Origin of the sequence: Gordonia sp. (in: high G+C Gram-positive bacteria), from assembly GCF_047606305.1 — a bacterium.
Classification (GTDB): domain Bacteria; phylum Actinomycetota; class Actinomycetes; order Mycobacteriales; family Mycobacteriaceae; genus Gordonia.
The window spans coordinates 55,732-109,322 of record NZ_JASGER010000062.1 but is presented as its reverse complement, the minus strand read 5'-3'; the positions used below and the strand labels follow the sequence as shown (position 1 = coordinate 109,322).

Below are 53,591 nucleotides of genomic sequence, written 5' to 3'. Positions count from 1 at the left end.
GTTCGCCGACGGGTGTGCGTGGTGCGGCGCGGGCGTCGTTGGCCAATCCGCATATCGCCCAGCCGTGGGACAACAAGCCGAAGAAGGATCCCGACCGCCTCGACCTCAACCCGCTCGCGTGGCAGCTGGCGTGGCTGATGGGCATCCACCCGACCAAGAAGTAGTGGTCGACCGGGCCCTGGGTCCGGTGCCGCCGGCGATCGGCGGATTGGCCCCGATAGACGACCCGCGGATAGAGTTGCGCCTGTTATGAGTGAAGAGAGCAAGCCGGACGAGGCCCTCGACGACACCGTCGACGAGGTGACCGACGAGGCGACCGACACCGCCGACGAGGCCGCTGACGCGGCCGACGAGGCGACCGAGGCCGTCGACGAGCAGCCCGCCGCCGGGCGCTCCGCGTCGGGCGACACCGCGTCGAAGATCGCCTGGGCCACGGCCATCCTGATCGCCGTCATCGGCCTGATCGTCGGCGTCTGGGGTGCCTACACCGGGGTGCGCGCCTACACCGCCAAGTCGTCGGAGTCGGTGCGCGACGGTGTGCTCGAGTCCGCGCAGACGGCGATCCTGAACATCACCACGCTGGATCCGAAGGACCCGCAGAAGTTCAAGGCGAACATCGAGTCCTCGCTCACCGGCAAGGCCCTCGACGAGATGCGCGCCAGCGAGGGCTACAAGTCGCTGCTCAACCACCCGCAGGCCCGCGGCCGCACCCAGAGCCGCGTCATCCGCAGCGCGGTGACCGAGCTCAACGCCGACGCCAAGTCCGGCAAGGCGCTGGTCTTCGTGGAGACCGTCGCGAAGGTCCCCGGTCAGCCGGAGGTCCCGCAGGTCATGGTCTTCACCGTCACCGTCGACCACACCGACTCCGGCTACAAGGCCAGCTCGCTCGAGCCCCTCTCTGGAATCCAGCTGCAACGGGCCGCGAGTCCCGTTGGGGCCCAACAGGGTTCGGGTCAGGGTTCGGGTCAGCAGGACTCGGGCCAATCGGGTTCGCAGTCCCAGGACGGGGGTAACTGATGTCCGAGATGCCTCCCAAGAAGAAGCGTCCCCGCGTCGCCGGCCAACCCCGACCGGGTGCATCGCGCACCGGCTCGGCGGCCAAGCGCGCCGCGGCCCCCAAGGCCAAGCGCGCCCCCATCGAGCGGCTCGCCGGCGGTGACCCCAAGGCTGCCAAGTCGACTCCCGCCAAGTCGGCTCCGGCCAAGTCGACTCCGGCGAAGTCGTCGCCGGCCAAGGCGGCGGCCAAGCCGATCAAGCGCACCTCGACGTCGGGCGGTGCCGCGGGTGTCGCCAAGTCAGCGTCGGGTGTCGCCAAGTCGGCACCGCGCGCCGGTGCCGGTGCGCTTCCGCGCGGTGCCCTGCTGTTGGGCCTGGCCGGTCTGGTCGCGCTCGTCATCGGCCTGTTCGGCTTCTGGCACCCCGGTGGCGCCGGTCCGGACAAGAGCTTCCTCGACTCGAAGGCGACGTCGGAGGTCCTCGGTCAGATCGAGAGCGCCGCGTGCCTGAGCCCCAAGCCGGGGGAGACCTTCGAGCAGTGGAAGAAGACCAACTACTCGTGGATGACCGGCAAGGCCCTGGAGGACTGGAACAAGGGCATGGCCGTCAACCAGCAGATCTTCGAGCAGACCGCCGCGGCCGGCGTGCGCTCGGATTGCAAGGTCCGTGCCATCGGCGTGCGCGACCTGACCGGTTCCGGTGACGGCTCCACCGCGCACGTGTTGGTCAACTTCGTGACCAGCACCGCCGGGGCGTCGTCCAACGACGTGATCGTCAGCACCCAGATGGAGGTCGTCCGCCAGGGCGGTCGTTGGAAGGTCAGCAAGGTCGACGCCTACCCCTGATCGGGACTGATCGGGGTTTGATCTGCAGAAATACCACCCGATTTGCGCGTAGCGCTTGACGTGCGCCGCTGGAGAGGTCACTCTGTTTGCCAAGACCGCGCAATGCCCAGCCAGCGCGCGCGGAGCCTTTGCAGACGCGACTTGACAAAGCGCGTCTATTTTCTGATACAGTTGGACGTTGCGCTGGCTGCCTCCTGTCCACCTTTGAATCGCCCGACCTGCACGTTGTGCTGCTTCGAGTGTTTCGCCCTGTCAGGTCGCCAGACCAGCGACACAAGGCGCAAGCCCACCTCGTAGCAGCTAGTCAACTTTCGTGTTGGAAGGACGCATCTTGGCACCCACCCGCCAGTCCACCTCAACCACTTCGATCCCGGGCGCACCGCAACGCGCTTCGTTCGCAAAGATCTCCGAGCCGCTGGAAGTCCCCGGCCTGCTCGACGTCCAGTTGGACTCGTTCCAGTGGCTCATCGGTTCCGACAAGTGGCGCGAGGAGGCCCTGGCCCGTGGCGAGGAGAACCCCGCCGGCGGTCTGGAGTCGATCCTGGCCGAGCTGTCGCCGATCGAGGACTTCTCCGGCTCGATGTCCCTCTCGTTCTCGGACCCGCACTTCGAGGACGTCAAGGCGAGCATCGCCGAGTGCAAAGACAAGGACATGACCTACGCGGCGCCCTTGTTCGTCACCGCGGAGTTCATCAACAACAACACCGGTGAGATCAAGTCGCAGACCGTGTTCATGGGCGACTTCCCGATCATGACCGACAAGGGCAGCTTCGTCATCAACGGCACCGAGCGCGTCGTCGTGAGCCAGCTGGTCCGCAGCCCGGGCGTCTACTACGACGCCTCGATTGACAAGGCCACCGAGAAGACCCTGCACACCGTCAAGGTGATCCCGGGTCGCGGTGCCTGGCTCGAGTTCGACATCGACAAGCGGGACACCGTCGGCGTCCGCATCGACCGCAAGCGCCGCCAGCCGGTCACCGTGCTGCTCAAGGCCCTCGGCATGACCGCCGAGGAGATCCGCGAGCGCTTCGGCTTCTCCGAGATCATGATGTCGACCCTGGAGAAGGACCCGACGTCGAACTCGGACGAGGCCCTGCTCGAGGTGTACCGCAAGCTGCGCCCGGGCGAGCCGCCGACCAAGGAGTCCGCCGAGGCCCTCTTGGAGAACCTGTTCTTCAAGGAGAAGCGCTACGACCTCGCCCGCGTCGGCCGCTACAAGATCAACAAGAAGCTCGGCCTGACCGACAACCCGATGAACGGTCCGACGACCCTCACCAACGAGGACATCGTCGCCATCGTCGAGTACCTGGTCCGGCTGCACGACGCCGACCCGCACGTCACCCCGCTGGCGAAGGTCGCGGGCCCGGACGGGCTCGAGGTGCCGATCGAGGTCGACGACATCGACCACTTCGGCAACCGTCGCATCCGCACCGTCGGCGAGCTGATCCAGAACCAGATCCGCGTGGGCCTGTCCCGCATGGAGCGCGTCGTGCGCGAGCGCATGACGACCCAGGACGTCGAGGCGATCACCCCGCAGACCCTGATCAACATCCGTCCCGTCGTGGCGGCGATCAAGGAGTTCTTCGGGACCAGCCAGCTGTCGCAGTTCATGGACCAGAACAACCCGCTCGCGGGTCTGGGCCACAAGCGCCGCCTGAACGCCCTCGGCCCCGGTGGCCTGTCGCGTGAGCGCGCCGGCCTCGAGGTCCGCGACGTCCACCCGTCGCACTACGGCCGCATGTGCCCGATCGAGACCCCGGAAGGCCCGAACATCGGCCTGATCGGCAACCTCGCCGTCTTCGCGCGGGTCAACCCGTTCGGCTTCATCGAGACGCCGTACCGCAAGGTCGTCGACGGTCGCGTGACCGACGAGATCGAGTACATGACCGCCGACGAGGAGGACCGCTTCCTCATCGGCCAGGCGAACACCAACTACGACGACAAGGGCCGCATCACCGACGAGCGCGTCCTGGTCCGCGTCAAGGGCGCCGAGGTCGAGTACGTGGACGCCTCGCGCGTCGAGTACATCGACGTCAGCCCGCGCCAGATGGTGTCCGTCGCGACCGCGATGATCCCGTTCCTCGAGCACGACGACGCCAACCGCGCACTGATGGGCGCGAACATGCAGCGCCAGGCGGTGCCGCTGGTGAAGTCCGAGGCCCCGCTGGTCGGCACCGGCATGGAGCTGCGCGCCGCCGTCGATGGTGGCGACGTGATCGTCTCCGACCGCACCGGCGTGGTGGAAGAGGTTTCGGCCGACTACATCACCGTCATGGACGACGACGGCACCCGCGAGAGCTACCAGCTGCGCAAGTTCGAGCGCTCCAACCACGGCACGTGCGCCAACCAGCGCCCGATCGTCGAGGAGGGCCAGCGCGTCGAGGCCGGCCAGGTGCTGGCCGACGGTCCGTGCACCGAGAACGGTGAGATGGCGCTGGGCAAGAACCTGCTCGTCGCGATCATGCCGTGGGAGGGTCACAACTACGAGGACGCGATCATCCTGAGCCAGCGCCTCGTCGAGGAGGACACCCTCACCTCGATCCACATCGAGGAGCACGAGATCGACGCCCGCGACACCAAGCTCGGTGCCGAGGAGATCACCCGCGACATCCCGAACGTCTCCGACGAGGTCCTCGCCGATCTCGACGAGCGCGGCATCGTGCGCATCGGCGCCGAGGTCCGCGACGGCGACGTGCTGGTCGGCAAGGTCACCCCGAAGGGTGAGACCGAGCTGACCCCGGAGGAGCGCCTGCTGCGCGCCATCTTCGGCGAGAAGGCCCGCGAGGTGCGCGACACGTCGCTGAAGGTGCCGCACGGCGAGACCGGCAAGGTCATCGGCGTGCGCGTGTTCAGCCGCGACGACGACGATGATCTGCCCCCGGGCGTCAACGAGCTCGTCCGCGTGTACGTGGCGCAGAAGCGCAAGATCTCCGACGGCGACAAGCTCGCCGGCCGCCACGGCAACAAGGGCGTCATCGGCAAGATCCTCCCGCAGGAGGACATGCCGTTCCTGCCCGACGGCACCCCGGTGGACATCATCCTGAACACCCACGGTGTCCCGCGTCGTATGAACATCGGCCAGATCCTGGAGACCCACCTCGGTTGGGTCGCCAAGGCCGGCTGGAACATCAACGTCGCGGCGGGCGTGCCCGATTGGGCCGAGAAGCTGCCCGAGGAGATGTACGCCGGCGAGCCGAACACCCTCACCGCCACGCCCGTCTTCGACGGTGCGAAGGAAGAGGAGCTCACCGGACTGCTCTCGAGCACGCTGCCCAACCGCGACGGCGACGTCATGGTCAACGGCGACGGCAAGGCCACCCTGTTCGACGGTCGCTCCGGCGAGCCGTTCCCGTACCCGGTGGCGGTCGGCTACATGTACATCATCAAGCTGCACCACCTCGTCGACGACAAGATCCACGCGCGTTCGACCGGTCCGTACTCGATGATCACCCAGCAGCCGCTCGGCGGTAAGGCCCAGTTCGGCGGCCAGCGCTTCGGTGAGATGGAGTGCTGGGCGATGCAGGCCTACGGTGCGGCGTACACGCTGCAGGAGCTGCTGACCATCAAGTCCGACGACGTCGTCGGGCGCGTGAAGGTCTACGAGGCCATCGTCAAGGGCGAGAACATCCCCGAGCCGGGGATCCCCGAGTCGTTCAAGGTGCTGCTGAAGGAGCTTCAGTCGCTCTGCCTGAACGTCGAGGTGCTCTCCTCCGACGGCGCGGCCATCACGATGGCGGACAACGACGACGAGGACCTGGAGCGCGCTGCGGCCAACCTCGGCATCAACCTGTCCCGCAACGAGTCGGCCAGCATCGACGATCTCGCCAACTGACCAACGACTGACTACACAGAGACACTGAGAGGCGCATAGTGCTCGACGTCAACTACTTCGACGAACTGAAGATCGGCCTGGCAACGGCCGATGACATCCACAACTGGTCGTACGGCGAGGTCAAGAAGCCGGAGACGATCAACTACCGCACGCTCAAGCCCGAGAAGGACGGCCTGTTCTGCGAGAAGATCTTCGGACCGACTCGCGACTGGGAGTGCTACTGCGGCAAGTACAAGCGCGTCCGCTTCAAGGGCATCATCTGCGAGCGCTGCGGCGTCGAGGTCACTCGCGCCAAGGTGCGTCGTGAGCGGATGGGCCACATCGAGCTGGCCGCGCCGGTCACCCACATCTGGTACTTCAAGGGCGTCCCGTCGCGCTTGGGCTACCTGCTGGACCTGGCGCCGAAGGATCTCGAGAAGATCATCTACTTCGCCGCCTACGTGATCACCGCCGTCGACGAGGAGCTGCGCCACAACGAGCTCTCCACGCTGGAGGCCGAGATCGGCGTCGAGCGCAAGACGCTCGAGGACGATCGCGACCTGGCGCTGAACGAGCGTCAGGCCAAGCTCGAGGCCGACCTGGCCGAGCTGGAGGCCGAGGGCGCCAAGTCCGACGCCAAGCGCAAGGTCAAGGACGCCGCCGAGCGCGAGATGAAGCGCATGCGCGACGCCGCCGGGCGCCAGCTCGACGAGCTCGACGAGATCTGGGACCGCTTCACCAAGCTGAAGCCGGGCGAGCTGATCGTCGACGAGAAGATCTACCGCGAGCTGGAGGGCCGCTTCGGCGAGTACTTCACCGGTGCCATGGGTGCCGAGGCCATCAAGAAGCTGCTCGAGGACTTCGACATCGACGCCGAGGCCGAGTCGCTGCGCGAGATCATCCGCACCGGCAAGGGGCAGAAGAAGCTGCGCGCGCTCAAGCGACTGAAGGTCGTGGCCGCGTTCCAGCAGTCGGGCAACTCGCCGCTGGGCATGGTCCTGGACGCCGTTCCGGTGATCCCGCCGGAGCTGCGCCCGATGGTGCAGCTCGACGGTGGCCGCTTCGCCACGTCGGACCTCAACGACCTGTACCGCCGCGTCATCAACCGCAACAACCGCCTCAAGCGACTGATCGATCTGGGTGCGCCCGAGATCATCGTCAACAACGAGAAGCGGATGCTGCAGGAGTCGGTGGACGCCCTCTTCGACAACGGCCGTCGCGGCCGTCCGGTCACCGGACCGGGCAACCGCCCGCTGAAGTCGCTGAGCGATCTGCTCAAGGGCAAGCAGGGCCGCTTCCGTCAGAACCTGCTCGGCAAGCGCGTCGACTACTCGGGCCGTTCGGTCATCGTCGTCGGCCCGCAGCTGCAGCTGCACCAGTGCGGTCTGCCCAAGCTGATGGCGCTCGAGCTGTTCAAGCCGTTCGTGATGAAGCGTCTCGTCGACCTGAACCAGGCGCAGAACATCAAGTCCGCCAAGCGGATGGTCGAGCGCCAGCGCCCGGCCGTGTGGGACGTCCTCGAAGAGGTCATCGCCGAGCACCCGGTGCTGCTGAACCGCGCCCCGACGCTGCACCGCCTGGGCATCCAGGCCTTCGAGCCGCAGCTCGTCGAGGGCAAGGCCATCCAGCTGCACCCGCTGGTGTGTGAGGCCTTCAACGCCGACTTCGACGGTGACCAGATGGCCGTGCACCTCCCGCTGTCCGCGGAGGCGCAGGCCGAGGCCCGCATCCTGATGCTGTCCTCGAACAACATCCTGTCGCCGGCGTCGGGCCGTCCGCTGGCCATGCCGCGCCTGGACATGGTGACCGGCCTGTTCTACCTGACCACCATCAAGGACGGGTTGGACGGCGAGTACCACGAGGCGACCAAGAAGGACGTCGAGCGCGGTGTCTACTCGAGCCCGGCCGAGGCCATCATGGCCGTCGACCGCGGTGCGATCACCGTCCAGACGAAGATCAAGATCCGGCTGACCGACCAGCGTCCGACGCCGGAGATCGAGGCCGAGCAGTTCCCCGACGGATGGTCGTACGGCCAGCCGTGGGAGATCGTCTCCAGCCTGGGTCGGGTGCTGTTCAACGAGCTGCTGCCCGTCGAGTACCCGTTCGTCAACGAGCAGATGCCGAAGAAGCGCCAGGCCGTGATCATCAACGATCTGGCCGAGCGCTACCCGATGATCGTCGTCGCGCAGACTGTCGACAAGCTCAAGGACGTCGGCTTCTACTGGGCGACCCGCTCGGGCGTCACCGTCGCCATGTCCGACGTGCTCGTGCCGCCGAACAAGACCGAGATCCTCGACAAGTACGAGGACCGTGCGGACAAGCTGGAGCGCAAGTTCCAGCGCGGTGCGCTCACCCCGGACGAGCGTCGCGACTCGCTGGTCGAGATCTGGAAGCAGGCCACCGAGGAAGTCGGCCAGGCCATGGAGGAGCACTACCCCGAGGACAACCCGATCGTGATGATCCCGCGTTCGGGTGCCACCGGTAACCTCACGCAGGTCCGAAACCTCTCGGGCATGAAGGGTCTGGTGACCAACCCGAAGGGCGAGTTCATCCCGCGGCCGATCAAGTCCTCGTTCCGCGAGGGCCTGACCGTGGCGGAGTACTTCATCAACACGCACGGCGCCCGCAAGGGTCTGGCCGACACCGCGCTGCGCACGGCCGACTCGGGTTACCTGACCCGTCGTCTGGTCGACGTCAGCCAGGACGTCATCGTGCGCGAGACGGACTGTGGCACCGACCGTGGCATCAACGTCACGCTCGGCGAGAAGCAGGCCGACGGGTCGATCATCCGTGACGCGCACGTCGAGACGAGCGCCTACGCCCGCACGCTGGCCGCCGACGCGGTCGACGAGAAGGGCAAGGTCATTGTCGAGCGCGGCCACGACCTGGGCGACCCGGCCATCGAGGCCCTCCTCGCGGCCGGCATCGACACGGTGAAGGTCCGCTCGGTCCTGACCTGTGACACCGGCACCGGCGTGTGTGCGCAGTGCTATGGCCGCTCCATGGCGACGGGCAAGCTCGTCGACATCGGCGAGGCCGTCGGCATCATCGCCGCACAGTCGATCGGTGAGCCCGGCACGCAGCTGACCATGCGCACCTTCCACCAGGGTGGCGTCGGCGACGACATCACCGGTGGTCTGCCGCGCGTGCAGGAGCTGTTCGAGGCCCGCGTCCCCAAGGGCAAGGCCCCGATCGCCGAGGTCTCCGGCCGGATCCGGCTCGAGGACGACGATCGCTTCTACAAGCTGACGATCATCCCCGACGACGGCTCCGAAGAGGTGCCCGTGGAGAAGATCTCCAAGCGCCAGCGCCTGCGCGTGTTCAAGCACGACGATGGCTCCGAGCGCCTGCTCGCCGACGGTGACCACGTCGAACTCGGCCAGCAGCTCATGGAGGGCGCGGCGGACCCGCACGAGGTCCTGCGCGTCATGGGCCCGCGCCAGGTGCAGGTCCACCTCGTGAACGAGGTTCAGGAGGTGTACCGGAGCCAGGGTGTGTCGATCCACGACAAGCACATCGAGACGATCGTCCGCCAGATGCTGCGCCGCGTGCAGATCATCGAGTCGGGTGCGACGGAGTTCCTGCCCGGTTCGCTGGTCGAGCGCGTCGAGTTCGAGTCGGAGAACCGTCGGGTCGTCGGCGAGGGCGGCGAGCCCGCGTCGGGTCGCCCGGTGCTCATGGGTATCACCAAGGCATCGCTGGCCACCGACTCGTGGCTGTCGGCGGCGTCCTTCCAGGAGACCACCCGAGTGCTCACCGATGCGGCCATCAACAGCCGCAGCGACAAGCTCATCGGTCTCAAGGAGAACGTCATCATCGGTAAGCTCATCCCGGCCGGTACCGGTATCAACCGCTACCGCAACATCCAGGTGGAGCCGACCGAGGAGGCTCGGGCCGCGGCGTACGCGGTGCCGAACTACGACGACACCTACTACAGCCCGGACGGCACCTTCGGTGCCCCCGCCGGCGCTGCGGTTCCGCTCGACGACTACGGCTACGGCGACTACCAGCGCTGAGCCGCGCCGCCTGAGCGCAAACCCAACAGATCGGGACAAACCCCGCACCCAAATGGTGTGGGGTTTGTCCCGTCTTGCAGGGTTTGCGGCTAGAGGAGGCCGGTCCGCTCGAGCTGGATCCGGATCCGCCTGGTGATCCGATTTGGTGTGTACAGGTCCGACCAGGTCCACCGGACCACGATGATCCCGAGATCCTGCAGGCGGCTCTCCCGTTCCTTCTCACGGCGCAGCGCGTCGTCGACATCCTCGCCTGGCCGCAGGTACTTCAGGTATTTGCCGAGCCCGTCGAACTCTCCCACGACGACGATGTTTCCGGCCTCGTCGACCCAGTCATAGTCGGGCCGGGCGACGAATACGCCGTACTCGTCGAAGACTTCGGTTTGTATGCGCGGCATCGGCAGGCCGTCGAGGTACATCAGGGCGCGTCCCCACGATTCGCCTGGGTTGTCGGACAGGCCGTTGGCGATTTTGAGCGCCTCCCGAGCGGTGCCGACCCCGGTGCGCGGTTCGCGTCCGTAGCGCGCCATCGATCGCCGATTCGCACCGAGCCGAAGCGCCGAGTCGAATGCGGCCAGCGCACCGGCAAACCCGTGCGGGGACGTGCGCGCGACGTCGAACGCCGTGCGTTCCAGGGAGGTAACCCGGAGGCCGTCGACGATCACGACGTCGTGCTCGGCGAGGTTCCCAGGATGCACGTGCCGATGTGACCGCTGATAGCCGCGGTCCGTCGTCGAGGACGTCAGGTGCAGCTTCGACAGGTCCGGCCTCAGCATTGGCATCCGGTGTAGGGCCGCGGCGGACGAGTGGCTGACCACGGTGCCGGGTGCCGCATCCATACCCAGCACCGCGAGTCGATGCGCGGCGAGTGGCACACGGTCGGCGGGCGGAGCGAACACTCCGCGACAGATCCGCACGAGGGTGCCATTCTCGACTGCTCGGTTGAGTTCACGCGTGGTCAATCCGCGGGCCGCAGCATCCTGTGCGCGCAGATACCCGTCGTCGCCGAAGTCGATTGCCGCCATGCTGAGTTAGACGTCGACGGGGACCATTCGGTTCCGGCTACTCCAGCGCCGCCTCCGCAACCCCATGCAAACCCAACAGTTCGGGACAAACCCCACACCGATTGGGTGCTGGGTTTGTCCCGAACTGTTGGGTTTGCGCTGCGGGAGGCTGGTTAGTCGTTCTTCCAGGTGTACAGGGGAGCGCCGTCCTTCGCGCCGACCTGGACGCCGGTCAGCGCGACCGACGAGATGGTGCCGCTCTCGCTCATCGATCCCCAGACGACGCAGAATTCGCCCTCGGTCCGGTCGGTCTTCTCGTGGCACGGGCCGAAGTCGCGGTCGCCCGACATCTGGCCGTTCTTGGCACCGTCGGACATGGTCACCGTGAAGTGCGGGCTGACGTCGTAGATCGGCACGGCGTCCATGCCGTTCTCCTCGCGCGTCTGGACGGCCTTGGCGCGGATGTAGAAGAACTGCTTGATCTCGGCGTCGCGGCCCTGCACCTTGATCTCGCCGGGGCGCGCCTTGTCGATCTTGGTGACGGTGAAGGTGATCGGCGTCGAGTAGCCGTTGCGCGGCGCCGGGTAGTTGAAGGTCACCGCTTCGCCGACCTTGACGGTCGCACCGGCCGGGGTGAGGGCGACCGGCTTCGGCGCGGCGCTGGAGGTCGGTACCGCCGATGTCGACGGGGCGGCGGGCAGTGCGTTGTCCGGCGTCTTGTCCAGGATCTTGCGCAGCTCGACGATGGTGTCGCTCTTCTTCCAGCCGGCCGCCTCGCAGGAGCCGATCATGTCGTCGGCCTTGGTCTTGGCGTCCGACTGCAACGAGCGCAGCTTGGCCTCGTCCTTCGCCTTGAGCGCCGCGGTAAACGCGGTGGCGTCCGAGCTCACCTCGGCGGCCTGCGACTTCAGCTTCTGCTGCAGGTCGTTGCCGTCGTACATCGCGGAGTAGTCGGGCGCCGGCGGCGTCGACGAATCCGACGAGGTGGACGGGTACAGCCACGGCAGCATCGCGGTCGTGAACTTCGAGAGGCTCCCGACGGCGACGGTGCACGCCTGGTCGTCGGTGAACTTGCCGGCGGGCTGCTTGTCGCCGCAGGCCGCCACGGACAGGACGAGGGCGGCCGACGACGCGACCACCAAAGACTTAGTCAGGGTTTTCACACGGCGGATAGTAGCAATGCCGCGACGACCGTCCGTTCGAGCAGTCGACGACCGTCGGCCCACGTCGGCGATACGCTGAAGCCGTGGGCACGCGGCGCATCCTCCACGTCGACCTGGACCAGTTCCAGGTGTCCGTCGAGCGGCGGCGCAGCCCCGAGCTGGCCGGGGTGCCGGTCATCGTCGGCGGCAACGGCGATCCGACCGAGCCGCGCAAGGTCGTGACGTGCGCGTCGTACGAGGCCCGCGCGCAGGGGGTGCGCGCCGGGATGCCGCTGCGGGCCGCGCACCGCAAGATGCCCGACGCGGTGTTCCTGCCCCTGGACACCGAGGCGTACGACGATGCGTCCGCGGAGGTGATGGCCACGCTGCGGACCTTCGGCCCCGTCGAGGTGTGGGGGTGGGACGAGGCCTATCTGGGCGTCGACGACCTCGACGACGAGCAGGCACGGGCCCTTGCCGGCGAGGTGATCGCGACGATCCGGGAGCGGACCGGCCTGCCGTCGTCCATCGGCATCAGCGACAACAAGCAGCGCGCCAAGACGGCCACCAACTTCGCCAAACGACAGTCGCCCGACGACGGTCCGCGCGTCGTCGCGCTCGGCGCCGACAACTGGGGCGCGATGATGGGCCGGCGGCCGACGCGCGAGCTGTGGAGCGTCGGGCCGAAGACGGCGGCCAAGCTCACGACCCTCGGCGTCGAAACGGTCGACCAGCTCGTCGCCACGCCCAAGGACGACCTGATCGCGACCTTCGGCCCGCACCAGGGCAATTGGCTCTACGTGCTGTGCCGCGGCGGGGGAGACGCGACGATCACCGAGGAACCGTGGGCGGCCAAGTCGCATTCGCACTCGCGGACCTTCCCCGCCGACCTCACCGACCGCGGCGAGCTGCACGCGGCGCTCGACGAACTGACCGCCCACGTGCTGCGACAGGTCGTCGACGAGGGGCGCGAGGCCTTCCGCGTCGCGGTCACGGTGCGGACCGCGACCTTCTACACGCGCACCAAATCGCGCAAGCTCGCCCACCCCACGACCGTCCTCGCCGACATCGGGCCGGTGGTGCACGCGCTGCTCGACGACTTCGAGCTCGACCGGCCGATCCGCCTCATGGGCGTGCGGCTCGACCTGACCGACGCCTAACGCGGAACCCGCACCCCGACGAGATGCGCATCGGGGTCGACGGCGAGACCGATCTGCTCCCACGCCACCCCGACCGTCAGCACGGCGTACGCGGAGGTGGGGAAGTCGGGGACGTCGCCGTCGGGGGCCAGGGCCAGTGCCGTGGCCGGCATGCCCGGCACGTGTCCGACGACGAGCAGTGTGTGCGCCGATTCGGGCGCGTGCATGCGGATGGTCTCCAGGATCGTCGACGGCGAGGCGTCGTAGAGGTCGTCGAAGAACTGCGCCGGGGCGTCGACGCCGGTGCGCGCGAGCGTTTCGCGGGTGCGACGGGCGGTCGAGCAGAGCACGGCGTCGACGGTCAGCCCCTCCTCGCGCATCCACCGGCCGGCGAGCGCGGCCTGGCGGTCGCCGCGCGGGGCGAGCGGACGCTCGTGGTCGAGAATGCCCTCGGGGTAGCCCGACTTGCCGTGGCGGAGGAGGACGAGCGTGCGGCTCACGCGCTGCGCTGGTGCGCGAGCACAGTGCGGTCGAGCATCACCGTCAACACGGCGGCCGTGGCGCGCCAGGCGACCGCTTCCTGCCAGTGGAACTGTGCCTCGACGTCGTCGTCATCGTGGGCGTCGTCGAACTCGACCAGGTGCTCGTCGAACTTCACGCGGCACATCTCGATGTACTCCGGGATCTGCGTCTCGTCGGCGCAGACCACCTCGATCTGGCGACGGCTCAGCGTCACCAGGCGCTCCAACTCGTCGGAATATCCCATGGGTAGAACGCTAGCGCCGACCCCCGACAAACCCGCGTAGCCGCGCCGTGACCAGCGGCGAATCGAGTGGGGGAATCACGGTCTGCCCGGTGGCACCCGCGCGATACGGGTAGCGTCTCGCGCAAAGACGAAGGGGCACACATGCAGACCATCAAGCGGATCGGCGCGAGCGCAATGGCCGCGTCGACCATCGCCGCCGGCGCCGCCATCGCCACCGCCACGCCGGCGGAGGCGAAGATCGAACCCGGCCGCTACACCTACGTCGTGTGGGACGTGCACGGGCAGCGGGTGCTCAACCAGGAGATCAAGATCATCGGCAACCGCATCTTCATCAAGCGCGGTGTCTCGCACGTGCTGCACCCGACCCGCAACGGCGCCTGGTACGACAACGTCGGCGTGCGCACGACCTTCTGGCGCGCGGGCCCCGGGTACAACGGCACGCAGAAGCCGTTCTGGTATCCGGCCAACAAGGTGCGGCTGATCCCGGGCTGGGACCTCGAGCCCTACTGACCCGAGATCGGGTAGCCTCAGGCACAACGAGGGGACGGACAACATGCAACGCACGCGCACCATCGGGGCGGCCGTCGCAGCGGTGGGGATCGCCGCCGCCGCGCTGGCGACCACGACGACGCCGGCACAGGCCCGCATCGCACCGGGCCGCTACACCTTCACGTCGTTCTACGACAACGGCTCGATCATCACGCAGTACCCGGTGTACGTGCGCGGCAACCGCATCGCCCGGATGCGCGATTGGACCTGGTACGACATCACGCCGACCAAGCGCGGCGGCAGCTACGCCCCCGAGGACGGCACCCGGTTCAACTTCTGGCGCAAGGGCAACGGCTACGTGGGCGTCGCCTACGACCAGTGGATCCCGCGCCACCCGTCGGTCACCGCGCGCGCGTCCCTGACGCCGGCCGGCACCCCGGCACCCACGGCCCCGCCGCTGCGACTCGACAACTAGTACGGGCGGCTTGACCGGCGCACAGCGGGGTCGTCGGCGATAATCGGACCCGTGCACACCTGGCTTCCGGCGCTGTTGGCCGTCCTCGCAGCGTTTCTCATCGCGCTGGGCACCGTCATCCGCCAACGCGAATCGGCCGACTCGGGGGCGATCAACAACCGCTGGTGGATCGGCGCGGTCATCGCCCTGCTGGGGTTCGCCGCGCAGGCCACCGCGCTCGGTCTCGGCCCGATCCTGCTGGTCCAGCCGCTGATCGTGCTGGCGATCCTGTTCGCGCTGCCGATGGAGGCCTGGGCCGACGACCGTCACCCGCATCTCAACGAATGGCTGTGGGGTCTGGTGCTCGTCGCCTGCGTGGCGACGTTCCTGCTCATCGCGCAGCCGCAGCAGTCCGATCGGCGGCCGGACATGACCACGCTCGCCATCGCGACGGCGTCGGTGATCGGCGGGGTGGTCGTCCTGGTGGTGCTGGCGGAGCGGTCGCGCAGCAACCACTACCGCGCGCTGTTCTACGGCCTGGCCGCCGGCGTGCTGTTCGGCGTCTCAGCCCTGCTGGTGAAGGCCGTGATCATGCACGCGATGGTCGCCTGGCACGAGGTGTTCGCGCACCCGCAGCTCTACGTGCTGCTGATCGTCGCACCCAGCGCGATCATCGCCCAGCAGCGCGGCTTCGGCGCAGGAGACCTGCAGACGTCCTTCCCCGCGATGAACGTCATGGAGCCGGCGGTCGCGATGGCGCTGGGCCTGTTGGTGCTGGGCGAGGAGGTCAAGGTCAGCGTGCACACGGCCCTGTTCCTCGGGTTCGTGCTCGCGCTGATGATCCGCGCGGTGCTGGAGCTGGCGAAGCTGGCCGCTCAGCGCGCGGACGTCGTGCACGACCACCAGGTCGAGCGCGCCATCCTGCGGCAGGCGGCGGCCGCCGACGACTGAAAACGGCCCCCACACGAGGCATCGATGTGATTATCACGTCGATGCCCCGGCAGGGGCCGGATCTCAGCGGGAACGGGTCAGGCGTTGATGAGCGGGGCGATGCCCTCGGCCCATTCGGCGGCCTGGGTGGTCGGCTTGATGTCCGAGGAGAGGTCGTGGCGGCCGTGCTCGCCGACCTGGGTCGCGCCCAGCTTGGTCAGCATCTCGGCCATGATCTCGCCGCCGCGGTTGAAGGTGTCGCCGTACACCTTGTCGCCGAGGCCGAACACCGCGAAGCGCAGACCGGACAGGTCGGGCTTGTTGGCGTCGAGCTCGTCGGCGAACGGCAGTGCGCCGGTGGGCAGCTCGCCCTCGCCGTAGGTGGAGCAGACGACGATGACGAAGTCGCTGGGGTCGAGGTCGTCGACCGCGAAGTCAGTCATGTCGTAGATCGACGGATCGTGATCGGCGGCGAGCACATCGGCGATCGAATCGGAGACGAGCTCGCCGGTGCCGGTCTCTGTGCCGTACAAGATGACAGTGGACATGGGCTGAAATTCTACGGTGTGAGCAGGGGGAATCGGAAATCGCAGGTCCGAGACATTAGTCTCGGCTTGTGAGGACTATGGACCCTGAGGAACAGGTCATCGTCGATACGGCCAAGGCCTTCGCGCAGAAGCGGTTGGCGCCAAACGCGCTGGACTGGGACGCGACGAAGCACTTCCCGGTCGACGTGCTGCGGGAGGCCGCGGGCCTGGGCATGGGTGCCATCTATTGCGACGAAGAACACGGTGGGTCGGGTCTGCGGCGCCTCGACGGCGTGCGGATCTTCGAGCAGTTGGCCCTCGGCGACCCGGTCATCGCCGCCTACCTCTCGATCCACAACATGTGCACCTGGATGGTCGACACCTACGGCACCGAGGCCCAGCGCGCCCACTGGATGCCCAAGCTCGCCGGCATGGACACCGTCGCCAGCTACTGCCTCACCGAGCCGGGCGCCGGGTCCGACGCCGCATCGCTCACCACCCGCGCCACCAAGACCGACGGCGGCTACGTCCTGAACGGGGTGAAGCAGTTCATCTCCGGCGCCGGCGCCTCCGACCTCTACGTCGTGATGGCGCGCACCGGCGTCGACGGCCCGAAGGGCATCTCGACCTTCCTCGTCGAGAAGGGGACGCCGGGCCTGTCGTTCGGGCCGCCGGAGGCCAAGATGGGCTGGCACGCCCAGCCGACCGCGCAGGTGATCTTCGACGACGTCGAGGTCGGCGACGACGCGCTGTTGGGTGCGGTGGAGGGCAAGGGCTTCTCCATCGCGATGACCGGTCTCAACGGTGGTCGGATCAACATCGCCGCCTGCTCGCTGGGCGGGGCGCAGGCGGCCTTCGACCTGGCGTCGGCGTACGTCGGCCAGCGCGAGGCCTTCGGCAAGAAGCTGATCGACGAGCCGACCGTGCGCTTCACGCTCGCCGACATGGCGACCGGCCTGCACACCGCGCGGCTGATGCTCTGGGACGCCGCGCAGGCGCTCGACGCCGACGCCCCCGACAAGGTCGAGCTGTGCGCGATGGCCAAGCGCTACGTCACCGACACCTGCTTCACCGTCGCCGACCAGGCGCTGCAGCTGCACGGCGGCTACGGCTACCTCACCGAGTACAAGGTGGAGAAGATCCTGCGCGACCTTCGGGTGAATCGAATCCTCGAGGGCACCAACGAGATCATGCGCGTCGTGCAAGGCCGTGTCATCGCCGACCGCGTCAAGCAATAGAGTTGTCGTCCATGAGGCAGTGGTGGGCGCTGACGACGCGCGGATTGGCCTCGATCCTGCGCAGCGGCGAATTCATCTTCGCCCTCGCCTCCCCGGTCGTGCTGGCCGTCTGCTTCTACCTGCCGCTGCGGTCGCTGATGAACAAGACGCCGGGCATGGACTACGCGTCCTTCCTGATGCCGGTCGTCGCGCTGCAGTCGGCGGCCTTCGTCGCCAGTGCCGCGGCCGTGCGCGTGGCCTTCGACCGCGTCCACGGCATCAACACCCGTTTCCGCAGCCTGCCGATGCCGCTGCTGACCCCCGGCGCCGCGCGTCTGGCGGCCAACGCCGTCCTGCTCGTCGCATCGCTGGCGTGCGCCGCGGCGGTCTGCCTGATCATCGGCTGGCGCCCCGACGGCGGGGTGTCGGGGACGGTGGCGCTGTTCGCCCTCGCCTTCGCCGTGGGCGTGGCCCTGGTCCTGCTGGCCGACGGCATCGGCCTGCTCGCCGGCAGTCCCGAGGCCACCAGTCAGGTGCTCACGTTGCCGGTGCTGATCCTGGGCATGCTCTCGACCGGGTTCATGCCCGCCGATCGCTTCCCGGACTGGACGCGCGGATTCGTGCGGAACCAGCCGATCTCCGCCTTCGCCGACGCGATGCGCGCCCTCAACTCAGGGTCGGCGAGCTGGTCGGTGCTGGCTCCCGCGACCTGGTGGTGTGCGGCACTGCTGCTCGCCGGTCTGGTGCTCGTCGTGGTCGGGACGAAGAAGGTCCGCTCGTGAGCGCCCCGGTGGTGGCCGGTGAACGGTCGATCGGCGCGTGGGCGCGGCACAGCCTGCTGTTGGCGGGCCGCCAGCTCAAGGTGCTCGCCGGCGACTATTCGACGCTCATCCAAATCATCGCCGTGCCGGTCCTGACGATGCTGCTGTTCAAGGTCGTCTTCGGCGACGTCATCGGCCAGGCGACCGGCAAGGACAGCATCTACGGGACCGTGCCGCTGGTCATCCTGGTGAGCGCGATGTTCGGCTCGGTCGCCAGTGCCGTGCGCCTCAACAGCGAGCGGCGCACCGGACTGCTCGCCCGCCTGCACGTGATGCCGATCAACCGGGCCGCCGAGCTGACGTCGCGCCTGCTGACCGAGGTGGTCCGCATCGTCATCGTGACGCTGCTGCTCCTGGTGGTCGGGACGCTCGTCGGGTTCCGGTTCACCCAGGGCGTGCTGCCGGTGCTGGGGATGATCGGGGTGGCGCTGATGTTCGGCATCACCTTCTCGCTGCTGACCCTCACCCTCGCGATCAACGGCAAGCCGACGTCGCCGATCGTCTCGATCATCTCGCTGATCTCCACGCTGCTGATGTTCTTCAACTCCGGGTTCAGCCCCGTCGACCAGTTCCCCAAGGTGCTGCAGCCGCTGGTCGCGCACCAGCCGATGACCCCGGCGATCAACGCCATGAACCACCTCGCCAGCGGCGGACCGGTCGCCGCCGACATCCTCACCGTCGCGGCGTGGACCGTCGGGGCGATCGTCGTGTTCGCCTATCCTGCGGTGCGGGGCTACCGCCGCGCCGCCGTGGGTCGATAGATGACAAAGGACAAAGGGAAGCGCATGCCGAAGTCGGAGTCGCCGAAGAACGTCTCCCCGTCGGGGCCGGCGGTCAAGCCCAAGAGCCCGGCCGTCACCCCCACCGGCCCCGCGGTGAAGAAGCGGTCGGCGCGGGTGAAGAAGCGCAAGGTCGTCGATGGGGAGCCCAACATCGTCGCCGTGCCGGAGGCCTTCGACGAGTACTACGGCACCGAGCCGGTCGCCATCGTCGAATCGGCGCCCGAACCCACACCGCCCGTCGACCCCGAGATCGCCCCCAAGCGCAGCACCGCCTCCCGCGAGGCGCGCTCGCGCATGGCGCTCGAGGCGCCGGCCATCGAGGTCATCGGCCTGCGCAAGGTCTTCGGCGACACGGTCGCCGTCGACGACGTGTCGCTGATCGCCGAGGCGGGCACCGTGCTGGCCGTGCTGGGCCCCAACGGCGCCGGCAAGACCACGACCGTCAACATGCTCACGACCCTTCTGCGCCCCGACGGCGGCACCGCCCGCGTCGCCGGCTTCGACGTCGTGAAGGACGCCGCCAAGGTGCGTGCGAGCATCGCGCTCACCGGCCAGTTCGCCGCGCTCGACGAGGAGCTCAGCGGGCGGGGCAACCTGGTCCTGTTCGGCCGGTTGCACGGACTCTCGAAGACCGAAGCGCAGGCGCGCGCCGACGAGCTGCTGGCCGAGTTCGACCTCCTCGACGCCGCCGACCGCCAGGTGTCCAAGTACTCCGGCGGCATGCGCCGGCGCATCGACATCGCCGCCGGGCTGGTCGTCGAGCCGCGCGTCTTCTTCCTCGACGAGCCGACCACCGGCCTCGACCCGCGCAGCCGTCAAGAGGTGTGGTCGTTGGTGGAGAAGCTCAAGGACCAGGGTGTGACGGTCCTGCTGACGACGCAGTACTTGGAGGAGGCGGACCTGCTCTCGGACTACATCGTCGTCATCGACCACGGCAAGGTCATCGCATCGGGCACCGCCGAGCAGCTCAAGGCGACGACCGGCGGCACGGTCTGCGAGGTGACCCCCGCCCGCATCGACGAGTTGGACCGCCTGATGACGGCCGTCGCCGACCTGCTGCCCGGGGACGGCTCGGGCGTGGGCGAGACGTCGGTGTCGGTTCCGGCCTCCTCGGGGGCCGACGTCCTGGTGGAGGTCGTGCGGCGAACCACCGAGGCCGGTATCGACCTGGCCGACATCAGCATGCGCAGTCCCTCCCTCGACGACGTGTTCCTCAAGCTCACCGGGCCCGGCCGGGTTAGCGGTGGCTAAGTCGGCCAGGCATACTAGACGCGGGCACAAGCTGTACGGCCTAGGGATTCAGGCAAGGAGACTCAACGGATGACCAACCCCTTCGACGATGAGGATGGCCGGTTCTTCGTTCTGGTGAACGATGAGAACCAGCACTCGCTGTGGCCGACGTTCGCCGACATTCCCGCTGGTTGGACCAAGGTTTTCGGTGAGGACGGCCGCGAGGCGTGCCTGGCCTACGTGGAAGAGAATTGGACCGATCTGCGCCCCAAGAGCCTGATCGAGGCCATGGAGGCCGACGGCGAGGCGAAGCCGAAGAAGAAGCCGGCCGCCAAGAAGGCGTCGAAGAAATAGTCGACACGCCCGCGTCATTCGATTGACTGGATTCTGTACAGAGTGCGTTAGCCTGGGCGGTTTTCCGATTTCGTCACCAAAATGTGGCGCTCCCGCCACCTCGTGTGGCAAACTGTGAGTGTTCTGGGAATTTCCTTGAGCATTTCGCAAAGCCCGATAGGGCGGAGCGGACCCCGAGACTGTGAGGAATCGGAATGATGACCCAGGTTATGGATCACGTCAGCGACCGCGCTGCCGCCACCCCGCGACTGACTGCTGCTCGCTTCGGTGAGAGCGCTGTTTCCTACGGCGACCTGGACAAGGCTGTGCACGACTACCAGGAAGTCCTGCACCGTCACGGCCTCAGCGACTCCGCTGCGCTGCCCGCCGCGATCATGGCGACCATGCCGACCGTGTCGACCGGCACCAACGTCGTCGAGATCATCGACTGGCTGCAGCGCGACATCGCGCCGGCCCCGCGCCTGCGCGCCGTCGGCTGAAACAGCTGACACACTGGGGGCGTGGCGAAGTCGACGCACCCCGATAATCACCCTGCCGCGATTGTTCGCGGCGACGGTCCCTCTTATACGGTCAATTCCAAGCCCGGCGTCGGGCTGACCTCTGCCCATCCGTGGGGTTACCGGGTCACCGGTGTCCCCGGGCAGCAGTGGCGCTCGACGATCACCGAGACGGGCCTCGAGGGCACCACCGTCCCCGCCGGCTCCGCACTGCGCTTCGCGGTCTTCGCCGTCTTCGACGACGCCGAGCCCGATGTCCGCGACGGCTATGCCGCGACCGCGGTCGCCCTCGATGTCGTGTTCGACGACGGTTCCCGACTGTCCGGCAAGGCCGTCGTCGACCAATACGGTGTGCGGCTCGATCCGCGCGCGCAGTACGCCGCGAAGATGTGCGGCGTCGACCAGTGGTCCTCGCGCACGGTCTCGCTGAGCGGCGTTGCGGGCAAGACGATCGAGCGGATCGAGCTCGTCGGCGTCGTGCCCGAGTGGATCAACGGCAAGGGGGAGCGGACCCAGGTCGGGTACGTCGACCGCATCGACATCGTCGCCGAGCCGACCGGCGACGCCGATCCCGTCGACCTCGTGCGGACCACGCGCGGCACCTTCTCGTCGGACCGCTTCTCCCGCGGTGGCTGCGCGCCGCTGGTCGCGGTTCCGCACGGCTTCGTCTTCGGGCTGCCGATGACCGACGGCGGCAACCGCGGCTGGCCGTACTCGTACCACGAGGCGAGTCGCGTCGACTCCAATCCGCCGCAGGACCACTCCACCGACGACGCGTCCGTGCGCCCGTACCTGCAGGCGTTCGCGACGTCGCACATCCCGTCGCCGTGGATGGGGGACCGGGGCAGCTTCCAGGTGTTCCCGCACCCGCTCGCGCACCCCAAGCCCGACCGCGACGACCGTGCGCTGCCGTTCTCCCACGACGACGAGGTCGACCGGCCGCACCTGTACGCGGTCACCCTCGACGACGGGGTGCACCAGCCGATCCGCGCCGAGCTGACGGCCGGGTCGCATTCGATCTGGTTGCGCGCGACCTACGGCGGGGACACGGGCTCGCTGGTGTTCGACCAGCTCGACGCCGACGGCCACCTCGACCTGCCCGATCCCGTCGCCGGTGAGCCCTACGTCGCCACCGGTTACGTCGACGGCCCGGGCGGGCTCACGCATGTGCCGCGGACCTATGTCCACGTGGAGGTCGACGGCCGGGTGCTGTCCGCCCGCCGCTTCCCCGGGCATGAGCGGGAAGCGGTGCTGGGGGCGCTGACGGTCGGGCTGACCGAGAAGAACCGCTCGGTCACCGTCGGTATCGGCGTCTCCCACATCAGCCTCGAGCAGGCGCGGCTCAATCTCGCGCAGGACCGTCGCGCAAAGTTCGATGCCATCGTGACCCGCACGCGCATGCAGTGGTCCGCGATGCTCGGCCGGCTCGACGTCGACGGGGCGTCGCGGGAGGAGCTGACCTCCCTGTACTCGAGCCTGTACCGCGTCCACCTGTACCCGAACACGGCGTCGGAGAAGACGCCCGACGGCTGGAAGTACGCGTCGCCGTTCGCCTATCCGCCGGATGTGCACGACACCCCGACCCACACCGGGCGGCGCATCGTCGACGGGACGCTGACCGTCACCGACGGCTTCTGGGACTCCTACCGGGCGAGTTGGCCGCTGCGGACGCTGATCGCGCCGAAGCTCACCGGCAAGCTGCTCGACGGCTTCGTCCAGCACTACCGCGACGGCGGGTGGGTGAGCCGGTGGTCGGCACCGGCGCCGGCGGACATCATGACGGGCACGAGCAGCGACGCGGTGTTCTCCGACGCGGCGGTCGCCGACGTCGGCGGCGGGTTCGGCGTGCTGGACGCCTACGACTCCTGTCTGCGCAATGCGACCGTGCCGTCGCCGAGCCGCTTCGTCGGGCGCAAGGGCATGGAGCGCTCGATGTTCACCGGGTATGCGGACACGCAGGCGCACGAGGGGATGTCGTGGACGATCGACGCGGCGATCAACGACGCCGCGATCGCCGCCTTCTCCGCCCACCTCGCGGCGACCAAGCCGAAGCACAAGCGGGCCGCCGAGTTCCGCGCCAACGCGACGTGGTTCGCCGCGCGAGCCGCGCGGTATGCGCTGATGTTCGACCCGCAGACCGGCTTCTTCCGCGGCCGCGAACCTGCTCCGGCGCCGGGAGCGGCAGCGAGCGGGCCGGATTCGAGACTGGGGCAGTGGCGGCCGGGGCCGTTCGACCCGCGCAATTGGGGTACCGACTACACCGAGACCAATGCGTGGGGCACTCGCTTCACCGCGCCGCAGGACGGCCAGGGGCTGGCCGAGCTGTACGGCGGGCGCGCGCAGCTCGAGGAGAAGCTCGACGAGTTCATGGCGCTGCCGGAGACCGGTCGGGCCGAGTTCATGGGCGGCTATCCGGTGGTCATCCACGAGATGCGCGAGGCCCGCGACACCCGGATGGGGATGCTGGCGCTGTCCAACCAGCCGGCGCACCACATCCCGTTCATGTACGCCTTCGCGTCGCGTCCGGGGAGCCGCGCGCACGCCAAGACGCAGGCGATCGTGCGCGACGCGGTGCAGCGGCTGTTCGTCGGCTCCGACCTGGGGCAGGGATATCCGGGCGATGAGGACAACGGTGAGATGTCGGCGTGGTTCCTGCTCGCCGCGTCGGGCCTGTACCCGGTGACCATCGGCAGCGGACAGTTCGTGTTGTGCGCGCCGACCTTCCCGCGGATGGGTTGGACGATGGAGAACGGCAAGCGGCTGGAGATCATCGCCGACGGAGCGTCGCCGGTGAACCGCTACGTGCAGGCGGTGACGATCGACGGCGAGCCGTGGGAGTACATCACCGTCGACCGCGGCCGGATCCGCAAGGGCGCGGTCATCCGCTTCACGCTCGGTCCCGAGCCGTCGGACTGGGCCGCGGGGTCGGTGCCGCCGTCGCTCACCCCGGTCGGCGTGGCGCCGAAGCCGCCGGTCGACCTCACCTCACCGGGCGGCGGTGGAGCACTTGGCGGTGCTGATGCCGCGAACGCCTTCGACGACTCGTCGGCGACCGATCCGACGGTGCTGGGCAAGGGCGGGCACGTCGGATGGGACTTCGGCGGGCCGACGGTCGTGGACCACTACACGCTGACGGTCGTCGAACCGGGCGTCCACTCGTGGACGCTGGAGGGTCGTGGGGCCGATGGCGAGTGGTCGGTACTCGACAGCCAGCGCGCCGAGTTCTCGTGGGACAACCAGACCCGGGTCTTCGCCGTCGACGGTCGGGCGGCTGCGTATCGGGTGGTCGCCGACAAGGCCCTGAAGGTCGCCCAGGTGGAGTTCTTAGACCTTCGACGGTGAGAGCACCGTCGCGTCCTGGAATTCCATCTGCAGCTTGCCGACCGACGAGGTCATGAGTGCGTGCTTGGACAGGTCGAGGGTGCGCAGCTCGTCGGCGATGGGATGACTGCCGAGGGTGAGCTTGGCCCCGCCGATGCGGGTGCGCACGCCGCTGGTCTCGGTGAGGCGCCACGGCGTGCGGCGGGTGACGCCGTCGAGGTAGGAGTACGCCTGCAGGGTGGCCTCGCCGCCCTGGTCGGGGACGGGGATGCCGGGGGCGAGGGTGAGGTCGACGATCTCGTGGCCGTCCTGGCGGACCGCGCCGTGCTTGCGCGACGAGTCGTGGTCGACGTCGAACTCGGCGATCGTCTTCGGGAAACCCCAGATGCCGCGGCCGGCGGCAAGGGTGAAGTCGCCGTCGACGGGCAGGTGGTGGATGAGGGCGCGGGCGTCGCTCTTGGCCAGCGAGCGGATCGATTGGAGCGGGGTGGCCTGCGGCTGGTCGGGGTCGTTGACCAGGAAGCAGACGCCGAACTCGTGGTACGGGCCGAGGTCGCCGTCGATGTACTGGACGAAGACGAGCATGGCCATCGTGCGAGGCTGCAGGAAGCGCCGCGGGTCCAGGCTGCGCGGGTTGAGGATCATGGGCTGCAGGCCGGTCGGGGCGATGGCCTTGCGGACGGCATCGGCCGACGCGCTAAATCCCGCGACGAAGCAGCGGGCGTTGCGGATGACCACGGGCATTTCGACGGTGGTCCCGAGGACCTCATGACTGTTGGGCACAGCGACTCCAGAAACTAGAACATGTTCTCGTTTCTATCGTCGCACACTCACCGCCGAGTGGACTTCCAAATTGCGCCGAGTGGACTCCCCAACCTCGGGAGGAACTACCGCGTCCCCAGATCGTGGGCCAGCGAAGGCCAGGTGTTGTGGAGGTCGTCCTCCCAGTAGCCCCACGAGTGGGTGCCACCGGGGCGGGTGGTGAGGCGGAACGGAATGCCCAGCGAGCGGAGTCGTCCGGCCATCTGCTGGGTGCACTCGTTGACGGCCGCCTCGATGACGCCGCCGACGACGGCCTGGTTGGCCAGGACCAGCGGGTCACCCTGGATGCCCTTGTCGCCGAGGTTCTCGTGCGAGCCGGGGGCGCCGGTGCCGGTGGTCATGTAGATCTTGGTGCCGCGCAGGCGGGGCGCCTGGATGTACGGGTCGTTCTTGCGCCAGCCGGGGCCGTTGAGTGGGCCCCACATGTTGGCAATGTTGCCCTGGCCGCGGTCGATGACCATCTTGATGTACTGCTGGCCGAGCGGGTCGCTGGTGCGCGCGCAGCCGGAGAAGGCGGCGACCGAGCGGTACAGCTTGGGCTTGGCGATGGCCAGGTTCAGCACCGACGTGCCGGCCATCGAGATGCCGGCGATCGCATTGCGCTTGGACGTGTTGAACTTCGCGTCGATCAGCGGGGGCAGCTCACGGGTGAGGAAGGTCTGCCACATCGGCTTGCCGAGCGCGGGATCGCGATGGACCCAGTCGGTGTAGTAGCTGAACGCACCGCCGACGGGGGTGACCACGTAGACGTTCTTGTTCTTGAAGAACTTGGTGTAGGTGGTGCGGGCGGCCCACGTCGCCGAGTCCTCGCCGCCACCGGCGCCGTTGAGCAGGTAGAGCACCGGGCGCGGCTTGCCCGCGTTGCGCGGCTTGAGGACGGTGATCGGGAAGGACTGGCGCATCGCGGCCGAGTAGACGACGAGCGTCGTTTCCTGCTTCGAGTCGTCGTAGCTGCTGATGATCCGGGACGCCGGCGCGGCGTGGGCAGTGCCCGCGCAGAGGGCAGCCGCCGCCGTCGAAGCAAGCAGCAGTCCGGTCAGGCGGAATCCCCGCACGCCAAGTCCTTTCGTTAGACAGTCGCGGGGATCAAGGTTACCGGTCGATCCTGGGATGCTCCTGGGAGGTGTCCTGGTTGGGGCCGGATGTGAGCCGATCTGAGACCAGGGGTCCCGTTGGTGTGCGAATCTCTGCCGTCGTCGGTGGCCACCCGAGCCGCGCCCGTGATGCGCAGTCTGTCGAGTTTGCCAGCGCGTAGTGAAGGGTGCTGCGGTTAGACGAAGCTAGTGACCGAGGAACGATCGTGCGTGATGTGCTTAAAGTCGTCCCGACCGGCTTCCTCCCAGACTAGGTCCGCACAAGCCGGGCACGTCCTGGACTCCCACGTGTATGGGTCTTCGCAGTGGAGCTTCCAGCGCAGTGCCTTCGAATAGCTAGTCATCGCGCTGCACTTACATCGCATGTCAGTTCCGGTGATCTCCTCGAGGCGGGCCATTGCCCGAAGGTAGAGGCGGGTACCGATGCCTAGGGAGTGGTAGCGCCAGACCGGGTGCTGGCTGAAGAATTGGCCGCGTTCCGGGCAGGCGGCGCCGATCTCGGTAACTTCCGTCGACTTGGCTTGCATGTGCGCGGGCGACCGGCTGTACTCCTGCGAGGGGGCTGTCAGCATGATGCGTAAGCCCGTTCGGCAGGATTGGGCGACGATCGCCACACCGCGCCGGCACTGGGCCAACTCGGCGTCGAAATCTGATTCAAGACAGATGTGCTGGGACGCGTACGCCTCGGCGCGGTCCGAATAGACCTCATCGAGCGCCTCGTCAATCGTGCAGCCGACGGGAACCAGGCGTCGGTAGTGCCGCTCGTCGAGGTGGGCCGTGACGTGGGCGGACATGCGGGATCGATCCTCTGCGGATGATGCGGGATGGAACGGGTTGCCATGAACTCGTGGCTCCAGCTGTACCGCGACGGACGTGGCGAACTCTTCGAATGGGACGAGGTCCTGTGGGATCACCGTTCGCACTCCGTTCCTTGCGTGAAGCGACTCAGAATTGATCGTGCCAGATGGGGGTGACACGTTCCGGCGTCAATCGCGATCGCCTGCTGCCTGTAACGAACGAGGTGCCAGAGGCGTACCGCGGTACGCGTTGCGGCGTCGTGACCAGCGATTTCTAGCCGATTCGTCGGACTCCGGTCCGCTTGATGCACCGGAACGGCTGTTGTCAGATAGGAAAAGACGGCGTGTCTGCACAGGTCAAGGGCAAGTTCCTGCCAATTTGCTGGGAATAGTGTGATGTGGTTCACTTAACCTGCGTTAAGTGTTTTACTTAGCAAAGAGCGGCTGTGAGCCAGTACATGCTGGACACCATGGCCGGTCGTCCACAAGCCAACAAAATCAGGAGGCGTCGTGAAGGCAACGGAGCGTTACGACGGGGGTCGGGGGACCGAAAACAGGGCGGCACGCCGCAAGAAGATGCGGATGGGCGGTGCGGTAGCCGCGGTTGCCGCTGCATCGACGATCGCGCTGGGTGGTGCGCTTGTTGCGCCTCCGGTGCAAGCGCACGCGGCATCAACCTCGATTCTCGGCGGGATCGCGCTCGATCCCGAAGGGGTGCTAGACGACGTGGGGCTGGGTAGCCTTTACGGCCCGCTCAATCAAGCAGGAGTGCTAGGTAGCACTACCTCCATTGCTGTATTGCCGCTTTCGGTCGCTGCTGCGTTGGCTGGTCCAAACGCGAGCGCAAGTGCACTTTCGGTGGTCGGCTTGGCGCTCGCCACTACAGATATCAACGTCAAGATTCCCGGTACTGACCTACCGGTGATCGGTGACATCATCGGAGGAATCATCGGAGGGGACACGATCAGCGTCCCCACTGGACAACTCGTCTGCGCTGGCGGTCTGGCGGTCGCCACCTCGTCGACAGAGGGCGCGTGTATGAATGTTGTCGGCTTGGTTCTGGCCGATCAGAATTCCAACACCGACGAGTTCGCCCTTGCACTGGTTAACCCCCTGGGGGTCTTCGACGTGCTCACGGATCCGGGCGGCGCCGTCACTAAGTTCGCGTCGCAACTCCTGAGTGGTGATTCGCGGGCAATCCAGAACATGCTGACGCCGGATATTGCCCGATTGAGCTTTAGCCCCGGCAAGCGTGAGGGGTCCTACGGCCTTCCCAACGTTCTCTCTTTGACTAGCGCGTATGGCCTGGTCTCGCCGATCAAGGTGAGTTGGCTGGGTCAAGAAGTGACGATCTTCCCCAAGACGCCCAACCCGGGTAACCCGGTAGTTCAGGACAAGCGACCGAACTACATCGCTTTCCCCAATGTGAAGCTCGGGGATCTCAATACGTCGCAGCTGCTGCCGTCGATCAGTGGTCTTAGCTTCAATCTTCCGCTGATCGGTGACATCAACGTCCCCGATCTCGCGCTGCCGACATCGAATCTTGCTACGAACCAGGCCTTCAACCGGGCGATGCAAGATGCCGCGGCTACGAGCACTTCGGATGCGGGCGGATCGTCCAGTCCGAACCTGCTCAGTCGGAATACTCAAGTTGCTCCAGATCCGGCCCCGGAGCCTGTGTCGACGCCGTCTCCTGTTGGCAGTGGAACGGCGGGTAATCAGCCCAATGATGGTGCTGGCTCGGGCGCTGCAGATGGTGCGGGTTCGGGCGTCACCCCGAGTTCGGGTGTGACCCCCGGCGGTACTGGTGCCGGTGCTGGCTCGGGCGCTGCAGATGGCGCCGGCTCGAGTGTTACCCCGAATTCGGGCGTGATTCCTGGCGGTGCTGGCGCAGGTGCGGGTGATGCCGGAGCCGGCGCAGGCGCCAATCTGAATTCTGGTGTCATTCCTGGCGGTGCTGGCGCAGGTGCTGGTACCGGCGCTGAAAGCGGTTCTTCCGCCGGCGGCGCTGGTACGGATGCGGGCACGGCTGGTTCGAGTGCCGGCGCACCCTCGTCAAGTGGTAGCGCGCCTGCTCAGTCGTTCGGCTCGGCCCCTAGCCCTGCGGCTCAGTAACCCCTCAACCCCAGCGCCCGTCGGTGACTTCGAGTCCCGGCGGGCGCTGGCTTGTCGTCGGCGAAAACACGCGTGATCAGAACTCCGTCGAAACGGACACAGTATCGACAACTGGGTGTTTGAATGATTGAAGACCGGTTGTTCCTCGCGGCAGTGGCTGTGAGGCCGGGCAGTCCAGAAGGGGACATCATGGCCGCGAAGTTTGAGTTGTTTGAAGCTAAGGACGGCAAGTTTCACTTCCACCTGAAGGCGGCGAACGGCGAGATCACCGCCCAGAGCCAGGCGTACAAGACCAAGGAGTACGCACTGAACGGCATCGAAGCGATCAAGCGCGACGCCGCTGACGCCCCCGTCGTCGAAATCTGACCCACAGCTGTCTCTGCAGCCAATCGCGCCCGTCGTCGACCATCGGTCTTCGGCGGGCGCGGTCATTCAGAGGCGACCTCGGCATCGGATCGTCGCTACTCTGAATGCAACACCGTCACACCCCTGGGACCGGAGAGCGAATGGCCACTCGAGTTGACTCCTGGATCTGGTCGATCCGGCTCACCAAGACGCGCTCGGCCGCCGGCGCCGCCTGCCGCGCCGGACACGTCCGCGTCAACGGGGCCACCGCCAAGCCGGCGCAGGTCATCACCGTCGGCGACGAGGTGCGCGTGCGGATCGGCGGTCGTGAGCGGATCGTCGAAGTGGCCCGTGAGGTCTCCAAGCGCGTGTCCGCGCCCATCGCCACGGCCTGCTACATCGACAAGAGCCCGCCCCCACCGTCGAAGGAAATCCTGGCCAGCCAGCCCCGCCGCGACCGTGGCGCCGGGCGACCCACCAAGCGCGAGCGCCGCGACCTCGAGCGGTTCCGCGCGGCACCTCTGCTGGCGCTGTTGGCGGCCGTCGTGCTGGTCGTCGCCGGCTGTGGTGGTGGCGACAAGGACGGCAACACCAAGTTCGGCAAGGACGGGCTCCCGCAGGCGCCCGGCGCGGCCGGTGAGGGACCGTTCTTCGGCGAGTGCGGCGGTGTGAGCACCGAAGAGGTCATGCAGATCACCGGCTTCCCCGCGCTGCAGAACACCGTCAACAACACCTCGTCGTGCGAGTGGACCGCCAACGCCATGCGCAACGGCGCCGTCGCGTCGTTCAACTGGTACCGCGGCTCGCCCATCGACCGTGAGCGCGCCACCGAGCAGCTCTCCCGCGCCGTCACGCAGGACCTCGAGCTCAAGGGCCACAACGGGTTCATCGCGTGGGACTCGACGATCTGCGAGATCGGCATGGCCTTCGGCGCCGACTTCTTCGAATGGTCGGTGCGCGCCGACGCCGAGTCGCAGACGCCGACGGAGAAGATCTGCGGTGCCACCAGGCAGTTGGCCACCATGTCGATTGAAAGGTCGCAGTCATGAAGCGCTTTCGACGGGCGGCCGCCGTCGTCGCACTGGCGGCGACGGTCGGGATCGCCGGCTGCACCACCGACGGCACTCCGCACCCCGAGGGTCAGGTGAAGAAGAAGGGGCAGGTCAACACCGACAAGTTCGACAAGCTCACCCTCGAGTGCCAGATTCTCAACCCCATGCAGATCGGCAAGGCCATCGGCGGCGCTGTGCCGTCGCCCGGGTTCAACGGCGCGATCTGCCGCTGGACCGTCCTGGGTCCCCGGATCACGACCGTCACGTTCAACTGGTTCGAGTGGGGCACCGTTTCGGCCGAGCAGCGCACCGCCAAGAAGATGGGCTACGAGACCGAGAACATCAAGATCAACGGCATCTCGGCGGTCCAGCAGACCAAGTCCGGGCGCAACATCTGCGGCGTCACCGCCAAGGCGCCCAGCCGCGGGATCTACACGTGGTTCGTCGAGTCGCCCGGCCCCGCGGCCGCCGACCCGTGCGACGGCGCCAAGAAGCTGATGGAGCTCGTGCTGAAGACGAGCGCCTAGTGGTCCCCGTCTCTGAACAGCGCTCCAGCACGACCAACACCGTGCTGTCGGCGATCGGCGGTGCGCTCCTGATCCTGGGCCTGATCGTCGTGCTGGCCCTGGGGTTCATCTACCTGATGATGTCGAGCATCTGCGGTGACTCGTGCGACGCCGCTCACGTCGTGCTGCTGCGGGCCTGGCTGGTGCTGGGCGTCGGCGGCTTGCTCGCGGCCGCCACCGGGATCCCGGCGATGGTCTGGCGACGATGGTCGAGCCTGTTCCTCTGGCTGGGCGTCGTGATCGTCGTGGTGACGGTCGTCGTCTCATGGGCGGTCATCGGGACGCCGCTGAACGATGTGCGAACGTGAATCTATGTCCGGTTTGTCCGGGTATCACCACCGCCGAGGGACCAAGGTCCCTACCGGTCGAACTAGCCCAAAACCCCAGGTCGGCGCGGCGAATTGCCCGATTTGGGCGCTGTGTTTCAGCAGCTACCCGGCAGTAGATACTTTTTAAGCACAACAAATCGGACTTTCGTCGTCAATGCATGAAATGCGGCGTACAGTCCTGTCATGGCAAGCATCTCAAAGCGTCGCGCCCAGGTTATTGCTGCAGCAGCAGGCATCAGCCTTGCCCTGCTTGGTGGTGGATCGGCGAACGCCGATCCCGGCTCGCCCGGCGGTTCGCCGGGCATCGGTGGTGGCTACGGCGGCGGTGCGAGTTCGCCCGGCGGTGGACAGATGTCGGCTCCGTCCGGCGGCGAATCGTCGTCCGGTGGATCCCTCGGGAACCAGGCTCCGGCTGCTCCGGTGGCGCCTGCCGTCCCGGCTCCCGCGGCGCCCGCCCCGGTGGCTCCCGTCCCTGCGGCGCCATTGCCCGCGTCGCCCCAATACAACGACACTGCTCCCGCGCCGCAGACCCAGGTACCCGCTCCCTCGCCCGATCCGGTGCCTACACCCGCTCCGGCAGACACCAGCGGCCAGCAGGGATCGCAGGGGGAAGCGCCCGCGCAGACCCCCGCTCCCGAACCAGCGCCTGCGCAACCGTCACCGAACACCGGGGGCGAGCAGAACGTCGTCAAGCCGTCGCCGAACCTCGTGAACCCGTTCGGCACGCCCAAGTCGTCGTCGACGATCCCGCAGACCGGAACCACGGGAACTGCCGGACCGTCGTCGGAACCGGCGACTCAGAATCCGGGCACGACGCAGCACAACCTCCCGTCGAACGTCCTCCCGGGCAAGTCCGACGTGAAGACCGACGACACTGGCGCAACCAAGTCCGATGAGGCGCCCACGGTAAACCAGGTCGAGGCGCCCGCGGCGGTCATCTCCAACCCGACGCCCCCTCCTGCGGCCGACACGGAGACCGAGAACAAGTCCGGGTTGACCGCAGCCGTGGCGTCACTCCTCGCGCTGCCGATCCTCGGTGGCGCGGCGGGCGGCGAGGGCGGCGTCGGCAGTCTCGCCGAGCTGTACACCGCCTCGCGCGAGGTCAGTGGTCGAGGCATCGCCAATCGTGAAGCGATGGGAGCGTCCGACGTCGACAGCACCGAGTCGGGCTTGATCACCCCGCCGCAGGGCATCTCGTACGTCTCCGACGCCGACGACAACCTGATGGTGCAGAACAACACCGCGAACACCGCGGCGCTGATCAGCAACCCGGGCACCGCAGACCAGCGGGTGTCCTTCCTCGAGCCCGGTCAGAGCATCGGGATCCTCACCGAGGCCTTCAACTGCATCGTCTACCAGCCGCTGCACTTCGTCGGGCAGCAGATCTGGGTCGTCAACCCGATCGGTCACACCGTCGCTGACTTCATGAACGACATCACCGGCATCTACCTGATCGGCAACGGCGCCAACGGCACCCTCGACCACATCAACGGTGGCGACGGCGGCATCCTCTTCGGCGACGGTGGAAACGCCTACGACGGCGGCAACGGCGGCGACGCGATCCTCTTCGGCAATGGCGGTGTCGGTGGGATCGGCGGCGGCGACGGTGGCGATGGCGGCATCCTGATGGGCTGGGGTGGCAACGGCGGCAACGGCACCGACACGGCCGGTGGCGGCAATGGCGGCAACGCGGCCGGCTGGATCTTCGGTGTCGGTGGCAACGGCGGCAACGGCTCCGGTGGCGGCGATGGTGGCGACGGCGGTAACGCCAAGGGCTTCTTCGGCATTGGCAGCTTCATCGGCTCGGGAGGTGCGGGCGGCAACGGTGCGGCCGGCGTCAACGGCGTCGACGGTGCTGCGGTTACCGGGGACGGGGTCGACGGCAACGCCGGCACCGACGGAACCGCAGGCGGCAATGGCGGCAACGGCGGTAGCGCCGGCTGGCTGTTCGCGCGCGGCGGTCGCGGCGGCGAAGGTGGCCAGGGCGGCATGGGCGGCAACGGCAGTGACGGCACGGATGCCACGACGCCGGGTGCTGATGGTGGCGTCGGCGGCGCGGGTGGCAATGGCGGCGACGCCGGAGTCGGCGGTCGCGGCGGCCACGGCAGCCTCCTTGGTCGGCACGGCCGCTCTGGGTCGAACTCGAATGCCGGATTCGGTGGCGACGGCGGCAACGGTGGTACAGGTGCTGCCGGTCTCGATGGCACTGCCGGGAATGTCGACGGTGGCGCCGGTGGCAACGGTGGTGCGGGTGGCAACGCCGGTGTCGGCGGCAGGCTCGCCCACGGTGCCGCCAGTGGCTACGACGGCACGGCCGGCAGCGGCGGGGCCGGTGGTCGCGGTGGCGACGGTCTTGATGGTGCTGACGGCGTCATCGGAGTCAACAACGGTGCCGGCCAGAAGGGTGGCGATGGTGGCAACGGTGGCACCGGAGGTGCTGCTGGCCTCGGTCGAGGCGGATTCGCCGGTGCCGACGGCCAGGGCGGCGATGGTGGCAACGGTGGCGCCGGCGCTCTCGGCGTGAACGGAGCTGATGGCGCAACGCCCGGTGCTTCCGGCCAGGACGGAACTGATGGTGGAGACGGCGGCGCCGGTGGTGCGGCCGGCCTCGGTGGCGGCAGCTCGCACGACCTGATCGGCCATGCCGGCGACGGTGGTGCCGGCGGTGCGGCGGGCAGCGGCGGCGCAGGTGCCGATGGCCTCGACGGCCAGACGGCCGGCGCCAGTGGTACTGCTGGCGGCAACGGCGGACGAGGTGGTCGCGGTGGCCGTGGCGGCGCTGCTGGAGCCGGCGGCGGCATTGCCGGAGTTGACGGTGCTAACGGCAACGGTGGCGATGGCGGTCGTGGCGGCAGCGGTGCCGATGGGTTCGACGGAATAGACGGTCAGACTCCGGGGGCGAGCGGCACGGCTGGTGGTTCTGGAGGTAACGGAGCCGCGGGCGGCCACGGTGGCGTCGCTGGCGGTGCAGGCGCCCACGACGGCGTCGATGGACTTGATGGTGACGGTGGCGACGGCGGTCGTGGCGGCAATGGAGCTGACGGGCTCGCGGGTGTCGACGGTCAGACTCCGGGCGCCAGTGGCACTGCTGGTGGTTCCGGAGGTAACGGCGGCACGGGCGGCGCGGCAGGTCTTGCCGGTGGTGCGACCGGACATGATGGTGTTGCAGGTGTTGATGGCAACGGCGGCAATGGTGGTCGTGGTGGTAACGGCGCCAATGGTGCTGATGGCCTCGACGGCGTTGCACCCGGCGAGGCAGGTGGCGACGGCGGAAACGGCGGCGCTGGTGCTGCGGGCGGTGCTGCCGGCCTTGCCGGTGGTGCGACCGGCCATGACGGCGTTGCGGGTGTTGACGGCAACGGTGGCAGTGGTGGCCGCGGCGGCAATGGTGCGACCGGCGCCACCGGCACGACGGGTTCCGCGCCCAGCGGCACCGGAGGCAACGGATCCGACGGTGGAGCTGGCGGCACCGGTGGTGACGGTGGTCTGGGCGGAGGCCTCCACGGCGCGGCCGGCAACGCCGGCGTCGGCGGTAATGGCGGCATCGGTGGGACCGGTGGCACCGGAGGTGCCGGCGACCAGACATCGCCCAACGGTGGTGTTGGCGGAGTCGGTGGCAACGGTGGCGCGGCCGGTGCCGGCGGCAACAGCCCGAATGGCCCCGGTGCTGACGGCATCGGTGGCAACGGCGGCACAGGTGGTACCGGTGGCGTCGGATACCTCGGTGGCATTGGCGGAACCGGCGGCCTCGGTGGCAACGGCGGCGCTGGCATCAACGGAGTCGGCGGCGGCGACGGCGGTGTCGGTGGTACCGGCGGTGTGGGCGGCGCTGGAACAGACTTGACTCACGCGAGCGGAACCGCGGGCGGAACCGGTGGCACAGGCGGCCTCGGCGTCGACGGTGGTGCCGACGGCAACGGTGGAAGCGGTGGTGTCGGCGGCGCGGGTTGGGGCAGTGGTGGCAGCGCGACTGGCGGAGCAGGTGGAGCCGGTGGAGCGGGCGGCACGGCCGACGCGAGCGCTCCCGGCATGGGCGGCGGCGGTGGCGGCGGCGGAGGAGGCGCACTCCTCGATGGTGCGTTCAACGGCACCGTGACCGGCGGCGCCGGCGGCAAGGGCGGCGACGGCACGACGACACAAACCGGCGGTCAGGGCGGCACCGGTGGTACTGCGAACGTGAATGTCGACGCCAGCAGCACGGCTGGCGGAACCGTCGTCGGCGGCAACGGCGGCGACTCCATCGGCACCGGCATCGGCGGCAATGGTGGAGTCACCTATGTCGACGTGTCCAACGGTTCTCAGCTTTCCGGCACCATTCGCGGCGGCGACGGTGGCACCGGCGTGGATCACGGTCAGGGCGGAGACGGTGGCCTGGTCTACGTGCGTGACACTGACGGCAGCACGGTTTCCGGTACCTCGCAAGGCGGCACCGGCGGTCAGGGTTCGGGCGCCGGCTCGGTGGGCGGCACAGGCGGTATGGCTGGAGTGGATGTCGAATCGGACGGCACTGTCGGCGGGATTCGGCAGGGCGGTAACGGTGGCGATGCCACCGGCGGCGGCTCTGGCGGAACGGGCGGCGTTGGACTGGCCATGGGCTCTGATGGCGGTTCTGCCGTCGGCACTGCGACGGGTGGCGATGGCGGCGACGCGTCGGGTGGTGCCACGGGTGGCGACGGGGGCGACGGTTGGATCGCGGGAGTCCAGGGCGGCGACGCCGGGCCGCAGGGCTCGACATCGAGCACCGGCGGCAACGGTGGTGACGGCGTCAACGGTGGAACCGGCGGTTCTGGCGGTGACGCCCTCCTGGCTGCCGACGGTGGTGGCTACTCCAGCGGTGCGACCGCCTCTGGCGGCGCGACCGGCGGCAACGGAGGCATCGGCGACGGGGGTACCGGCGGTTCAGGCGGCGACGCGACCACCACCTCCAACAACAACAACAATGTCGCGTCCTCCGTCACCGGGTCGGCGACAGGCGGCAACGGCGGTGACGGGACCTCCGGTGGCCAGGGTGGCTCCGGCGGCACCGGCTCGGTTGTTTCTGGAGATTCGACGGTCGACGGCACGGCTACCGGCGGCAACGGTGGCGCTGGAGCGAACGGTGTGAACGGCAGCGACGGTGGGAATGCCACCGTCAGCGGAGCCAACCGCGGGACGGTGTCCGGCGGTTCGGCGACCGGCGGCAACGGGGTGACGGGTGGTCCGGCCGGAAACACCGCCACGGTGAGCTCGACCGGCGGCACCATCACCAACAGCCACGCCGAGGCGGGCATCAACTCGACGACCGCCCAGGGCGGCAGTGGGTTGATCACCGCCGCAACCGGAGGCACAGTCTCCAGCAGCACCGCGACGGGCGGAGACGCCGGCACCTCGACGAGCACCGGCAAGGGTGGCGACGGCGGTGATGCCAGTATCGCGGTCACGCTCGGCAGCGTCACCGGCAGCACGGCCAAGGGTGGCGACGGCGGCGACGCACACGGAACTGCCAACGCGGGTACCGGTGGTGACGCGACGATCAAGACGAGCGTCGGAGCAGGTGGAATCGTCACCTCGTCCACGGCGACCGGTGGTCGCGGAGGCGACTCCAGCACGGCAGCCGGCGCAGCCGGTGGCTACGGAATGGTCGAGGCCAGGGCGGCCGGCGAGGTGAAGAACAGCACAGCGACGGGCGGTGATGCCGGTAGCGGAATCAACGGCGGTACCGGTGGTGCCGGCGGCTTCGGGTATGTCTTCGGGACTTCTGCCGGGACAGTCGACGGCGAGGTCGCCGAGGGCGGGGCCGGTGGAGACGGCGTCGGCGCTGATTCCGTCGGTGGCGCGGGAGGCAGTGCATCGGTCAAGGGGTCGTCTGGCTACACGAGCGGCTCTGTCAAGGGCGGCCGGGGCGGCAAGGGTGAAGGCGGAGGTACCGGCGGCAATGGAGGCACAGCCACCGTGGACAACCAACAGGGCTCCCTCGCCGTCGTCGATGTCGCAGGCGGCAACGGTGGTAGCGCCAATGCAGCTGGAGGCAAGGGCGGCAAGGGAGGAAATGGCACTGTCAACGCTCTTGGTCAGGCCGGCCAGGCCGAGGCTCACGGGACGGTCACTGGCGGAGACGGCGGCAATTCGTATGGGACCGGTACTGGTGGCACCGGAGGCCTAGCGAGAGTGTTCGCGGGTCAGTCTGCGAGTACGGGCTACGCCTCCGGGACTGTCACGGGTGGTCGCGGTGGTGATGCGACGGTCGGTACCGGCGGCACGGGCGGGAATGGAGAGTTCCGCGCGTACGGCGGGTCGATCACCGGATCGTCGACCGGTGGTGAAGGCGGCACAGCCAATGGTGGCGACGGTGGCAACGGCGGCAGCGGAATGGTCCAGCCGGCTGGCACGGTCACCAATGTCACGGCCGTCGGTGGCAAGGGTGGCGCCGGAGGCGTCAACGGTGTCAACGGTGCCGTTGGCGGCAAGGGCGGCGCCGGTGGTGCCGTTTCCGCCGGAAGCCTCCAGACGGGAGACGGCATGACCTTCGTGGCCGGCAACGGCGGCAACGGTGGTGCCGGCGGGACGAAGGTGAGCGGCACCCTTACCGGCAATGGTGGCGCCGGCGGCGCCGGAGGCAACGCCATCCACGTCGGGACGGCCGGCAACGGCGGTGACGGTGGTGCGGGACAGGCCAACGGCACCGTTGGAACCACCGGGGCGCCCGGGCAGAACACCTAACCGAATCACGCAGGGGAGGGGTCCACATCGGCGGGCCCCTCCTTTGTCGTCAGTACGACCGAACGCTCACAGCGGGTTGTGCCAAATACGGCCGATCGGTCGTCACGCTGAACTGGATGCGACCCGTACCCGTCCGCACCCGTTTGCTGAAGCCGCTCTGGTTCTCGCCGAGGCCGGGCAGGTTGCCGCGCGCGATGCCGCTCACCGCTCCACGTCGACCGGTTGTCAGGTTGACCCATTGGACGGTCGCCCGGACCGTGCACGGCCCGTTGTAGCCGGAGATCCCGACGAAGCCGCCGGTCACCCCGAAGTCGACGGTGCCGGGGTATTGCTCGCCCGCGTGGCCGAATCCGGTGACTTCGCCGAAGCACGCTGCGTCGGCGAGCGTCGTCACCTGTGCGGTGCGGGCGTCGCGGCCGTGGGGGAGATAGGGGACTGCGCCGGCGGGTGCGGCTCCCAGTGCGAGGAGAAGTGCGGCACTTGCCGCTACGACTGGTCGAATGCGGGTGCTCGTTGTCATGTGTGCCTCCGAGGTTGACCACTTCCGAGCGTATAAACCGACGTAATCCTTCACAAGTGTAGGAAATGGGTCTACCGTTGGGTCATGGCCACTGCAGCTCCCGCGCGCAAGACACGTGCAGCGCACCTCGGGCCTGATCGTCGTCGGCCCCAAGTGCTCGACGCCGCCCTGCGGATCGCGGTGGACGAGGGGTTCGCCGCGGTCAGCATCGCCTCTCTGGCGTCGTCGATGAGGGTCACCCGACCGGTGGTCTACTCCTGCTTCCCCGACCGCGGGACGATCCTCGGCGCGCTCCTCGAGCGCGAAGCCGAACTCCTGCTCACCTCGACGCTCGACGCGCTGCACTCGGCCACCGGCGACGACCCCGAGCAGGTCTTCGTCGACGGCTATCGCGCCCTGCTCACCACCGTGGCGCAGCGACCCGACTCGTGGCGCCTGGTCTTCGACGCCGATGCCGACCCCGAAACCACGCGACGCGTCGCCGAAGCCAGGGCCGTCATCTTCGACGCATCGACCCGATGGATCGCGCCAGCGCTTGAAAAGTGGTGGGGGACAGCCGATCTCGAGCGCAAGCTCCCCGCGCTCATCGAACTCTTCGTGTCGTCGTGTGAAGCGGCGGTGCGGGTGATGCTCGACCCCGGCAACGACCTCGACGCCGACGACCTGGCCCCGCTCTACGGCCGCATGATGTCCGCCGCCCATCGGGTGGCATAAGGAGGCCCGCCATGTTCACCCTCGCCGACTACCGCAAGACCGACTACGGGTTCTTCGGCCCCGACTCGGTCTCGTGGAAGCTCTGGACCCACCCGACCGCGCTCATCGCCTTCCAGCGGGCCGTCGTCCTAGAGCACTTCGACCCCGCGCTGACCGCCGCCGTCGCCGACATGGGCGGCATCTACGACGATCCGCAGCGCCGCCTGGACGCGACGCTCGCCTACTTCATCACCGTCGCCACCGCCGACTCGAAGACGGCGATCGAGGCCTCCGAACACCTGATGGGAATTCACGCGAAGGCCACCGGAATCGAGCCGCTCTCGGGCCGTCGCTACAGCGCCAACAACCCGGCCTCACAGCTGTGGATCCACGTCACCGGGTGGCATTCGGTCCTCAAGTGCTACGAGACCTACGGACCCGGCCCGCTCTCCGACGACGAGGTCCGCCGGTACTGGGCCGAGGCGCGAATCGCCGCCGAACTCCAAACCTGCGACCCCGCCGACGTGCCGGCGGACCGCAACGAGGTCCGCGCGTACTTCGAGCGCGTGCGACCCGGCCTGGCCGTCAGCGAGCGCGCACTGCGCGGCATGCACTACCTGCTGCGCAGCGACCACCACGCCAACCTGCGGCTGCGCCTGGCCAGCCGTGTCATGGCGCCGGCCGCGATCGCCACGCTGCCCAGGTGGATGCGCGAAATGGGGCAGTTCGACCAGCCCGGCGTCGTCGACGCCGGATGGCGCCTGCCGACGCGCGCCGCCGTCCGTGCGACATCGCGCCCGGTTGCTGCCGCGCTGGCGATCCGCCCGTTCTCGCCGATGGTGTCGCGGGCGTTGCGCGCGCACCGGAAGGCGAAGACGCCGATCATGCCCGTCGTCGTCACGCCGACCGAAGCCCGCGAGAGGTACGGGACGATGGGTCGCCGAGGGGCGACCGTCTAGCGTCCGGGGTCGCGACTAGGAGCCGAAGAACCCGCCGCCGCGGGTGAGGCGGACCCAGTTGCCCGGCTCACCGACGCCGGGACCGGTCATCGAGTTGCCGGTGACGATCAGATCCCAGAAGTTGCTGCGGCAACGCGGCGAGCGGACCACGTGGGCGAACACGCGAACCCGGTTGCCCGACCGGCCGACCTCGCTCCACCGGGCGGCGCAGAGGCCGGGCAGCACGATCGTTCCGCGCAGCGGCCGTGACCGGGTCACCGTGAGGTGGGCGGGGTTGACCTGGATGGGCCAGACGACGACGCCGTTCCAGTGGCCACGCAGATCCGGGCCCGGAGCGGCTTCGGCCGTGGTGGCCGGAACGGCGGTTGCGACGATCCCGCCCGCTGCGAGCAGCGCCATGGCGACACGACGACCGCGCATGGTTCGAGACGGGGACTTGCCTTCATTCCTCAGTGTTTTCTCAGCCATGGCGTCAGGCTAGGGCGTCGCTGCAACCGATATAGCCGTTTTCGGTCGGTTGGCAGCTATCTGGCAGGAATCGTCACCCGGCGAGGCGGCAAACCCAACAGTTCGGGACAAACCCGACCCGATTTGGGTGTGGGGTTTGTCCCGGACTGTTGGGTTTGCAGAGGCGTCAGTTGACGTACTTCGACAGCGCTTCTTGCACCGCGGCAGGGTCGGGCTGGGTGTGGAACTTCTGCTTCTCGGCCTTGCCCTTGATGTAGATGAGCGTCGGGCAGTCGCGATCCGAGTCGGCGCTCGGGCTGCCGGCCACCTCGATGTCCCCGACCTTCTTGTGGGTGCGAGCCTCGACGATCGAGCCCTTGTACCGGCCGGTGTACAGCTGCGACGTGCCCTTGTCGAAGCGGCACTCGCCGACCTTCTCGCCCTTGTCGAAGTGCGTGAAGCAGGCGACGAGCTGGACGTCCTTCGCCTCGCGCGTCTGCCACGCCTCGGAGGCGTCGTAGGGGAAGCGCACCTGCTGCAGGCTGACCGCGTCGCCGCGGTTGTAGAACACCGCGACCTTGTGCGGGCCGGCCCCGGTGTGCTCGGCCGCCTGCGGGAAGTACTTCGGCGGCGTCGAGCAGGCGCGGCTCAGGTTGGAGTCGAAGCGCAGGTCGTTGTCGGCCTTGGGCATCTTGAACATCCAGAAGAGCGAGTAGGCCAGGCCGGCGACCAGCAGCACGCTCACCGCGGTGATCACCTTCTTGGCGGTCCCGTCCCACGGGGCGGGTTGGCCGCCGTTGGCGCGGCGACGGGCGTTGGACGCGATCACGAGGCCCAGCGGCAGGACGGCGATGAGCGCCAGGATGATGCCCGGCAGCCATCCGCCGTCCTTGAAGGCGAGGAAGGAGAAGATCCCGGCGGCGACCAGGACTCCAAGAGCGGCACGAATCATGAGATCCCCCAATTCGGTGGCGACGACTCAAGCAGACTACGCCCGACGGTCAGGGGTGTCGGCCCAATGATCGACCTGGGCCTCAGCGCCAGAACATGAACTGATCCCGACCGGCGGCGATCATCTCCCACGGGGTGCCGAACAGCCCGACGACGTCGTAGATCACGTCGAAGAAGGCCTGCCCGACCGCCGGGATGAAGATCAGCACGAACACGATCAGGAAGCCGTACGGCGCGATCTTGTCGGCGGTGCGGCGCATGCCCGACGACAGGTACGGCTCGATCGCCCCGTAGCCGTCGAAGCCGGGGATCGGGATGATGTTCAGGATCGTCGCGGTGATCTGCAGGAACCCGAGGAAGGCGATCGCATTCGCCAGGTTCGGCTTCGTCGCGTCGTCGATGAAGTGCAGGCTCCCCAGCAGGAGCGCGCCGAGCACGAGGTTGGTGAACGGCCCGGCCAGCGACACGATCGACTTCTGGACCTTGGTGAACCCACGCGTGTGCAGGTAGACCGCGCCGCCGGGGAAGCCGATCCCGCCCATCAGGATGATCAGCACCGGCAGGCCGATCGACAGACCGGGGTGGGTGTACTTGAGTGGGTCGAGGGTCAGGTAGCCGCGCGCATCGACCGACGTGTCGCCGAAGCGGTAGGCGGTGAGAGCATGCGCGAACTCGTGCAGCGACAGCGAGATCACCCAGCCGGCCAGCACGAACAGCACCGTCCCGGTCTTGGCCGTCGTATTCGACTCGAAGCCGCTCTGGATCAGCATCACGACGCCGAAGACGGCCGCGATCACCAGGCAGGCGAACACCCACCCGGGGCGGACGGCCTTCAGGGCTTGGGCGGTGGAGGTGGGGGTCATGGGGTGGCCTCGTCGTAGTCGGGGAGGGGGCCGACGGACATGGTCGCGGCGACCTTCTGCTCGCCGTCGTCGTCCATGAGCATCCAGAGCGTCAGGGAGTCCTCGTCGAGCAGGCGTCGGATGGTCAGCTTCGCGCCAGGCTGGATCGGGCGCATGTACTCGATGATCATGCGGTGCGGCCCGGCGACGAGCTCGGGGTGGTCGAGCAACTCGTCCTCCAACACCTCCAGGTAGGCGGCGTTGTTCAGGTGCTTGAAGGGGTCGAAATCGGTGGCGCGCAGGACGTGCTCGCGGTCGGGGGCGCTGCCGGACTCGGGCGCCTTCTCCGGGTTCATCGCCTTCCAGCGCAGCCGGTGCTCGTCGGTCATCGAGCTCAGCAGCTCCAGCGCCTCGTCGGAGATGCGCGACGGCATGCCCTGGTCGTTGACGTTGATCCAGAAACCCTCGGTCTCGATGAGCCCGGGCTCGCGCTCGTCGGGGTTGAACAGGTTCGTCTCGTGCTCGGCGGTCATCGTCACGCGCATGTTGGTCCACCGCGTCGACGCCGCGCCGCACCAGCGCTCGGCGGTGACGGTCCCGGGCCAGGAGAACGGGCGGATCACGTCGACGATGGTGCGTCGCACGATCCAGAACGGGTCGCTCTGCGTCAGGTCCGTCGCGTCGATGTTGTCGTTGGCGATGTCCTGCAGATACCGGGCCGCCGAATCGAGTCGCACGCGCATGTCCTGGTCGACATCACCGGTGCGGATCCGGTACTGCGCCTGGAAGAATTGGGCGCCGTCCTTGCGCTTGGCCAGCGGCTCGGGTGCGGGGGTGGTGGCGGTCACGATCTCCCTTATGGATAGGCCTGTTTCCGTACGCTAGAGTTGGAGTGAACTAGAACACGTTCTACCTGACGATGAACGGGGTAACACCTGATGGCGCACGTTATCACTCGGCCGTGCTGCAACGATGGCAGCTGCGTTAGCGTCTGCCCGGTCAACTGTATCCACCCGACGCCCGACGAGCCGGAGTTTCTGACCGCCGAGCAGCTCTACATCGATCCGGAGACCTGCATCGACTGCGGCGCCTGCATCGACGAGTGCCCGGTGGAAGCCATCTACCCCGACGATCAGCTGGCCGAGCGCGACGAGCCCTACCTGCAGATCAACGCCGACTACTACAAGGACCACGACGTCGACGGCGGCCTGGTCCCGCCGAAGAAGGCCCCGCCCATGCCGGCGGACAAGGAGCTGCACGTCGCGATCGTCGGCGCCGGCCCGGCCGCGCTGTACGCCGCCGAAACCCTCGTCAAGAAGGCGACCGTCACCGTCGACGTCTTCGACCGGCTGCCCACCCCGCACGGCCTGGTCCGCTTCGGCGTCGCCCCCGACCACGCGCCCACCAAGCTCGTCGAGCGCGGCTACCTCTCGACGGCCAACAAGAAGAACTTCAACTACTTCCTCGGCGTGCAGGTCGGCAAGGACATCACGCACGAGGAGCTCAAGCAGCGCTACCACGCGATCGTCTACGCGGTCGGCGCCGCGACCGACCGTCGCCTCGACATCCCCGGTGAGGACCTGCCCGGTTCGATCTCGGCCACCGAGTTCGTCGCCTGGTACAACGGCCACCCCGATTTCGTCGACCTCGACGTCGACCTGTCCAGCGAGCGGGCCGTCGTCGTCGGCAACGGCAACGTCGCGCTCGACGTGGCGCGCATCCTCGTCACCGATCCCGACGTGCTGGCCAAGACCGACATCTCCGACCACGCGCTGCAGGTGCTGCGGACCTCGAACATCAAGGAGGTCGTCGTCCTGGGCCGCCGCGGTATCGCGCAGGGCGCCTACACCAACAGCGAGTTCCTCGCGCTCGGCGACGTCGAGGGCGTCGACGTCATCATCGACCCCGACGAGCTGGTCCTGGACCCCGAGTCGGAGGCCGCCGGCGACGACATCGACTCGACCATCGGCACCAAGATCCGCCTGGCGCAGGAGTTCGCCGAGCGGCCGACCACCGAGGGGAACCGGCGCATCGTGTTCCGCTTCCTCTCGTCGCCGCTGTCCCTCGAGGGCGACGACAAGGTGACCTCGATGACCGTCTCGAAGAACGAGTTCACCGACGGCGGCTCGGTGTCGCGGACCGGGGAGACCTACAGCATCGACACCGGCCTGGTGCTGCGCTCGATCGGCTACAAGGGCCACGCCGACGCCGTACCCGACCTGCCGTTCGACGACGACCGCGGAGTGGTGCCCAACGAGGGCGGTCGCGTCCTGGACGGCGACGAGCCGCTGACCGGCGTCTACGTCACCGGCTGGATCAAGCGCGGCGCCACCGGCGGCATCGGCCGCAACCGCCTGTGCGGCGAGGAGACCGCCGAGGCCGTCATCGCCGACTTCATCGACGAGAAGCTGACCGACCCGTCCGCTTCGCGCGAGGACGTCGAGCAGCTCGCCGCCGACCGCGGCGTGCACCTCATCGACCTCGAGGGCTGGAAGAAGATCGACGCCGCCGAGAAGGCCGCCGGTCGCGAGGCCGGTCGGCCGCGGGTCAAGTTCACCGACATCGCGACCCTCGAAGCAGCTGCGGAAGCGGCGGAGTAGCCCGTGCGGATTGCACTTCTCTCCTATCGGAGCAAGCCCCACTGCGGCGGTCAGGGCGTCTACGTGCGCCACCTGTCCCGGGAGCTCGCGCTGCTCGGCCACGACGTCGAGATCTTCTCCGGTCAGCCCTACCCGGATCTGGACCAGGCCGCGCTCGACGCGGGCGTGCGCCTGACCAAGGTCCCCAGCCTGGACCTGTACGGCGAGCCCGAACCGTTCCGCAACCCCAAGTTGGGCGAGTACCGCGACTGGATCGACGTCATCGAGGTCGGACAGATGTGGACCGCCGCCTTCGGCGAGCCGCTGACCTTCAGCCTGCGCGTCGCCAAGCTGCTCGAGCAGCGCCGCGACGACTTCGACGTCGTGCACGACAACCAGAGCCTCGGCTACGGCCTGCTGCGCCTGCCGAAGATGGGCTTCCCGCTCGTCGCGACGATCCACCACCCGATCACCCGCGACCGGGCGCTGGCCATCAAGGCCGCCAAGGGCTGGCGCAAGATCACCGCCGCCCGCTGGCACTCCTTCCTGGCCATGCAGGGTCGGGTCGCGCGGCGCATCCCGGTGCTGCTCACCGTGTCGCGCAGCAGCGAGGTCGACACCCGCAAGGCGTTCAACATCCCCGTCGGCCGGCTCGAGACGATCCCGCTGGGCGTGGACACCGAGCTGTACAAGCCGTCGGAGCAGCGCGTGCCCGGCCGCGTCGTCTGCGTCGCCAGCGCCGACGCCCCGCTCAAGGGCGTGTCCTACCTGCTCGAGGCGATCGCCAAGGTCGCCTCGGAACGGTCGGTGGAACTGACCCTCGTCTCCAAGCTCGACCCCACCGGACCGTCGGCGCGGCTCATCGAACAGCTGTCGATCCGCGACCACGTCCGCGTCGTCAACGGGCTCGACGACGAGGAGCTCGCGCAGCTGCTCGCCTCCGCCGAGGTGGCCGTCGTGCCGTCGCTCTACGAAGGCTTCTCGCTGCCGGCCGTCGAGGCCATGAGCTGCGGCACCCCGCTCATCGCGACGCGCGCCGGGGCGATCCCCGAGGTCGTCGGCGAGGGCGAGGGGGCCGGTGCGGTGCTCGTGCCGCCGAGTGACTCCGGGGCCATCGCCCAGGAGCTGCTGCGGCTGCTCGAGGACGCCGACGCGCGGGCCGCACTGGGCGCCGCCGCGCGCAAGCGGGCCGAGGAGAACTACAGCTGGGCGGCCGTCGCGGCCAAGACCGTCGCGGCCTACCAGCGCGCCATTGATCAGAACGCCGAAGGGGATTCGTAAATGCTGACCGTGGACTTCGACAAGCTCGGCATCGGGCCCGGCGTCTCCGCCATCGACATCGGGGCCGGCCAGGGGCGGCACTCGTTCGAGATGTTCCGCCGCGGCGCCGACGTCATCGCCTTCGACCAGTCCGAGTCGGACATGACCGACGTCGGCACCATGTTCGACGCGATGATCGCCGAGAAGCAGGTGCCGGCGTCGGCCAAGGCGCGCGCCGAGGTCGGCGACGCCCTGCACCTGCCGTACGCCGACGACTCCTTCGACGTCGTGCTCATGTCGGAGATCCTCGAGCACGTGCCCGCCGACGAGGCCGCGATCGCCGAGATGGTCCGCATCCTCAAGCCCGGCGGCAAGGCCGCGGTCACCGTGCCGCGCTACTGGCCGGAGAAGATCTGCTGGGCGCTCTCGGACGAGTACCACGAGGTCGAGGGCGGCCACGTCCGCATCTACAAGGCGTCCGAGCTGGCGTCGAAGCTGGAGGCTGCCGGCCTGAAGGTCACCGGCACGGGCCACGCGCACGCGCTGCACTCGCCGTACTGGTGGATCAAGTGCGCCGTCGGCGTCGACAAAGAGAAGAACCCGCTGGTCCGCGGCTATCACCAGATGCTGGTGTGGGACATGCTCAAGGCGCCCGCGCTCACGCGCACCGCCGAGAAGATGCTCAACCCCGTCGCCGGCAAGTCGGTCATCCTGTACCTGGAAAAGCCCGCCTAGGCTTGAGCCCCGTGGCCCAGCTTCCCGCACTGCCCGGCGTCCTGAGCGCGGATCAGGTCGCGGCGACCGGTGCCGCCGTCGCCGCGATGCAGGAGCGCTCGGGCGCCCTACCGTGGTTCCCCGGCGGCAAGACCGACCCGTGGGACCACGTCGAATCGGCGATGGCGCTGTCGGTGACGGGCTTCGTCGACGAGGCGGTCGCGGCCTACCGGTGGTCGGCGTCGACGCAGCGGCCCGACGGCTCGTGGCCGATCGAGTTCCGGCAGGGGCGCGTCACCGACCCGAACATCGACTCCAACTTCTGCGCCTACATCGCCGTCGGCGTCTGGCACCACTTCCTCATCACCCGTGACGCCGACTTCCTCGCCGAACTGTGGCCGACGGTGCGCGCGGGCATCGACCTGGTGCTGCGCTTTGCCCGCGACGACGGTGCCTTCCGCTGGGCCGCCGACGGCACGTCGCTGGAGATGTTCGACGAGGCGCTGCTCACCGGCAACGCCTCGATCCTGCAGTCGCTGGACTGCGCGGTCCGGATCGCCGAGGAGATGTCCGCCGGCGAGGCCGCGACGCGATGGTCGGCGGCACAGGCGAAGCTGGCGCGGGCCTTCGCGTCGACCTTCTCCGACGTCGCGGGTGCGCCCGTCGGCGTGCGGCCCGGGGTCTTCGTCGAACCGTCGTCACACTCGATGGACTGGTACTACCCGGTGCTCGGCGGGGGAGTGCGCGACGAGCCCGCGCACGAGCTGATCGACCTGCGCTGGGACGAGTTCGTCGTCGCCGGCAAGGGCATCCGCTGCATCGACCACCGCCCGTGGGTGACCGGCGCCGAAACCTCCGAGCTGGCCATCGCGTTGGAGGCGCTGGGCCGGTCCGACGAGGCCGCGACCCTCGTCGACGACATCGGGCACCTGCGAGATCCGGACGGGTCGTACTGGACGGGCCTGGTCTTCGCCGACGGCAAGCGCTGGCCGGTGGAGAAGAGCTGCTGGACCTCGGCGGCCGTGGTTCTCGCGGTTGACGCCATCTCGCGCACGACCCCGGGCAACGGCGTTTTCCGCGATGTCCGGCAGTCCGAGGCCGTCGTCCTCCCCTAGTCCCCGCCGAGCGTGCCCATTTTTTCGCCGAGCGTGCCCAGAACTACGCCGAGCGTGCCCAGAATCTCGTCGAGCGTGCCCAGAATTACGCCGAGCGTGCCCTCCCGCCCGCGACTAGAACGTGTTACAGTTCTCGCAACTAGACACCTGTCCAGGAGGCCTCCGATGGAATTCGGAATCGTGCAGTTCACCAGCGACCGCGGCTTGAAGCCGCAGGTGCTGGCCCCGTTGATCGAAGAGGCCGGCTTCGCGTCGTACTTCGTGCCCGAACACGGCCACATCCCGACGCGCCGCGACGCCGCGCACCCGGGCACCGGCACGTCCGAGCTTCCCGACGACCGCTACATGCGCACCCTGGATCCGTGGACGACGCTTGCCGCGGCCGCCGCGGTCACCAAGCGCATCCGCCTGGCGACGGCCGTCGCGCTGCCGGTGCAGTCGGACCCGATCACGCTGGCCAAGACCCTCGCGACGCTCGACCACATCTCCGACGGTCGCCTCACCCTCGGCGTCGGCTTCGGCTGGAACCTCGACGAGCTCGCCGACCACAACGTCCCGCCGAAGCGCCGTCGCACGATGTTGCGCGAGTACCTCGAGGCGATGCGCGCCCTGTGGACGCAGGAAGAGGCCGAGTTCGACGGCGAGTTCGTGAAGTTCGGGCCCAGCTGGGCCTGGCCGAAGTCCACGCAGAAGCAGATCCCGGTGCTCGTCGGCGCCGCGGGCAACGAGAAGAACTTCAAGTGGATCGCGCGCAGCGCCGATGGCTGGATCACCACCCCCGGTGAGGCCGACATCGAGGACTCGATCGTCCTGCTCAAGAAGATCTGGAGCGAGGCCGGCCGCGAGGGCGACCCGCAGATCGTCGTCCTCGACTTCAAGCCGGTGCCCGAGAAGCTGGAGAAGTGGCGCGAACTGGGCGTCACCACGGTCCTCTACGGCCTGCCCGACGACAGCGTCGAGCGCGCGTCCGGCTACCTGGCCAAGCTGGCCGGCAAGCTCGGCCTGGCACCCGTCTCCGCGTAGCGCCCGAAGGTCCAACCAGTTCCACCACCGATTCGTGTTGGAACGCGTACCGCCGTGTTGGATCTACCCGGCCTTGATGCGGCGCAGCACCCGGAGCGAGCCGGTCGCCGACACTTCCTCGAACCGACCGCCGTCGAGTGCCTGGCGGTAGATCTCGTACGGCGGGCGACCACCGTCGGCGGGGTCGGGGAAGACGTCGTGGATGAACAGCCCGCCCCCGACGCGGACGAACGGCGACCAGCCGTCGAAGTCGTTCTGCGCGGCCGTCATCGAGTGCCCGCCGTCGATGAACACGAAATCGACCTCGCGCCCCCACATCCGCGCGCCCATCGTCGACGACGCGATCACCCCCACGACCGTCTGCTCGAGACCGGCGTCCCACATCGTGCGGCGGAACCGTGCCGACGTGTCGAGCGTGCCCGCGTGCGGGTCGACGAGGGCGGTGTCGTGGTACTCCCAGCCCGGCTGGTGCTCCTCGGAGCCGCGATGGTGATCGACCGTCGCGAGCAGCGCGTCGTGCGCCTGTGCCATCGCGCCCAGGAACACCGTCGACTTGCCGCAGTAGGTGCCGATCTCGACACCCAACCGCACCGAATCCGGTTGCGAGAGAAAGGATCCCGCCGCTTCGTGCAGCGCGAGCGCCTCGTCGAGCGGGAGGAAACCGGGGGCTTCGTCGGCGACGGCGAGGCGCTCGGCGCTCAGCGTCGACGGGAGGGTCGTGGGCGATTCCATGCAGTGATCGTAACCGGAACTGAAACACGTTCTACACGCGTAGGCTCGATGCCCATGAAGGCTCAAGTGTTGCGCGAAGAAATCGGTCCGGGCGGGCTCGAACTCGTCGATGTCGACGACCCCGTCGCCGGGCCCGGCCAGTACCTCATCGACATCAAGGCCTGCGGGGTCTGCTTCCCCGATCTCCTCATGAGCCAGGGCCTCTACCAGCTGCGTCCGCCGCTGCCGTTCACCCCCGGCACCGAGGTGTCCGGCGTCGTGCGCGCGGCCCCCGAGGGCGGCCGGTACCGGGTCGGCGACAAGGTCCTCGTCTTCGCCGGCATCGGTGGCTTCGCCGAACAGATGCTGGCCGTCGACGAGCAGATGCTGCCGCAGCCCGAGCCGCTGACCTTCGCCGAGGGTGCGGCGATGGGCATCAACTTCCAGACCGCGCTCTTCGCCCTCAAGCTCCGCGCGCACACCGCACCGGGCGAGGTCGTCGGCGTCCTGGGTGCGGCCGGCGGTGTGGGCGCCGCGTCGATCCGCGTCGCCAAGGAGATGGGCGCCACGGTCATCGCGATCGTGCACCGCAAGGGCGCCGAACAGATGCTGCGCGACGCCGGGGCCGACGAGGTCGTCCAGCTCGAGGACGGGTGGGGCGCCAAGGTCAAGGAACTCTCCGGCGGCGGCGTCGACGTCCTCATCGACCCGGTCGGCGGGGACGTCTTCGACGACGCGCTGCGCACCGTCGCCCCCGACGGTCGCTACGTCGTCATCGGCTTCGCCGCCGGCGGGATCCCGACCGTCAAGCTCAACCGCGTCCTGTTCCGCAACATCGACATCGTCGGTGCCGCGTGGGGCGAGTACATCCGCACCCACCTCGACGTGCCGGCGATGCTGCACGACGAATTGACCGAGATGATCGGCGACGGCATGCGACCGCCCGTCGACGCGACCTACACGCTCGCCCAGCTGCCGCAGGCCCTCCAGGACCTGCACGAGGGGAAAGTCCGAGGCAAAGCCGTCGTCGTGGTGGGGAGTGAGAAATGAGCGGGTCGCGACGCGCGGTGGTCGTCGGCGGGGCGTCGGGGATCGGACTGGCGACGGTCCGCCTGCTGCGCCTGCAGGGCTGCGAGGTGATCGTCGCCGACGTCAACGAGGAGGCGGCTCGACAGGTGGCCGCCGACCTCGGCGACGGGGTCGACGCCATCAAAATCGACGTCACCGACGAGGCGTCGGTCCAGGCGGGTTTCGAATCGGCCGGCGACCTCGACGTCGTGGTGAACTGTGCCGGGCTGTCCATCCCCGCCGCCGTCACCGAACTCGAACTCGCGGGCTGGCAGACGACCATCGACGTGTGCCTGACCGGCACCTTCCTGGTCCTCAAGCACGGTGGCCGGGCGATCAAGGACGGCGGATCGATCGTCTGCATCTCGTCGCTCAACGGTCGCCAGCCCGGTGCCGGCATGGCGTCGTACTGTGCGGCGAAGGCCGGCGTGACGATGCTCGTCGAGGTCGCGGCGCTGGAGATGGCCGAGCGCGGGGTGCGCGTCAACGCCGTGCAGCCCGGGCTCGTCGACACCCCGCTCACCGAGGGCATCAACGTCATCCCGGGCCTGCGCGAGGACTACCTGGAGAACACGCCGCTGGGCCGCGCCGGCACGCCGGAGGACATCGCCGAGCTGGTCGTCTTCCTCGCGTCGGACAAGGCCTCGCTGATCACCGGTGCCGCCTTCGACATCAACGGCGGCGCACATCTGCAGCGCTACCCGGACGTGCTCGGCAAGGTGCGCGCGCTGATGGGAGAGGGCTGACATTGCTCGACATCACCGACGACGGACACGTCCGCACGCTGACGCTCAACCGGCCCGACGCGCTGAACGCCTTCAGCGAGGCGCTCTACGACGCGACGACCCGCGCCCTCCTCGACGCCGCGGACGAGCCCGAGGTGTCGGTCGTGCTGATCACCGGCACCGGGCGGGCGTTCTCCGCCGGCACCGACCTGGTGGAGATGCAGGCGCGCACCACCGACCCCGACTTCCAGCCCGGCGAGTACGGCTTCCCCGGCCTCGTCGACGCCCTCGCCGCCTTTCCCAAGCCGCTGGTCGTCGCGATCAACGGGCTGGGCATCGGGATCGGCACGACGATCATCGGCTTCGCCGACCTGGTGTTCATGTCCAGCCAGGCCAAGCTCAAGTGCCCGTTCACCGCGCTCGGCGTCGCCCCCGAGGCGTCGTCGTCCTTCCTGATGCCGGCACTGGTCGGGCGGCAGAACGCGGCGTGGCTGCTGATGTCGTCGGAGTGGGTGTCCGCCGACGAGGCGCAGCGCATGGGTCTGGTCTTCGCCGTCTGTGAGCCCGACGACCTGATGGACGAGGCGCGCCGGCACGCCGACGTCCTGGCCGCCAAGCCGCTCGCGAGCCTGATGGCCGTCAAGGAGACGATGGTCCGGCCGATCGCCGAGCAGGTCCGCGCCGCTAAGGAGGCGGAGGCCGCGTGGTTCATGAAGCTCATGGGCGGCAACGACAATGCCAGGGCCCTCGCCGAGTTCACCAAGAAGGACTGACCAATTCCGGTCGATATGGCTGCCGCCGAGGGCATATTGCCGTTCTCGGCAGTCATACCGGCCAAATTTGGTCATGCAAGGCCGAAGAGCGCCGCCGCGTTTTCGTACAGCACCTTGCGCAACCAGTCGTCGCCGAGGTCGAGTCGGATCAGCGATTCGATGCCGTGCGCGTACGGGTACGGGATGTTGGGGTAGTCCGACCCCCAGAACACCTTGTCGCCCAGCGCTTTCACCCGCGGCAGTGCCGCGCGCGGATAGGGTGCGCCGGATTCGGCGAAGTCGGTGAAGCTCATCGTGGTGTCCAGTCCGACGTTCTCGTACCGCTCGGCCAGCTCGAGGAATTCCACGTACTCGGTCGTCCCCATGTGCGCGATGATCAGCCGTAGGTCGGGGTGGCGCTTCAACACCTCGGCGACCGGACCGGGCCCGGTGAAACGACCGGGCGCGGGGCCCGAGCCGCAGTGGATCATCACCGGCAGCCCGGAGTCCTCGACGACGCCCCACACGTCGTCGAGCAGCGGGTCGGCGGGGGAGAAGTCGCCGACCTGGACGTGCACCTTGAAGATGCGCGTCCCGGCTTCGATCGCCGCGCGCGTGTAGTCGACCGCACCGGGCTCGGGGTAGAAGGTCGAGGTGTGCAGGCAGTGCGGCTGGTTCGCGGCGAAGTCGACCGCCCAGGCGTTCAGCCACGCGGCCATGTCGGTTTTGTGCGCGTAGATCATCGACGTGAAGGCCCGCACACCGAAGGCACCCAGGGTGTCCACGCGCAGCTGCTCGTCGGCGCGGTAGGTGATCGGCCATTCGCGTCCGAGGAGTGGACCCGCCGAATCGAAGTACGCCCACACCTTGTCGAGCACGTTGCGCGGCATGAAATGCGTGTGGACGTCGATCAGATTCGACACGCCCAACGGCTCCCACAGCGCCCTTACCCGCGCCGCATCCTCGGGGGAGAAAGGCGCGGGTTCGACGACGTCATCGGGGCACATCACCCCAGATTAGGGGCATCAGAACGCCGCGCCGAAGCCTTTCCCATGCGTGAACCCCCATGATTGAG

The 53,591-nt window shown here is 68.4% G+C and carries 47 protein-coding genes and 1 pseudogene; 32 read left to right on the top strand and 16 right to left on the bottom strand.

What is annotated here, in order from left to right; all coding sequences use genetic code 11:
* The 5 genes and pseudogenes from QM634_RS10200 to QM634_RS10180 form a co-directional block, all read left to right on the top strand.
* Nucleotides 1–164: pseudogene (locus QM634_RS10200) on the top strand (mammalian cell entry protein); the annotation flags it as partial.
* A gap of 85 nt (nucleotides 165–249) precedes the next feature.
* Nucleotides 250–1,017: a hypothetical protein gene (locus QM634_RS10195; RefSeq protein ID WP_415042669.1), complete on the top strand. Its 768-nt coding sequence runs from the start codon at nucleotides 250–252 to the stop codon at nucleotides 1,015–1,017.
* Nucleotides 1,017–1,841 carry a hypothetical protein gene (locus QM634_RS10190; RefSeq protein WP_415042668.1) on the top strand — a complete coding sequence of 275 codons (825 nt, stop codon included), beginning with the start codon at nucleotides 1,017–1,019 and terminating at the stop codon, nucleotides 1,839–1,841. Before QM634_RS10195 ends, QM634_RS10190 begins: the two co-directional genes overlap by 1 nt.
* Nucleotides 1,842–2,172: 331 nt before the next feature.
* A complete protein-coding gene (locus tag QM634_RS10185; RefSeq protein ID WP_415042674.1) occupies nucleotides 2,173–5,673 on the top strand; it encodes a DNA-directed RNA polymerase subunit beta in 3,501 nt (1,166 codons plus the stop codon).
* A gap of 38 nt (nucleotides 5,674–5,711) precedes the next feature.
* A complete protein-coding gene (locus tag QM634_RS10180) occupies nucleotides 5,712–9,668 on the top strand; it encodes a DNA-directed RNA polymerase subunit beta' (RefSeq protein ID WP_415042667.1) in 3,957 nt (1,318 codons plus the stop codon).
* A gap of 89 nt (nucleotides 9,669–9,757) precedes the next feature.
* Here the strand turns inward: QM634_RS10180 and QM634_RS10175 are convergent, their stop codons facing one another.
* Entirely contained in the window at nucleotides 9,758–10,690 is a 933-nt protein-coding gene (locus QM634_RS10175) for a type IV toxin-antitoxin system AbiEi family antitoxin domain-containing protein (RefSeq protein WP_415042666.1), read from the bottom strand.
* Nucleotides 10,691–10,842: 152 nt separating this feature from the next.
* Entirely contained in the window at nucleotides 10,843–11,832 is a 990-nt protein-coding gene (locus tag QM634_RS10170) for a hypothetical protein (RefSeq protein WP_415042665.1), read from the bottom strand.
* Nucleotides 11,833–11,915: 83 nt separating this feature from the next.
* On the opposite strand from QM634_RS10170, the gene QM634_RS10165 reads away from it, so the two are divergent.
* The gene (locus QM634_RS10165; protein ID WP_415042664.1) at nucleotides 11,916–12,971 is read left to right on the top strand and encodes a DNA polymerase IV; all 1,056 of its coding nucleotides are present in this window, start codon (nucleotides 11,916–11,918) and stop codon (nucleotides 12,969–12,971) included.
* Here QM634_RS10165 and QM634_RS10160 read toward each other — a convergent pair.
* A complete protein-coding gene (locus QM634_RS10160) occupies nucleotides 12,968–13,450 on the bottom strand; it encodes a SixA phosphatase family protein (protein ID WP_415042663.1) in 483 nt (160 codons plus the stop codon). The two genes, QM634_RS10165 and QM634_RS10160, sit on opposite strands and share 4 nt — an antisense overlap.
* Nucleotides 13,447–13,716, bottom strand: coding sequence for a hypothetical protein (locus QM634_RS10155; RefSeq protein WP_415042662.1), 270 nt, complete (start codon nucleotides 13,714–13,716; stop codon nucleotides 13,447–13,449). The genes QM634_RS10160 and QM634_RS10155 overlap by 4 nt, the downstream gene beginning before the upstream one ends.
* A 141-nt stretch (nucleotides 13,717–13,857) precedes the next feature.
* On the opposite strand from QM634_RS10155, the gene QM634_RS10150 reads away from it, so the two are divergent.
* From QM634_RS10150 to QM634_RS10140, 3 genes are read left to right on the top strand one after another with little or no spacing between them, the layout of a single operon-like run.
* Nucleotides 13,858–14,226, top strand: a complete 369-nt coding sequence (locus QM634_RS10150; protein WP_415042661.1) for a hypothetical protein — start codon at nucleotides 13,858–13,860, stop codon at nucleotides 14,224–14,226.
* A gap of 43 nt (nucleotides 14,227–14,269) precedes the next feature.
* Nucleotides 14,270–14,680: a hypothetical protein gene (locus QM634_RS10145; protein ID WP_415042660.1), complete on the top strand. Its 411-nt coding sequence runs from the start codon at nucleotides 14,270–14,272 to the stop codon at nucleotides 14,678–14,680.
* A 51-nt stretch (nucleotides 14,681–14,731) separates the two neighbouring features.
* Entirely contained in the window at nucleotides 14,732–15,610 is an 879-nt protein-coding gene (locus QM634_RS10140) for a DMT family transporter (RefSeq protein WP_415042659.1), read from the top strand.
* Nucleotides 15,611–15,687: 77 nt separating this feature from the next.
* Here QM634_RS10140 and QM634_RS10135 read toward each other — a convergent pair whose 3' ends face one another.
* Nucleotides 15,688–16,137, bottom strand: a complete 450-nt coding sequence (locus QM634_RS10135; RefSeq protein WP_415042658.1) for a flavodoxin domain-containing protein — start codon at nucleotides 16,135–16,137, stop codon at nucleotides 15,688–15,690.
* Between the two features lie 77 nt (nucleotides 16,138–16,214).
* Here QM634_RS10135 and QM634_RS10130 point away from each other — a divergent pair, with 77 nt between their 5' ends.
* From QM634_RS10130 to QM634_RS10100, 7 genes are all read left to right on the top strand, one after another.
* The gene (locus tag QM634_RS10130; protein ID WP_415042673.1) at nucleotides 16,215–17,354 is read left to right on the top strand and encodes an acyl-CoA dehydrogenase family protein; all 1,140 of its coding nucleotides are present in this window, start codon (nucleotides 16,215–16,217) and stop codon (nucleotides 17,352–17,354) included.
* Between the two features lie 11 nt (nucleotides 17,355–17,365).
* Nucleotides 17,366–18,115: an ABC transporter permease gene (locus QM634_RS10125; protein WP_415042657.1), complete on the top strand. Its 750-nt coding sequence runs from the start codon at nucleotides 17,366–17,368 to the stop codon at nucleotides 18,113–18,115.
* On the top strand, nucleotides 18,112–18,915 hold the full coding sequence (locus tag QM634_RS10120) for an ABC transporter permease (protein ID WP_415042656.1): 804 nt from the start codon (nucleotides 18,112–18,114) through the stop codon (nucleotides 18,913–18,915). Before QM634_RS10125 ends, QM634_RS10120 begins: the two co-directional genes overlap by 4 nt.
* Nucleotides 18,916–20,187 (top strand): ATP-binding cassette domain-containing protein, encoded by a 1,272-nt coding sequence (locus QM634_RS10115; protein WP_415042655.1) that lies wholly within the window; start codon nucleotides 18,916–18,918, stop codon nucleotides 20,185–20,187.
* 69 nt (nucleotides 20,188–20,256) lie between these two features.
* Nucleotides 20,257–20,520: an MbtH family protein gene (locus QM634_RS10110; RefSeq protein WP_415042654.1), complete on the top strand. Its 264-nt coding sequence runs from the start codon at nucleotides 20,257–20,259 to the stop codon at nucleotides 20,518–20,520.
* Between the two features lie 194 nt (nucleotides 20,521–20,714).
* Nucleotides 20,715–20,999 carry a hypothetical protein gene (locus tag QM634_RS10105; protein ID WP_415042653.1) on the top strand — a complete coding sequence of 95 codons (285 nt, stop codon included), beginning with the start codon at nucleotides 20,715–20,717 and terminating at the stop codon, nucleotides 20,997–20,999.
* Between the two features lie 21 nt (nucleotides 21,000–21,020).
* A complete protein-coding gene (locus tag QM634_RS10100; RefSeq protein ID WP_415042652.1) occupies nucleotides 21,021–24,359 on the top strand; it encodes a GH92 family glycosyl hydrolase in 3,339 nt (1,112 codons plus the stop codon).
* Here QM634_RS10100 and QM634_RS10095 read toward each other — a convergent pair.
* The 3 genes from QM634_RS10095 to QM634_RS10085 all read right to left on the bottom strand — a co-directional run bounded on the left by QM634_RS10095 (nucleotide 24,342) and on the right by QM634_RS10085 (nucleotide 27,048).
* On the bottom strand, nucleotides 24,342–25,082 hold the full coding sequence (locus QM634_RS10095) for an acetoacetate decarboxylase family protein (protein ID WP_415042672.1): 741 nt from the start codon (nucleotides 25,080–25,082) through the stop codon (nucleotides 24,342–24,344). The two genes, QM634_RS10100 and QM634_RS10095, sit on opposite strands and share 18 nt — an antisense overlap.
* Nucleotides 25,083–25,225: 143 nt before the next feature.
* Entirely contained in the window at nucleotides 25,226–26,215 is a 990-nt protein-coding gene (locus QM634_RS10090; RefSeq protein ID WP_415042651.1) for an alpha/beta hydrolase, read from the bottom strand.
* A 215-nt stretch (nucleotides 26,216–26,430) separates the two neighbouring features.
* Complete coding sequence (locus QM634_RS10085; protein WP_415042650.1) at nucleotides 26,431–27,048, bottom strand: hypothetical protein; 618 nt, start codon at nucleotides 27,046–27,048, stop codon at nucleotides 26,431–26,433.
* A gap of 513 nt (nucleotides 27,049–27,561) precedes the next feature.
* Between QM634_RS10085 and QM634_RS10080 the strand changes: the two genes are divergently transcribed.
* The 5 genes from QM634_RS10080 (at nucleotide 27,562) to QM634_RS10060 (ending at nucleotide 31,437) form a co-directional block, all read left to right on the top strand.
* Nucleotides 27,562–29,166, top strand: coding sequence for a hypothetical protein (locus tag QM634_RS10080; protein WP_415042649.1), 1,605 nt, complete (start codon nucleotides 27,562–27,564; stop codon nucleotides 29,164–29,166).
* A gap of 189 nt (nucleotides 29,167–29,355) precedes the next feature.
* Entirely contained in the window at nucleotides 29,356–29,532 is a 177-nt protein-coding gene (locus QM634_RS10075) for a YegP family protein (protein ID WP_415042648.1), read from the top strand.
* A 140-nt stretch (nucleotides 29,533–29,672) separates the two neighbouring features.
* On the top strand, nucleotides 29,673–30,560 hold the full coding sequence (locus tag QM634_RS10070) for a DUF3558 family protein (protein WP_415042647.1): 888 nt from the start codon (nucleotides 29,673–29,675) through the stop codon (nucleotides 30,558–30,560).
* Nucleotides 30,557–31,090, top strand: coding sequence for a DUF3558 domain-containing protein (locus tag QM634_RS10065; RefSeq protein WP_415042646.1), 534 nt, complete (start codon nucleotides 30,557–30,559; stop codon nucleotides 31,088–31,090). The genes QM634_RS10070 and QM634_RS10065 overlap by 4 nt, the downstream gene beginning before the upstream one ends.
* The gene (locus QM634_RS10060) at nucleotides 31,090–31,437 is read left to right on the top strand and encodes a hypothetical protein (RefSeq protein ID WP_415042645.1); all 348 of its coding nucleotides are present in this window, start codon (nucleotides 31,090–31,092) and stop codon (nucleotides 31,435–31,437) included. Before QM634_RS10065 ends, QM634_RS10060 begins: the two co-directional genes overlap by 1 nt.
* Before the next feature lie 1,032 nt (nucleotides 31,438–32,469).
* On the opposite strand, the gene QM634_RS10055 is transcribed toward QM634_RS10060, so the two are convergent.
* Complete coding sequence (locus QM634_RS10055) at nucleotides 32,470–35,307, bottom strand: hypothetical protein (RefSeq protein ID WP_415042644.1); 2,838 nt, start codon at nucleotides 35,305–35,307, stop codon at nucleotides 32,470–32,472.
* A 180-nt stretch (nucleotides 35,308–35,487) separates the two neighbouring features.
* On the opposite strand from QM634_RS10055, the gene QM634_RS10050 reads away from it, so the two are divergent.
* On the top strand, nucleotides 35,488–38,157 hold the full coding sequence (locus QM634_RS10050) for a beta strand repeat-containing protein (protein WP_415042643.1): 2,670 nt from the start codon (nucleotides 35,488–35,490) through the stop codon (nucleotides 38,155–38,157).
* 49 nt (nucleotides 38,158–38,206) lie between these two features.
* On the opposite strand, the gene QM634_RS10045 is transcribed toward QM634_RS10050, so the two are convergent.
* Nucleotides 38,207–38,677 (bottom strand): hypothetical protein, encoded by a 471-nt coding sequence (locus QM634_RS10045; protein WP_415042642.1) that lies wholly within the window; start codon nucleotides 38,675–38,677, stop codon nucleotides 38,207–38,209.
* 84 nt (nucleotides 38,678–38,761) lie between these two features.
* Between QM634_RS10045 and QM634_RS10040 the strand changes: the two genes are divergently transcribed.
* Complete coding sequence (locus QM634_RS10040) at nucleotides 38,762–39,391, top strand: TetR/AcrR family transcriptional regulator (RefSeq protein WP_415042641.1); 630 nt, start codon at nucleotides 38,762–38,764, stop codon at nucleotides 39,389–39,391.
* Between the two features lie 11 nt (nucleotides 39,392–39,402).
* Nucleotides 39,403–40,329, top strand: coding sequence for an oxygenase MpaB family protein (locus QM634_RS10035; protein ID WP_415042640.1), 927 nt, complete (start codon nucleotides 39,403–39,405; stop codon nucleotides 40,327–40,329).
* 15 nt (nucleotides 40,330–40,344) lie between these two features.
* On the opposite strand, the gene QM634_RS10030 is transcribed toward QM634_RS10035, so the two are convergent.
* The 4 genes from QM634_RS10030 to QM634_RS10015 form a co-directional block, all read right to left on the bottom strand.
* Nucleotides 40,345–40,797 carry a hypothetical protein gene (locus QM634_RS10030; protein ID WP_415042639.1) on the bottom strand — a complete coding sequence of 151 codons (453 nt, stop codon included), beginning with the start codon at nucleotides 40,795–40,797 and terminating at the stop codon, nucleotides 40,345–40,347.
* A 166-nt stretch (nucleotides 40,798–40,963) separates the two neighbouring features.
* Nucleotides 40,964–41,728: a hypothetical protein gene (locus QM634_RS10025; protein WP_415042638.1), complete on the bottom strand. Its 765-nt coding sequence runs from the start codon at nucleotides 41,726–41,728 to the stop codon at nucleotides 40,964–40,966.
* Nucleotides 41,729–41,810: 82 nt separating this feature from the next.
* Nucleotides 41,811–42,590 (bottom strand): site-2 protease family protein, encoded by a 780-nt coding sequence (locus tag QM634_RS10020; protein ID WP_415042637.1) that lies wholly within the window; start codon nucleotides 42,588–42,590, stop codon nucleotides 41,811–41,813.
* Entirely contained in the window at nucleotides 42,587–43,417 is an 831-nt protein-coding gene (locus tag QM634_RS10015; RefSeq protein ID WP_415042636.1) for an acyl-[acyl-carrier-protein] thioesterase, read from the bottom strand. The genes QM634_RS10020 and QM634_RS10015 overlap by 4 nt, the downstream gene beginning before the upstream one ends.
* A gap of 90 nt (nucleotides 43,418–43,507) precedes the next feature.
* Between QM634_RS10015 and QM634_RS10010 the strand changes: the two genes are divergently transcribed.
* The 5 genes from QM634_RS10010 (at nucleotide 43,508) to QM634_RS09990 (ending at nucleotide 49,260) form a co-directional block, all read left to right on the top strand.
* Complete coding sequence (locus tag QM634_RS10010) at nucleotides 43,508–45,169, top strand: FAD-dependent oxidoreductase (protein WP_415042635.1); 1,662 nt, start codon at nucleotides 43,508–43,510, stop codon at nucleotides 45,167–45,169.
* 3 nt (nucleotides 45,170–45,172) lie between these two features.
* Nucleotides 45,173–46,429, top strand: coding sequence for a glycosyltransferase family 4 protein (locus tag QM634_RS10005; RefSeq protein ID WP_415042634.1), 1,257 nt, complete (start codon nucleotides 45,173–45,175; stop codon nucleotides 46,427–46,429).
* Nucleotides 46,430–47,143 (top strand): class I SAM-dependent methyltransferase, encoded by a 714-nt coding sequence (locus QM634_RS10000; protein WP_415042633.1) that lies wholly within the window; start codon nucleotides 46,430–46,432, stop codon nucleotides 47,141–47,143.
* 11 nt (nucleotides 47,144–47,154) lie between these two features.
* Complete coding sequence (locus QM634_RS09995; protein ID WP_415042632.1) at nucleotides 47,155–48,237, top strand: prenyltransferase; 1,083 nt, start codon at nucleotides 47,155–47,157, stop codon at nucleotides 48,235–48,237.
* Nucleotides 48,238–48,402: 165 nt separating this feature from the next.
* Nucleotides 48,403–49,260 (top strand): LLM class F420-dependent oxidoreductase, encoded by an 858-nt coding sequence (locus QM634_RS09990; RefSeq protein WP_415042631.1) that lies wholly within the window; start codon nucleotides 48,403–48,405, stop codon nucleotides 49,258–49,260.
* A 63-nt stretch (nucleotides 49,261–49,323) separates the two neighbouring features.
* Here the strand turns inward: QM634_RS09990 and QM634_RS09985 are convergent, their stop codons facing one another.
* Nucleotides 49,324–49,992 carry a class I SAM-dependent methyltransferase gene (locus QM634_RS09985; protein ID WP_415042630.1) on the bottom strand — a complete coding sequence of 223 codons (669 nt, stop codon included), beginning with the start codon at nucleotides 49,990–49,992 and terminating at the stop codon, nucleotides 49,324–49,326.
* A gap of 54 nt (nucleotides 49,993–50,046) precedes the next feature.
* On the opposite strand from QM634_RS09985, the gene QM634_RS09980 reads away from it, so the two are divergent.
* From QM634_RS09980 to QM634_RS09970, 3 genes are read left to right on the top strand one after another with little or no spacing between them, the layout of a single operon-like run.
* Complete coding sequence (locus tag QM634_RS09980; RefSeq protein WP_415042629.1) at nucleotides 50,047–51,021, top strand: NADPH:quinone oxidoreductase family protein; 975 nt, start codon at nucleotides 50,047–50,049, stop codon at nucleotides 51,019–51,021.
* Nucleotides 51,018–51,785 (top strand): SDR family NAD(P)-dependent oxidoreductase, encoded by a 768-nt coding sequence (locus QM634_RS09975; protein ID WP_415042628.1) that lies wholly within the window; start codon nucleotides 51,018–51,020, stop codon nucleotides 51,783–51,785. The genes QM634_RS09980 and QM634_RS09975 overlap by 4 nt, the downstream gene beginning before the upstream one ends.
* 2 nt (nucleotides 51,786–51,787) lie before the next feature.
* Nucleotides 51,788–52,537, top strand: coding sequence for an enoyl-CoA hydratase/isomerase family protein (locus QM634_RS09970; RefSeq protein ID WP_415042627.1), 750 nt, complete (start codon nucleotides 51,788–51,790; stop codon nucleotides 52,535–52,537).
* A gap of 71 nt (nucleotides 52,538–52,608) precedes the next feature.
* Here the strand turns inward: QM634_RS09970 and QM634_RS09965 are convergent, their stop codons facing one another.
* Nucleotides 52,609–53,523 carry an amidohydrolase family protein gene (locus QM634_RS09965; protein ID WP_415042626.1) on the bottom strand — a complete coding sequence of 305 codons (915 nt, stop codon included), beginning with the start codon at nucleotides 53,521–53,523 and terminating at the stop codon, nucleotides 52,609–52,611.
* Nucleotides 53,524–53,591: the final 68 nt, after the last annotated feature.

What these genes read in the sequence shown, in the direction of transcription:
- QM634_RS10105 (WP_415042653.1), top strand. Translation starts at nt 20,715, where the DNA reads ATGATGACCCAGGTTATGGATCACGTCAGCGACCGCGCTGCCGCCACC.
- QM634_RS10045 (WP_415042642.1), bottom strand. Translation starts at nt 38,677, where the DNA reads ATGACAACGAGCACCCGCATTCGACCAGTCGTAGCGGCAAGTGCCGCA.
- QM634_RS10075 (WP_415042648.1), top strand. Translation starts at nt 29,356, where the DNA reads ATGGCCGCGAAGTTTGAGTTGTTTGAAGCTAAGGACGGCAAGTTTCAC.
- QM634_RS10025 (WP_415042638.1), bottom strand. Translation starts at nt 41,728, where the DNA reads ATGATTCGTGCCGCTCTTGGAGTCCTGGTCGCCGCCGGGATCTTCTCC.
- QM634_RS10195 (WP_415042669.1), top strand. Translation starts at nt 250, where the DNA reads ATGAGTGAAGAGAGCAAGCCGGACGAGGCCCTCGACGACACCGTCGAC.
- QM634_RS10085 (WP_415042650.1), bottom strand. Translation starts at nt 27,048, where the DNA reads ATGTCCGCCCACGTCACGGCCCACCTCGACGAGCGGCACTACCGACGC.
- QM634_RS10190 (WP_415042668.1), top strand. Translation starts at nt 1,017, where the DNA reads ATGTCCGAGATGCCTCCCAAGAAGAAGCGTCCCCGCGTCGCCGGCCAA.
- QM634_RS10175 (WP_415042666.1), bottom strand. Translation starts at nt 10,690, where the DNA reads ATGGCGGCAATCGACTTCGGCGACGACGGGTATCTGCGCGCACAGGAT.
- QM634_RS10145 (WP_415042660.1), top strand. Translation starts at nt 14,270, where the DNA reads ATGCAACGCACGCGCACCATCGGGGCGGCCGTCGCAGCGGTGGGGATC.
- QM634_RS10050 (WP_415042643.1), top strand. Translation starts at nt 35,488, where the DNA reads ATGGGCGGCGGCGGTGGCGGCGGCGGAGGAGGCGCACTCCTCGATGGT.
- QM634_RS10150 (WP_415042661.1), top strand. Translation starts at nt 13,858, where the DNA reads ATGCAGACCATCAAGCGGATCGGCGCGAGCGCAATGGCCGCGTCGACC.
- QM634_RS10115 (WP_415042655.1), top strand. Translation starts at nt 18,916, where the DNA reads ATGACAAAGGACAAAGGGAAGCGCATGCCGAAGTCGGAGTCGCCGAAG.
- QM634_RS10065 (WP_415042646.1), top strand. Translation starts at nt 30,557, where the DNA reads ATGAAGCGCTTTCGACGGGCGGCCGCCGTCGTCGCACTGGCGGCGACG.
- QM634_RS10095 (WP_415042672.1), bottom strand. Translation starts at nt 25,082, where the DNA reads ATGCCCGTGGTCATCCGCAACGCCCGCTGCTTCGTCGCGGGATTTAGC.
- QM634_RS10020 (WP_415042637.1), bottom strand. Translation starts at nt 42,590, where the DNA reads ATGACCCCCACCTCCACCGCCCAAGCCCTGAAGGCCGTCCGCCCCGGG.
- QM634_RS10030 (WP_415042639.1), bottom strand. Translation starts at nt 40,797, where the DNA reads ATGGCTGAGAAAACACTGAGGAATGAAGGCAAGTCCCCGTCTCGAACC.
- QM634_RS10000 (WP_415042633.1), top strand. Translation starts at nt 46,430, where the DNA reads ATGCTGACCGTGGACTTCGACAAGCTCGGCATCGGGCCCGGCGTCTCC.
- QM634_RS09980 (WP_415042629.1), top strand. Translation starts at nt 50,047, where the DNA reads ATGAAGGCTCAAGTGTTGCGCGAAGAAATCGGTCCGGGCGGGCTCGAA.
- QM634_RS10155 (WP_415042662.1), bottom strand. Translation starts at nt 13,716, where the DNA reads ATGGGATATTCCGACGAGTTGGAGCGCCTGGTGACGCTGAGCCGTCGC.
- QM634_RS10040 (WP_415042641.1), top strand. Translation starts at nt 38,762, where the DNA reads ATGGCCACTGCAGCTCCCGCGCGCAAGACACGTGCAGCGCACCTCGGG.
- QM634_RS10135 (WP_415042658.1), bottom strand. Translation starts at nt 16,137, where the DNA reads ATGTCCACTGTCATCTTGTACGGCACAGAGACCGGCACCGGCGAGCTC.
- QM634_RS09990 (WP_415042631.1), top strand. Translation starts at nt 48,403, where the DNA reads ATGGAATTCGGAATCGTGCAGTTCACCAGCGACCGCGGCTTGAAGCCG.
- QM634_RS10070 (WP_415042647.1), top strand. Translation starts at nt 29,673, where the DNA reads ATGGCCACTCGAGTTGACTCCTGGATCTGGTCGATCCGGCTCACCAAG.
- QM634_RS09965 (WP_415042626.1), bottom strand. Translation starts at nt 53,523, where the DNA reads ATGTGCCCCGATGACGTCGTCGAACCCGCGCCTTTCTCCCCCGAGGAT.
- QM634_RS10035 (WP_415042640.1), top strand. Translation starts at nt 39,403, where the DNA reads ATGTTCACCCTCGCCGACTACCGCAAGACCGACTACGGGTTCTTCGGC.
- QM634_RS10110 (WP_415042654.1), top strand. Translation starts at nt 20,257, where the DNA reads ATGACCAACCCCTTCGACGATGAGGATGGCCGGTTCTTCGTTCTGGTG.
- QM634_RS09985 (WP_415042630.1), bottom strand. Translation starts at nt 49,992, where the DNA reads ATGGAATCGCCCACGACCCTCCCGTCGACGCTGAGCGCCGAGCGCCTC.
- QM634_RS10125 (WP_415042657.1), top strand. Translation starts at nt 17,366, where the DNA reads ATGAGGCAGTGGTGGGCGCTGACGACGCGCGGATTGGCCTCGATCCTG.
- QM634_RS09975 (WP_415042628.1), top strand. Translation starts at nt 51,018, where the DNA reads ATGAGCGGGTCGCGACGCGCGGTGGTCGTCGGCGGGGCGTCGGGGATC.
- QM634_RS10010 (WP_415042635.1), top strand. Translation starts at nt 43,508, where the DNA reads ATGGCGCACGTTATCACTCGGCCGTGCTGCAACGATGGCAGCTGCGTT.
- QM634_RS10130 (WP_415042673.1), top strand. Translation starts at nt 16,215, where the DNA reads ATGGACCCTGAGGAACAGGTCATCGTCGATACGGCCAAGGCCTTCGCG.